The sequence below is a fragment of the Glutamicibacter sp. BW77 genome (assembly GCF_002332285.1).
Lineage (GTDB): Bacteria > Actinomycetota > Actinomycetes > Actinomycetales > Micrococcaceae > Glutamicibacter > Glutamicibacter bergerei.
This window is the reverse complement of record NZ_NRGT01000075.1, coordinates 72077-128210: the sequence shown is the minus strand read 5'-3', so window position 1 is coordinate 128210 and position 56134 is coordinate 72077. Positions and strand designations below refer to the sequence as shown.

At 55.0% G+C, this 56134-nt stretch carries 59 protein-coding genes and 5 tRNA genes; 36 read left to right on the top strand and 28 right to left on the bottom strand.

Annotated features, from left to right (window positions below):
* The first annotated feature begins 8 nt into the window (after positions 1 to 8).
* Positions 9 to 1106, top strand: coding sequence for a polyprenyl synthetase family protein (locus CIK74_RS14825; protein ID WP_096256968.1), 1098 nt, complete (start codon positions 9 to 11; stop codon positions 1104 to 1106).
* A gap of 63 nt (positions 1107 to 1169) precedes the next feature.
* Here CIK74_RS14825 and CIK74_RS14820 read toward each other — a convergent pair whose 3' ends face one another.
* Genes CIK74_RS14820 through CIK74_RS14810 form a run of 3 tightly spaced genes read right to left on the bottom strand, consistent with a single transcriptional unit; the run spans position 1170 to position 3539 of the window.
* Positions 1170 to 1682, bottom strand: a complete 513-nt coding sequence (locus tag CIK74_RS14820) for an HIT family protein (RefSeq protein WP_096256967.1) — start codon at positions 1680 to 1682, stop codon at positions 1170 to 1172.
* The gene (locus tag CIK74_RS14815) at positions 1682 to 2116 is read right to left on the bottom strand and encodes a hypothetical protein (RefSeq protein WP_096256966.1); all 435 of its coding nucleotides are present in this window, start codon (positions 2114 to 2116) and stop codon (positions 1682 to 1684) included. The genes CIK74_RS14820 and CIK74_RS14815 overlap by 1 nt, the downstream gene beginning before the upstream one ends.
* A 19-nt stretch (positions 2117 to 2135) precedes the next feature.
* Positions 2136 to 3539, bottom strand: a complete 1404-nt coding sequence (locus tag CIK74_RS14810; RefSeq protein WP_096256965.1) for a PucR family transcriptional regulator — start codon at positions 3537 to 3539, stop codon at positions 2136 to 2138.
* A gap of 113 nt (positions 3540 to 3652) precedes the next feature.
* Between CIK74_RS14810 and CIK74_RS14805 the strand changes: the two genes are divergently transcribed.
* From CIK74_RS14805 to gabT, 3 genes are all read left to right on the top strand, one after another.
* Positions 3653 to 5251, top strand: coding sequence for a sodium-dependent transporter (locus CIK74_RS14805; RefSeq protein WP_096256964.1), 1599 nt, complete (start codon positions 3653 to 3655; stop codon positions 5249 to 5251).
* 2 nt (positions 5252 to 5253) lie between these two features.
* A complete protein-coding gene (locus tag CIK74_RS14800) occupies positions 5254 to 5394 on the top strand; it encodes a methionine/alanine import family NSS transporter small subunit (protein ID WP_096256963.1) in 141 nt (46 codons plus the stop codon).
* Between the two features lie 193 nt (positions 5395 to 5587).
* Positions 5588 to 6928, top strand: coding sequence for a 4-aminobutyrate--2-oxoglutarate transaminase (gabT, locus tag CIK74_RS14795; protein WP_170947902.1), 1341 nt, complete (start codon positions 5588 to 5590; stop codon positions 6926 to 6928).
* 70 nt (positions 6929 to 6998) lie between these two features.
* On the opposite strand, the gene rarD is transcribed toward gabT, so the two are convergent.
* Entirely contained in the window at positions 6999 to 7937 is a 939-nt protein-coding gene (gene rarD / locus CIK74_RS14790) for an EamA family transporter RarD (protein ID WP_096256961.1), read from the bottom strand.
* 222 nt (positions 7938 to 8159) lie between these two features.
* On the opposite strand from rarD, the gene htpX reads away from it, so the two are divergent.
* Positions 8160 to 9023: a zinc metalloprotease HtpX gene (gene htpX / locus CIK74_RS14785; protein WP_096256960.1), complete on the top strand. Its 864-nt coding sequence runs from the start codon at positions 8160 to 8162 to the stop codon at positions 9021 to 9023.
* Positions 9024 to 9112: 89 nt separating this feature from the next.
* Here the strand turns inward: htpX and CIK74_RS14780 are convergent, their stop codons facing one another.
* Positions 9113 to 9601, bottom strand: a complete 489-nt coding sequence (locus tag CIK74_RS14780; protein WP_096256959.1) for a YajQ family cyclic di-GMP-binding protein — start codon at positions 9599 to 9601, stop codon at positions 9113 to 9115.
* 165 nt (positions 9602 to 9766) lie between these two features.
* On the opposite strand from CIK74_RS14780, the gene CIK74_RS14775 reads away from it, so the two are divergent.
* Positions 9767 to 9848, top strand: a tRNA-Tyr gene (locus CIK74_RS14775).
* Between the two features lie 141 nt (positions 9849 to 9989).
* Complete coding sequence (gene trxA, locus CIK74_RS14770; RefSeq protein ID WP_096257081.1) at positions 9990 to 10361, top strand: thioredoxin; 372 nt, start codon at positions 9990 to 9992, stop codon at positions 10359 to 10361.
* Positions 10362 to 10392: 31 nt separating this feature from the next.
* Here the strand turns inward: trxA and CIK74_RS14765 are convergent, their stop codons facing one another.
* Positions 10393 to 11358 (bottom strand): 3-methyladenine DNA glycosylase, encoded by a 966-nt coding sequence (locus CIK74_RS14765; protein ID WP_096256958.1) that lies wholly within the window; start codon positions 11356 to 11358, stop codon positions 10393 to 10395.
* 111 nt (positions 11359 to 11469) lie between these two features.
* Here CIK74_RS14765 and CIK74_RS14760 point away from each other — a divergent pair, with 111 nt between their 5' ends.
* Together CIK74_RS14760 and CIK74_RS14755 are read left to right on the top strand one after the other, a co-directional pair.
* The gene (locus CIK74_RS14760; RefSeq protein ID WP_096257080.1) at positions 11470 to 12834 is read left to right on the top strand and encodes a pyridoxal-phosphate dependent enzyme; all 1365 of its coding nucleotides are present in this window, start codon (positions 11470 to 11472) and stop codon (positions 12832 to 12834) included.
* Between the two features lie 27 nt (positions 12835 to 12861).
* Complete coding sequence (locus CIK74_RS14755; protein WP_096256957.1) at positions 12862 to 14019, top strand: cystathionine gamma-synthase; 1158 nt, start codon at positions 12862 to 12864, stop codon at positions 14017 to 14019.
* A 66-nt stretch (positions 14020 to 14085) separates the two neighbouring features.
* Here CIK74_RS14755 and CIK74_RS14750 read toward each other — a convergent pair whose 3' ends face one another.
* Positions 14086 to 14496, bottom strand: a complete 411-nt coding sequence (locus CIK74_RS14750) for a hypothetical protein (RefSeq protein ID WP_096256956.1) — start codon at positions 14494 to 14496, stop codon at positions 14086 to 14088.
* A gap of 333 nt (positions 14497 to 14829) precedes the next feature.
* Between CIK74_RS14750 and CIK74_RS14745 the strand changes: the two genes are divergently transcribed.
* Positions 14830 to 16737: a DEAD/DEAH box helicase gene (locus CIK74_RS14745; protein WP_096256955.1), complete on the top strand. Its 1908-nt coding sequence runs from the start codon at positions 14830 to 14832 to the stop codon at positions 16735 to 16737.
* A gap of 320 nt (positions 16738 to 17057) precedes the next feature.
* Here CIK74_RS14745 and CIK74_RS14740 read toward each other — a convergent pair whose 3' ends face one another.
* Together CIK74_RS14740 and CIK74_RS14735 are read right to left on the bottom strand one after the other, a co-directional pair.
* Positions 17058 to 18488, bottom strand: coding sequence for an HNH endonuclease (locus CIK74_RS14740; RefSeq protein WP_096256954.1), 1431 nt, complete (start codon positions 18486 to 18488; stop codon positions 17058 to 17060).
* A gap of 159 nt (positions 18489 to 18647) precedes the next feature.
* Positions 18648 to 18719 (bottom strand) — tRNA-Thr (locus tag CIK74_RS14735).
* A gap of 411 nt (positions 18720 to 19130) precedes the next feature.
* On the opposite strand from CIK74_RS14735, the gene CIK74_RS14730 reads away from it, so the two are divergent.
* The 8 genes from CIK74_RS14730 (at position 19131) to CIK74_RS14695 (ending at position 23264) form a co-directional block, all read left to right on the top strand.
* Positions 19131 to 19202: transfer RNA gene (locus tag CIK74_RS14730), tRNA-Thr, on the top strand.
* A gap of 47 nt (positions 19203 to 19249) precedes the next feature.
* A tRNA-Met gene (locus CIK74_RS14725) sits at positions 19250 to 19326 on the top strand.
* Between the two features lie 427 nt (positions 19327 to 19753).
* Entirely contained in the window at positions 19754 to 20272 is a 519-nt protein-coding gene (locus tag CIK74_RS14720) for an HNH endonuclease signature motif containing protein (protein ID WP_170947901.1), read from the top strand.
* A 71-nt stretch (positions 20273 to 20343) separates the two neighbouring features.
* Entirely contained in the window at positions 20344 to 20763 is a 420-nt protein-coding gene (locus tag CIK74_RS14715) for a hypothetical protein (RefSeq protein ID WP_096256952.1), read from the top strand.
* Positions 20764 to 20777: 14 nt separating this feature from the next.
* Positions 20778 to 21107, top strand: a complete 330-nt coding sequence (locus tag CIK74_RS14710) for a hypothetical protein (RefSeq protein ID WP_096256951.1) — start codon at positions 20778 to 20780, stop codon at positions 21105 to 21107.
* Positions 21108 to 21177: 70 nt separating this feature from the next.
* Positions 21178 to 22521: a peptidoglycan DD-metalloendopeptidase family protein gene (locus CIK74_RS14705; protein ID WP_170947900.1), complete on the top strand. Its 1344-nt coding sequence runs from the start codon at positions 21178 to 21180 to the stop codon at positions 22519 to 22521.
* A gap of 11 nt (positions 22522 to 22532) precedes the next feature.
* Complete coding sequence (locus tag CIK74_RS14700; RefSeq protein WP_096256949.1) at positions 22533 to 22778, top strand: hypothetical protein; 246 nt, start codon at positions 22533 to 22535, stop codon at positions 22776 to 22778.
* Between the two features lie 81 nt (positions 22779 to 22859).
* Entirely contained in the window at positions 22860 to 23264 is a 405-nt protein-coding gene (locus CIK74_RS14695; RefSeq protein WP_096256948.1) for a hypothetical protein, read from the top strand.
* A gap of 631 nt (positions 23265 to 23895) precedes the next feature.
* On the opposite strand, the gene CIK74_RS14685 is transcribed toward CIK74_RS14695, so the two are convergent.
* Together CIK74_RS14685 and CIK74_RS14680 are read right to left on the bottom strand one after the other, a co-directional pair.
* Positions 23896 to 24432 (bottom strand): hypothetical protein, encoded by a 537-nt coding sequence (locus CIK74_RS14685; RefSeq protein WP_096256946.1) that lies wholly within the window; start codon positions 24430 to 24432, stop codon positions 23896 to 23898.
* 53 nt (positions 24433 to 24485) lie between these two features.
* Positions 24486 to 24704, bottom strand: a complete 219-nt coding sequence (locus CIK74_RS14680) for a transcriptional regulator (RefSeq protein ID WP_096256945.1) — start codon at positions 24702 to 24704, stop codon at positions 24486 to 24488.
* Between the two features lie 474 nt (positions 24705 to 25178).
* Here CIK74_RS14680 and CIK74_RS14675 point away from each other — a divergent pair, with 474 nt between their 5' ends.
* Positions 25179 to 25520 carry a hypothetical protein gene (locus tag CIK74_RS14675; protein ID WP_141392971.1) on the top strand — a complete coding sequence of 114 codons (342 nt, stop codon included), beginning with the start codon at positions 25179 to 25181 and terminating at the stop codon, positions 25518 to 25520.
* Positions 25521 to 26473: 953 nt separating this feature from the next.
* On the opposite strand, the gene CIK74_RS14665 is transcribed toward CIK74_RS14675, so the two are convergent.
* Positions 26474 to 27670 carry an IS110-like element ISAar17 family transposase gene (locus CIK74_RS14665; protein WP_013350504.1) on the bottom strand — a complete coding sequence of 399 codons (1197 nt, stop codon included), beginning with the start codon at positions 27668 to 27670 and terminating at the stop codon, positions 26474 to 26476.
* A 413-nt stretch (positions 27671 to 28083) separates the two neighbouring features.
* Here CIK74_RS14665 and CIK74_RS14660 point away from each other — a divergent pair, with 413 nt between their 5' ends.
* Positions 28084 to 28473 carry an HIRAN domain-containing protein gene (locus CIK74_RS14660; protein WP_096256942.1) on the top strand — a complete coding sequence of 130 codons (390 nt, stop codon included), beginning with the start codon at positions 28084 to 28086 and terminating at the stop codon, positions 28471 to 28473.
* A gap of 42 nt (positions 28474 to 28515) precedes the next feature.
* Here CIK74_RS14660 and CIK74_RS14655 read toward each other — a convergent pair whose 3' ends face one another.
* Both CIK74_RS14655 and CIK74_RS14650 read right to left on the bottom strand, forming a co-directional pair.
* Entirely contained in the window at positions 28516 to 29742 is a 1227-nt protein-coding gene (locus tag CIK74_RS14655; RefSeq protein WP_170947898.1) for a site-specific integrase, read from the bottom strand.
* A gap of 239 nt (positions 29743 to 29981) precedes the next feature.
* Complete coding sequence (locus CIK74_RS14650) at positions 29982 to 30704, bottom strand: GTP pyrophosphokinase family protein (protein WP_205738295.1); 723 nt, start codon at positions 30702 to 30704, stop codon at positions 29982 to 29984.
* Between the two features lie 248 nt (positions 30705 to 30952).
* Here CIK74_RS14650 and CIK74_RS14645 point away from each other — a divergent pair, with 248 nt between their 5' ends.
* The 6 genes from CIK74_RS14645 (at position 30953) to CIK74_RS14620 (ending at position 35414) form a co-directional block, all read left to right on the top strand.
* Positions 30953 to 31894 (top strand): DUF2797 domain-containing protein, encoded by a 942-nt coding sequence (locus tag CIK74_RS14645; protein WP_240520556.1) that lies wholly within the window; start codon positions 30953 to 30955, stop codon positions 31892 to 31894.
* 64 nt (positions 31895 to 31958) lie between these two features.
* Entirely contained in the window at positions 31959 to 32219 is a 261-nt protein-coding gene (locus CIK74_RS14640) for a hypothetical protein (protein ID WP_096256940.1), read from the top strand.
* Positions 32220 to 32249: 30 nt separating this feature from the next.
* Complete coding sequence (locus tag CIK74_RS14635; RefSeq protein ID WP_096256939.1) at positions 32250 to 32696, top strand: MaoC family dehydratase N-terminal domain-containing protein; 447 nt, start codon at positions 32250 to 32252, stop codon at positions 32694 to 32696.
* Between the two features lie 3 nt (positions 32697 to 32699).
* The gene (locus CIK74_RS14630) at positions 32700 to 33140 is read left to right on the top strand and encodes a MaoC family dehydratase (RefSeq protein ID WP_096256938.1); all 441 of its coding nucleotides are present in this window, start codon (positions 32700 to 32702) and stop codon (positions 33138 to 33140) included.
* On the top strand, positions 33116 to 34324 hold the full coding sequence (locus CIK74_RS14625; RefSeq protein ID WP_229677067.1) for an MFS transporter: 1209 nt from the start codon (positions 33116 to 33118) through the stop codon (positions 34322 to 34324). The genes CIK74_RS14630 and CIK74_RS14625 overlap by 25 nt, the downstream gene beginning before the upstream one ends.
* A gap of 10 nt (positions 34325 to 34334) precedes the next feature.
* Positions 34335 to 35414 carry a UDP-N-acetylmuramate dehydrogenase gene (locus CIK74_RS14620; RefSeq protein WP_256382734.1) on the top strand — a complete coding sequence of 360 codons (1080 nt, stop codon included), beginning with the start codon at positions 34335 to 34337 and terminating at the stop codon, positions 35412 to 35414.
* 50 nt (positions 35415 to 35464) lie between these two features.
* Here the strand turns inward: CIK74_RS14620 and asd are convergent, their stop codons facing one another.
* From asd to CIK74_RS14575, 9 genes are all read right to left on the bottom strand, one after another.
* Positions 35465 to 36583: an aspartate-semialdehyde dehydrogenase gene (gene asd, locus CIK74_RS14615; RefSeq protein WP_096256936.1), complete on the bottom strand. Its 1119-nt coding sequence runs from the start codon at positions 36581 to 36583 to the stop codon at positions 35465 to 35467.
* Between the two features lie 112 nt (positions 36584 to 36695).
* A complete protein-coding gene (locus CIK74_RS14610; RefSeq protein WP_096256935.1) occupies positions 36696 to 36923 on the bottom strand; it encodes an NF038396 family protein in 228 nt (75 codons plus the stop codon).
* A 5-nt stretch (positions 36924 to 36928) separates the two neighbouring features.
* Positions 36929 to 37477, bottom strand: a complete 549-nt coding sequence (locus CIK74_RS14605) for a dihydrofolate reductase (protein ID WP_096256934.1) — start codon at positions 37475 to 37477, stop codon at positions 36929 to 36931.
* The gene (locus CIK74_RS14600) at positions 37474 to 38289 is read right to left on the bottom strand and encodes a thymidylate synthase (RefSeq protein ID WP_096256933.1); all 816 of its coding nucleotides are present in this window, start codon (positions 38287 to 38289) and stop codon (positions 37474 to 37476) included. Before CIK74_RS14600 ends, CIK74_RS14605 begins: the two co-directional genes overlap by 4 nt.
* Positions 38290 to 38353: 64 nt before the next feature.
* On the bottom strand, positions 38354 to 38683 hold the full coding sequence (locus CIK74_RS14595) for a GNAT family N-acetyltransferase (protein WP_096256932.1): 330 nt from the start codon (positions 38681 to 38683) through the stop codon (positions 38354 to 38356).
* Between the two features lie 81 nt (positions 38684 to 38764).
* Positions 38765 to 39766 carry an NUDIX hydrolase gene (locus tag CIK74_RS14590; protein ID WP_096256931.1) on the bottom strand — a complete coding sequence of 334 codons (1002 nt, stop codon included), beginning with the start codon at positions 39764 to 39766 and terminating at the stop codon, positions 38765 to 38767.
* Complete coding sequence (locus CIK74_RS14585) at positions 39766 to 41982, bottom strand: RNA degradosome polyphosphate kinase (RefSeq protein WP_096256930.1); 2217 nt, start codon at positions 41980 to 41982, stop codon at positions 39766 to 39768. Before CIK74_RS14585 ends, CIK74_RS14590 begins: the two co-directional genes overlap by 1 nt.
* 85 nt (positions 41983 to 42067) lie before the next feature.
* Positions 42068 to 43027, bottom strand: a complete 960-nt coding sequence (gene mshD, locus CIK74_RS14580) for a mycothiol synthase (RefSeq protein WP_096256929.1) — start codon at positions 43025 to 43027, stop codon at positions 42068 to 42070.
* 50 nt (positions 43028 to 43077) lie between these two features.
* Complete coding sequence (locus CIK74_RS14575; RefSeq protein ID WP_096256928.1) at positions 43078 to 43734, bottom strand: response regulator transcription factor; 657 nt, start codon at positions 43732 to 43734, stop codon at positions 43078 to 43080.
* 128 nt (positions 43735 to 43862) lie between these two features.
* Here CIK74_RS14575 and CIK74_RS14570 point away from each other — a divergent pair, with 128 nt between their 5' ends.
* The 3 genes from CIK74_RS14570 (at position 43863) to CIK74_RS14560 (ending at position 46556) form a co-directional block, all read left to right on the top strand.
* Positions 43863 to 44597, top strand: a complete 735-nt coding sequence (locus tag CIK74_RS14570; RefSeq protein WP_096256927.1) for a hypothetical protein — start codon at positions 43863 to 43865, stop codon at positions 44595 to 44597.
* A 256-nt stretch (positions 44598 to 44853) separates the two neighbouring features.
* Positions 44854 to 45468 carry an FABP family protein gene (locus CIK74_RS14565; protein WP_096256926.1) on the top strand — a complete coding sequence of 205 codons (615 nt, stop codon included), beginning with the start codon at positions 44854 to 44856 and terminating at the stop codon, positions 45466 to 45468.
* Between the two features lie 2 nt (positions 45469 to 45470).
* Positions 45471 to 46556: a folate-binding protein YgfZ gene (locus CIK74_RS14560; protein WP_096256925.1), complete on the top strand. Its 1086-nt coding sequence runs from the start codon at positions 45471 to 45473 to the stop codon at positions 46554 to 46556.
* 71 nt (positions 46557 to 46627) lie between these two features.
* On the opposite strand, the gene CIK74_RS14555 is transcribed toward CIK74_RS14560, so the two are convergent.
* The 4 genes from CIK74_RS14555 to CIK74_RS14540 form a co-directional block, all read right to left on the bottom strand.
* Positions 46628 to 47656 carry an ATP-dependent 6-phosphofructokinase gene (locus CIK74_RS14555; protein WP_096256924.1) on the bottom strand — a complete coding sequence of 343 codons (1029 nt, stop codon included), beginning with the start codon at positions 47654 to 47656 and terminating at the stop codon, positions 46628 to 46630.
* Between the two features lie 221 nt (positions 47657 to 47877).
* Positions 47878 to 48120 (bottom strand): PspC domain-containing protein, encoded by a 243-nt coding sequence (locus CIK74_RS14550; protein WP_096256923.1) that lies wholly within the window; start codon positions 48118 to 48120, stop codon positions 47878 to 47880.
* A 14-nt stretch (positions 48121 to 48134) separates the two neighbouring features.
* Positions 48135 to 48377 carry a hypothetical protein gene (locus tag CIK74_RS14545; RefSeq protein WP_096256922.1) on the bottom strand — a complete coding sequence of 81 codons (243 nt, stop codon included), beginning with the start codon at positions 48375 to 48377 and terminating at the stop codon, positions 48135 to 48137.
* 12 nt (positions 48378 to 48389) lie between these two features.
* On the bottom strand, positions 48390 to 49736 hold the full coding sequence (locus CIK74_RS14540) for a PspC domain-containing protein (protein WP_096256921.1): 1347 nt from the start codon (positions 49734 to 49736) through the stop codon (positions 48390 to 48392).
* Between the two features lie 124 nt (positions 49737 to 49860).
* Between CIK74_RS14540 and CIK74_RS14535 the strand changes: the two genes are divergently transcribed.
* Together CIK74_RS14535 and CIK74_RS14530 are read left to right on the top strand one after the other, a co-directional pair.
* Complete coding sequence (locus tag CIK74_RS14535) at positions 49861 to 51132, top strand: ATP-binding protein (protein WP_096256920.1); 1272 nt, start codon at positions 49861 to 49863, stop codon at positions 51130 to 51132.
* Positions 51125 to 51802, top strand: a complete 678-nt coding sequence (locus tag CIK74_RS14530) for a response regulator transcription factor (protein WP_096256919.1) — start codon at positions 51125 to 51127, stop codon at positions 51800 to 51802. The genes CIK74_RS14535 and CIK74_RS14530 overlap by 8 nt, the downstream gene beginning before the upstream one ends.
* A 65-nt stretch (positions 51803 to 51867) precedes the next feature.
* Here the strand turns inward: CIK74_RS14530 and CIK74_RS14525 are convergent, their stop codons facing one another.
* Positions 51868 to 53067, bottom strand: coding sequence for a pyridoxal phosphate-dependent aminotransferase (locus CIK74_RS14525; RefSeq protein ID WP_096256918.1), 1200 nt, complete (start codon positions 53065 to 53067; stop codon positions 51868 to 51870).
* Between the two features lie 261 nt (positions 53068 to 53328).
* Between CIK74_RS14525 and CIK74_RS14520 the strand changes: the two genes are divergently transcribed.
* The 5 genes from CIK74_RS14520 (at position 53329) to rplA (ending at position 56100) form a co-directional block, all read left to right on the top strand.
* Positions 53329 to 53401: transfer RNA gene (locus CIK74_RS14520), tRNA-Trp, on the top strand.
* 116 nt (positions 53402 to 53517) lie between these two features.
* Positions 53518 to 53772: a preprotein translocase subunit SecE gene (gene secE / locus CIK74_RS14515; protein WP_096257076.1), complete on the top strand. Its 255-nt coding sequence runs from the start codon at positions 53518 to 53520 to the stop codon at positions 53770 to 53772.
* A gap of 72 nt (positions 53773 to 53844) precedes the next feature.
* On the top strand, positions 53845 to 54702 hold the full coding sequence (gene nusG, locus CIK74_RS14510) for a transcription termination/antitermination protein NusG (protein WP_096256917.1): 858 nt from the start codon (positions 53845 to 53847) through the stop codon (positions 54700 to 54702).
* A gap of 128 nt (positions 54703 to 54830) precedes the next feature.
* Complete coding sequence (gene rplK, locus CIK74_RS14505; RefSeq protein WP_096256916.1) at positions 54831 to 55262, top strand: 50S ribosomal protein L11; 432 nt, start codon at positions 54831 to 54833, stop codon at positions 55260 to 55262.
* A 136-nt stretch (positions 55263 to 55398) separates the two neighbouring features.
* On the top strand, positions 55399 to 56100 hold the full coding sequence (rplA, locus tag CIK74_RS14500; RefSeq protein WP_096256915.1) for a 50S ribosomal protein L1: 702 nt from the start codon (positions 55399 to 55401) through the stop codon (positions 56098 to 56100).
* Positions 56101 to 56134: the final 34 nt, after the last annotated feature.

Sequence of the window (56134 nt, the reverse complement as noted above, 5' to 3'; positions counted from 1 at the left end):
GTAAAACAGTGACTGATTCCAAGAGCAACTGGACCGCAGCCGGCCACGAGGTGTCCGACTCGATTGAGCTGAATCCTGAAACCGCGGTACTTGCTGCGGCCATAAGTCTTCCGTCGGGCTTCGCGCTGATTGCCGAAGACCCGGAGTTTGGCCCTGCCATCTCCGTGGGTATGGCCAAAGTTGAGAAGCTACTGCGAGACGCGATAGCCAACTCCGACCCGCTAATTGATGCCACCAGCCGCCACCTCGTCGAGGCCGGCGGAAAGCGTGTGCGCCCACTGTTGGTGCTGCTCACAGCACTTTTGGGCGACGGCATCAACGACGACGTGATCAAAGCCGCCGCAGTGGTCGAATTGACCCATCTGGCGACCCTTTACCACGATGACGTGATGGACTCCGCGCCGATGCGTCGCGGGGCACCCACCGCCCACGAGGTGTGGGGCAACTCCGTGGCGATCCTCGCCGGCGACTTGATCTTCGCCCGCGCTTCGGTCTTCGGATCCGAGCTTGGCCCAGAGGCCGTGCGCTGGCAGTCACGAACCTTCGAGCGGTTGTGCCTAGGCCAGCTGCACGAATCGATTGGGCCACGCGAGAACGACGATGCGATCACCCACCATATTCAGGTGATCAGCGATAAGACTGCCTCATTGCTGGCAACCTCCGGAGCCTTCGGCGCCAAGTTTGGTGGCAGCCCACAGTTTGTTGAGGTGCTGCGCGAGTATGGCGAAAAGGTCGGTGTGGCTTTCCAAGTTGCCGATGACGTCATCGATATCGCTTCCGAAGAATCAGATTCGGGCAAAACCCCCGGAACCGATCTTCGTGAAGGCGTCCCGACCCTCCCGATCCTGCTGTTACGTCAGGCAGCCGAGCACGGTGACACCCAGGCGCAAGCCGCGGTGAAGCTGGTCGATGCGGATCTAAGCACCGATGAAGCATTGGCACAGGCGGTCACCGCCGTAGCCGCGCACCCGGCAACTCAGGAAGCCTGGAACGTGGCCCGCCGGTGGGCAGATGATGCAATTCAGATTCTTGCGCCGCTACCCGAAGGAACTATCAAGCAAGCGCTGATTTCCTTCGCTGATGCGGTTGTCACCCGCGAGGCCTAAGTTTTAAACACCAACGCTGCCTGTTCTTCTTCCGAAGAGCAGGCAGCGTTTGTTTAAGTATTTTTAGCGAACCACGTCGGTGTCGGTCAGCCGGTAGGGGTGCTCGGCGGAGAATAAGGCGCTACGAAGCTCCAGAGCCTTGCGTGCGCGGTCTTCAACCGAGACCCGGTGGCGTAGCTGGCGGTACAGCTCATCGTCTGCGTAGCGTGGAAAAACATGCTGGTGATAATGCCAGACATGCTGATTGCCTGCAGGCTCGTTGTGTTGTCTGGTACTGGTGCCCGCGGGATTCCACGCCAACTTCATCGCCAAGGCAACCCGTTTGGTTTCCCACATGATGGCAGAACCCGTTTGCTCATCCAGATCATAGAGCGCCTCCAGATGGGCGGTGGGAATGATCATCACGTGACCGCCATAATTCCCGAAGCCATCACAAGCCATGATGGCGGCAACTAAGGGCGTGCGATAAATCAGGTCGCTTGGCGCGCACAGATTATCTGGGCTAAAAGGCTGGTCGTTGAGCAATTCGCAAAACGGGCACTGATAGTCCGTTGGTTCGTGGGAGCTATGGAGCACTAGTCATCCAGTTCAGCTGCTAGTTCTTCAAAGACCCAGCTGAACATGTCAAAGGTGAATTCGCTGAAGGTGCCTTCTTCGCTGGTCCATGTTCCCTTCGAGTTATTACGGCGGTAAACGATTGGATCTGGCACCGAAAGCTGGGAAGTTTTGAAACCCCACACGTATTTTTCTTCTTCGTCTTCTAGGAAGAGCAGGTATTCCCCGTCAATTTCTAGTTCTTCGGGATCAAAGAAGAAGTGGTAGGCCTCGGTGAAGTCTTCGTTGTTACCTACCGCGAGGTAGAACTCTTCGAGGACAAACGGGATCGAGACGCCGGACTGGGCTAGGCCCTCGGCCAGCTCCTCGGCGTTCAACCCGTCAGCTTCATTCCACTTGTCCTCAAGGTATTTCGGGACGAGGGAACGGAACTTCTCAAGAAACATGTCAGCCATGTCTTTATCCTATCGAGAATTAGCCCAGTTCAAGTGCGCTCAACGCGATCCACAGCTGGACCCGATCACTGGTGATGTTCGGATCGTATCCGGACAGTTCGGCGATTTGTTGCAATCGGTAGCGCACGGTATTGCGGTGCAACCCTAATGATTCAGCGACTGCGCCGACCGAACCATCACGATTTAAGTACTCGCGCAGTGTTTGTTCTAGATCTGAATCGTGAGTTGCATCAAATTTTCTGATGGGGTCTAAGGCCTCTTCGGCGAGGTCTTGGAGTGGCACATCACGTGCGGCAAGCAAGAGCGAGGTCAATGACAACTTATTTGGAACATTAACACGATCACCATGACTCAGTGCTTCCAAGGCCTCAAAGTAGCTCCAGCGGATGCCGGTGGTGTTTGGATAGCGTCCGCCATAACCTACCCGAGCGGTGATCCCGGCGTCGTTTAGATATGTATCCAAGCGAGCCACCGACGCCTGGAGCTGATTGTGCGCCACAATAATCGCTAGGCGATCCTCCACGATCACCGAAACCTGTGAGCTGAGTTCGGCCGGCAGCGGCAAGGCGTGTAATCGTTCTGGTTGAGCGGTGGTCTGGATGAGGATCACCGCATGCTCGCGCTTTGGGTTCAGCCCCAGGGCCCCGACGCGGACCGCCGCGTCCGCTCCGGTGAGGGTGCCCGCGGCGAGATCCGCTAATACCTGCCCATTGGACTGACGTTCAGAGGAAAGTAGCCGGGCGTTATTGGCCACTTCCAAACCAACCAATGACTGCGCGTACTCGATGAGCGGGTCTGCCGCATAGGGCTTGGCGAGGTGCAAGACACATTTATCGCGGATGCCGGTGGCTACCGGCAGACTATTCCAATCGCGCTGTGGATCGAAGTCACCGCTGATGCATTCGCCATATAAGGTCAGTGCGACGTCGGTATTGAGGATTCGCGCTAGTTCGCCAAGCATCGTTTGCAGATCTGAGGAGAGCAGCGCCCGCGTCAGTTTCTGGTGCGAACGTAGGAGGCGTTCGAGGCGTTTGAGGTGGTCGGCATTCAATGCCTCGGCGATCACCCGGGTGATCGCCGCAAAAGGAATTTGGTAGGGGACCTCAAAGACGGGCAACCCAACTTCGTTTGCTGTCTGTAGGATTGTGGCTGGAACATTTTTATGTCCCAGCCCGGTGCCGAATCCCAAAGCCACCACATCGTTCTCGGCAAGGGTTCTCACGAACTCGCGTTGACTTGCAGTAGTTTTTTGCCGGACACCCGTGGTGAGGACAATTTCACGGCCTGTGAGAAAATCCGCTGGGTTGAGAAGTTCGGTAACCGCGCCCCAGGTGATTGCGGTGTTGTTGGCTGTGGAATGATCGTTTAGTGGACGTAAGTCCAGCTCGTCAATAGCCAATAGGGCGCGTAAAGTGATTGCCATAAGGCAATTCTAGAGTGCTCGGTAAAGTTCCCGAAAAACTAACTTGTTCAGATACTGGACATTATTATCAAAAAATTGCCCATGATGTGAACTATTTAGGCTAGTTTAGTGCCATGAGCACTCCATCTTTGAAAAAGGGCGCTCCACTCGCTGAAGGCAAGCGCGAGACGTTCTCGTCGCGCAAGCTTTTTATTCTCTCGGCGATTGGTTCAGCCGTTGGACTGGGAAACATCTGGCGTTTCCCCTATGTCGCCTACGAAAACGGCGGCGGCGCATTCCTTATCCCATACCTTGTCGCAATACTTTGCGCTGGTATCCCACTGCTATTTTTGGACTACGCGATCGGCCACCGCTACCGCGGTTCGGCGCCGCTGGCGTACCGCCGAGCTAACCGCAAAGCAGAAGTGCTTGGTTGGTGGCAGGTACTAATCTGTTTTGTTATCGCGATCTACTACGCGGCCATTATCGCGTGGGCCGCCATGTACTGCTGGTTCTCCATCACGAAGGCTTGGGGCGACGATGCCGCGACCTTCTTCATGGAAGACTTCTTACAGGTTGCCCCGGAGGCCGGTGTCTCCTTGGATATCGTCGGTGGCGTCTTCGGCCCAATGCTCGGCGTCTGGCTCGTGGCGATCATCATCATGGTGGCAGGCGTCAACAAGGGCATCTCGCGTGCCAACGGTATTTTCATGCCGTTGCTGATCGTGATGTTCGTGATCCTCGTAGTTCAGTCGGTCTTCCTGCCTGGCGCAATTGACGGCCTGAACGCATTCTTCACGCCGAACTTCGAAGCGTTGCAGAACCCAGGTGTGTGGGCTGCGGCCTTCGGTCACATCTTCTTCTCGCTGTCCGTAGCCTTCGGCATCATGGTCACTTACTCCTCCTACATGAAGCGCAAGAGTGACCTGACCGGTTCGGGTTACGTTGTAGCTTTCGCTAACTCCAGCTTCGAATTGCTTGCAGGCATTGGTGTCTTCGCAGCTCTTGGCTTCATGGCATACAACGCGAACTCTGCCGTTGGCGACGTAGCCACCAGTGGTATCGGCCTGGCGTTTATCGCCTTCCCGACCATCGTCTCGGCCGCACCATTTGGTTCGGTCATCGGCGTGCTGTTCTTCGGCTCGCTGGTCTTCGCAGGGTTGACCTCGTTGATCTCGATCCTTGAAGTAATCGTTGCCGCGTTCCAGGACAAGTTGGGCTGGAACCGCAAGTCCGCCACTTTGGTGGTTACCGTTCCGGTGGCGTTTATCTCGATGGTTCTCTTCCCGACAACCACGGGCCTCTACCTGCTGGACACCATGGACGCTTTCGTGAACCAGTTCGGCATCCTCGCATGCGCCTTGGTTATCGTGATTGTCTTCGGTGCCGGTCTGGGCATGTTGCCGCGTTTGGCTAAGCACCTGAACCGTCACAGCTCGATCAAGTTGGGTACCGGCTGGATGGTTCTGGTTGGCGGTGTGGGCCCGGCTGCGCTGGGTTACATGTTGATCAATGAAGTCCAGACCAAAATTTCCGAGTCTTACTCGGGCTACCCGGTCTGGTTCAACGGTGTCTTCGGTTGGGGCATGGCTGGTGCGCTGATTGTTGGCGCGGTATTGATGTCCTTGGTCCCATGGAGCAAGAAGTCTAAGCTGAATGATCCAGAATTTGAGGAACACCAGCAAAAAGTTGAGGCAGAAGAGTTGCCAGACCCAGTTGGAAAGGAGTACTAGCCATGAGTGGAATCGCAATTACCTTCATGATCATCTCCATGCTGACCATTTGGGGCGGCTTGGCGCTAAGCCTGTGGAATCTATCCCGCCATCCCGAGAAGCAGGATGACGATATAGAGCTCGCCCCAACGGGTAACGAGTAACCACAAAGTCATCTGGTCTCCACCCCGCGAATTCTAGATTCGTGGGGCGGAGACCTTTCTTGTGCAAGTGCACTATGAAGGTGGTTCATTTTTGTGCCGGTATTGGTAGATCGATACGAATCCCGGCCATAGTGTTCTATCTAGAGTCATACCGGCCGAACTAGAGCCGGATATTTTTTTGAAAGGAATCACGGTGGACGTTACTTACCGCATCGAGCAGAAGCGCCAGATTAATGGCGCCTTCCCAGGTCTAAAGTCCCAGGCACTGGCCGCCCGCCGTGCCAAGGCAGTCGCAGCCGGCGTTGCTTCTAGCCTGCCGGTCTACGCAGCCGATGTAGACGGTGGAATCATCGTTGACGTGGACGGAAATCAGCTCATCGACCTCGGCTCGGGTATCGCGGTCACTACCGTCGGTGCGTCGAACCCAGCGGTAGCCAAGGCAGTTGCCGAGCAGGCAGCTCGATTCACCCACACCTGCTTCATGGTGGCACCGTACGAGAATTACATCGAGTTGGCCGAAAAGCTAGCGACGATCACTCCGGGCCACTTTGAAAAGCGCGCAGTATTCTTCAACTCGGGCGCCGAAGCAGTAGAAAATGCGATCAAGGTTGCTCGCGTAGCCACCGGACGCCAGGCAGTGGTGGCCTTTGACCATGCCTACCACGGCCGTACAAACCTCACCATGGGCTTGACCGCCAAGGCCGCCCCCTACAAGCGTGGCTTCGGCCCGCTGGCTCCTGAGATCTACCGGATGCCAATGAGCTACCCATACCGCGAAGAAAACCCCAACATCTCAGGTAAAGAAGCCGCAGAGCGCGCAATCTTGGCCATGGAGAAGCAGATTGGCGGAGATCAGATCGCCGCGATCATCATCGAACCGATCCAGGGCGAGGGCGGCTTCATCGTTCCCGCCACCGGCTTCCTGCCACGCGTGGCTGAGTGGGCCAAGGAAAACGGCATCGTGTTCATTGCAGATGAAGTCCAGGCAGGCTTCGCCCGCTCGGGCGCATGGTTCGCCTCGGACATCGAAGGTATCGAACCAGATCTGGTGACCGTGGCTAAGGGCATCGCTGGCGGCATGCCGCTGTCGGGCCTGATTGGTCGCGCCGAACTATTGGACTCGGTCCACGGTGGCGGACTGGGCGGCACCTACGGTGGCAACCCTGTGGCCGTGGCTGCAGCGCTAGAGAGCATCAAGTTCATGGAAGAGCAGGATCTGGCCGGGCGAGCCCGCCAGATCGAAGAGCAGTTCTTCACTCGCTTTGGTGTTATCCGAAAGGAAATCTCCGCACTGGGTGACATCCGTGGACGTGGCGCAATGGTCGCCATTGAATTCGTCAAGGCTGGCGGCAAGGAACCAGACGCCGCACTGACGAAGAAGATTGCCGAGGAATGCCTCGCAGAAGGTGTTCTGATCCTCACCTGCGGTACCTACGGCAACGTAGTGCGCCTACTGCCACCATTGGTGATCAGTGACGAGCTGCTCAGCGAAGCATTTGACGTTCTTGAAGCGGCGATTCGCAAGCACGCCTAATTCTTGAGTAAATAATTCGGGGGCTGGTTCTAAACGAACCAGCCCCCGCGTTATTTAATGAATGAATTGATCAGCTGACTTTTTTGGGTTCAGGCCCCGGGCCAACACGTGGGGTACGCACCATGTCCAAAACAATGAGTACTACCGCTACCCAGACCAGCGCGAAGCCAATCCAACGCTCCGCCGGCATTGACTCACCGAATACCAGTAGGCCAAGGATGAACTGCATAATCGGTGCCAAGAACTGCAAGGAACCTAAGGTGCTCAGTGGAAGACGACGGGCCGCTCCGCCAAAGAGCAGTAGCGGTACAGCCGTGATAATGCCACTGATGGCGAGCAAGGCAAAGGTTGGGACATCTACGGAGGTAAACACCGAGGTGCCGTGGAACATCGTCCAGCCCAAGAAAATGAGTGATAGCGGGGTCAGCAGTAGCGTTTCCATGGTGAGCGCACCCAACGCGGTGCCACTTTTGCCGACCTGATTTTTAACCAGTCCATAGAATCCAAAGGAGAAAGCCAAGCCCAAGGAGATCCAGGGGACCCGGCCCAAACCGACCGTCAATACGATCACTGCAAGCGCGGCAACGGCCAAGGAAAGCCACTGCAGGCGACTGAGCTTTTCCTTCAAGACGATCACGCCCAGGACAATCGCGACGATGGGGTTAATGAAGTACCCCAACGAAGCCTCTAAAACGTGGCCGGTGAGTATCGCAAAGGCGTACAGCGTCCAGTTCACCGCAATCAGAACGCTGGCAAGGCCGAGTCTGCCCACCGTTTTGCCGTCTCTGAACATGCTGATGAACAGACGAATCTGTTTGGTGGCTAGCAACAGCAACATACAGAAGATCAGCGAGAAAACGATCCGCACAGCAACAAATTCAAAGGCTGAGATCTGCGGTAAGAACAGGAAGTACAGGGGGAGTAAACCCCAAATGAGGTACGCTGCGGTGCCTTGGATCAGGCCCAAGGAATGTTCGGAGCGAACTGGTTTATTGCTGCCGGAACTCATGAGTTATTCGTGTCTTCTTCCGCCATGTCTTGAAAAGTTCACGCGATCCGCAGACCCGCGCATTATCTGTTGATCGTATGTCCCGCAGCGCCTCACAGTCACACTAGGTGATAGTAGTCACCTTAGGGCCCGCGCAGCGACTCGTCGGGGAACAAACCTTTCGGGCCGGTCGTTCAAATACACTAAAGGTATCGGGATTACGGACACGGGGAGTGGACCTAAGTGCATAAACATAACAATGGTTTTAAGACTGCGCTATTGCTCGGCGGCATGTTTGCCCTGTTGCTTGCGCTCGGCTCGCTCATTTCCGTCGGTAGCGGCAATAGTTCCTTTATCTGGATCTTTGCGCTGGTCGGTCTGGGCACCACTGCCTACGGATACTGGAACAGCGATAAGATCGCGCTGCGCTCTATGCAGGCCTATCCGGTCACCGAGGCGGACCAGCCAGGCATGTACCGCATTGTCCGTGAGCTGTCGATCAATGCGCAACAGCCGATGCCGCGCCTCTACGTCTCGCCAACTACCTCACCTAATGCTTTTGCCACCGGCCGAAACCCGGAAAACGCCGCGGTCTGCTGCACGGAAGGGATCTTGCAACTGCTCGATGAGCGTGAACTGCGCGGAGTACTGGGCCACGAACTAATGCACGTATATAACCGTGACATCCTCACCTCCTCGGTGGCCGCCGCGGTAGCAGGCGTCATCACCTCTGTTGCACAGTTCATGTTGTTCTTCGGTGGACGCGATAACCGCAACGTTAATCCCATCGCGTTGATTGCTATGTCCTTGTTGGCCCCGCTGGCCGCCTCGATGATTCAAATGGCAGTCAGCCGTACCCGCGAGTTCGACGCGGACGAAGATGGTGCCAAACTCACCGGTGATCCACTGGCGCTGGCTAGTGCTCTGCGCCGCTTGGAGTCGGGCATCAGCGCCGCCCCGCTGGCACCCCAGGATCAGAAGCTGGTCAACAGCTCACACCTGATGATTGCTAACCCTTTCGGTTCGCGTCTGAAGCAGATGTTCTCCACACACCCGTCGATGGATGACCGGGTGGCTCGACTTCAAGCGATGGCACGCGGGCAGTAATAGCTTGTGAAACAGCAAAGGGCGTCGTTGCCAAGAGTGGCAACGACGCCCTTTATGCGTGTGGCTTAGAAGCCTTACGCGGTGTGCGTCTAGCGGAAGTTCACAAACTGTAGGTCTGCTTCGTCGAAACCACGAAGCAGCGTCATAGTGGCCTGCAAGTCATCGCGGGACTTCGATGATACGCGCAGCTCATCACCCTGAATGGTGGACTTGACTCCCTTGGGTGCCTCATCACGAATGAGCTTGTTGATCTTCTTGGCAACATCCTGAGCAATACCCTCAACGATGGATGCTTCGATGCGGTATTCCTTGCCCGATGCGTAAGGCTCGCCGGCGTCCAAGGACTTCAGGGAGATGTTGCGCTTGACCAGCTTGGACTGGAAGACATCCAGTACAGCCTTGACGCGCTCTTCAGAGTTCGCCTTCATCAGGATCTTCTCGCCGCTGAAATCAACTTCTGCGCCGATGCCCTTGAAGTCGTATCGCTGGACGATTTCCTTCTGAGCCTGGTTCATTGCGTTGGCGACTTCTTGACTGTCTACCTTGCTGACAACATCAAATGTGGAATCGCTAGCCATGTGATTTCTCCTTGGTGTTCTACGGGTCCAATTCGCTTCATAGCCTACCGGTTTAGCGAGAAGAATTTCGGCTGTGATCAGGCTTACATCAAAAATGCCCCTCTCGATTTCACAAGCTACAAAAACTCCTGTAGAGTTATTTCTCGTTCCGACGTGAACAAACATGGCAGATTACCCGAGTGGCCAAAGGGGGCTGACTGTAAATCAGCTGGCAACGCCTTCACTGGTTCGAATCCAGTATCTGCCACAGATAACTCCCAGATCGAAAGATCTGGGAGTTTTTTGCATCCCGGAGACATTACTTAAAAGTCTTGAATTTTGTGCTTTGCTACTGCGTCCAATCTCTCCAAGCTACGTACTTGCGGATAAATTCAGATACCGTGTAGGCATGGCAACTAAAAATGTGAGCGAAGCAGAATTCGCCCAGCTGATTGCAGACAATGACATTGTGCTCGTTGATTTCTGGGCAGCGTGGTGCGGTCCTTGCCGTCAGTTCGCCCCGGTTTATGAACAGACTTCGGAAAAATTCCAGGATGTCGTGTTCGCCAAGGTTGATACCGAAGCGGAGCAGGGTTTGGCACGAGCAGCTAACGTGACCTCGATTCCTACCGTGATGGCGTTCCGTGAAAAGGTCCTCGTCTTTTCGCAGCCTGGTGTTTTGAACCAGGCTCAACTTGAAGATCTAGTCACCGCGGTGAAGGGCATTGACATGTCTGAGGTACACGCGCAAATCGCCGAGGAAGCTGCACAGGCGGAGTAATACACAAAGCACAATTAATAGCTTCGGGCTGCTAACGACCTCGGTGATCTAACGGGGCGTAGCGTGGCCCGAAGCTTTGTTTTTTCTGTCCCGAAAGCTGCAACAGCCGGATCACCCGTTGCCGATGATCCGAAAAAGGCTGAAGAAGCTCAAGCATCTTCAGATCATCAACCCGACGCCCAATAAGTACTTGGCCGACAAAACCAGCCAGATGGTAATCGCCAACGGAAATATGGTCGGGTGAACCATGCGAACGTTGCAAGGTTTCTGCCACAGTCCACGGTCCGACGCCCGGCAAAGATAACAGTGCTGACTCAATCGTTCCTGCGCCTGAAGTATGGGGCTTTTCTGCTCTCAGATCTCTGGCAGCCCACCATTCTAGACGGCTCGCCGCCACCGCAAGCCTGCCTAGGGCTTGTGCGCGTTGTTGTTCTACTCGGGCGGCCTGCCAGTCCCACCTTTTGAGCCTTGCAAGTTCTTCGGGGCGAGGAAAAAGCGCTAGTCCCTGCGGTGCCGGCCCCGGAGCAGGACGTCCATGGTGCCGGATCAGCCAACGCCAGGCATAGTTCGCTTCGATGCCGGTGACTCGTTGTTCGAGGATAGCCCCGGCGGCGTGGTCAAAAATTCTATTGGTTCGCGGCAGCACCAAGTCGCGGTGTAGTACACGTTGATGCTGGACCAACTCGGGCAAAGAAGAAAAAAATTCCGGCTCATCAAAGCCAGACCAATCATCGGAGGCACCCAGGAGATCCGGTGCGTGCTTGATGGCCCAGGGTGCCCCAGCACCCCACGCTTCACAGTGTGCGGCAGAGTTCAGCGAGTGTTTAGTGATGCGCAACGTGGCATCGCCGAACGGGCTGGCGAACGCCAGCCAGGCCTCGGCTTCGGTTAGCCGGATCGTTGGGTCGCCCAGACCACGACGCAAAATCCCTAACGACTTCTGCAGACTTACCGGACGCTGCGGGTCGTAAGAGCCGGTCATGGCATCAAAGTGCATACTGTCAAAACCCTTCCGCTCACTAACATTTCCCATACTTTCACGCTATTGCATGACGCAAAGCTACGTACCGCCACGACATGTGTGACAAGCGCCGGTAAAGTTCTTGACATGAAGTATGCGTCTACAGTTCTAGATCTGATTGGCAACACGCCACTCGTCAAACTCAATCGGGTGACCGACGGTATCAAAGCCACCGTGTTGGTCAAGCTGGAATACCTGAACCCGGGCGGATCTATCAAGGATCGCATTTCCTTGAAGATGGTTGAGCGTGCCGAACAAAGTGGCGAATTGAAGCCTGGCGGAACTATCGTCGAACCAACCAGTGGCAACACCGGTGTGGGGCTGGCGATGGTGGGTCAGCTCAAGGGATACAAAACAATTTTTGTCACTCCCGACAAGGTGGGCGAAGAAAAACGCGATGTTTTGCGAGCCTACGGCGCCGAGGTGGTGGTGACGCCGACAGCGGTCGCCCCAGAATCTGAAGAATCCTATTACGGCGTCTCGGACCGGCTGGTCCGCGAGATCGACGGCGCATACAAGCCAGACCAATTTTCTAACCCAGCAGCTCCCGATAGCCACTTCGAATCAACCGGCCCAGAAATCTGGAACGACACCGACGGCTTGCTCACCCACGTAGTAATTGGTGCCGGCACCGGGGGAACGATCACCGGCACCGGACGTTACCTGAAGCAAATATCTGCTGACCGAGCCAGCGGCCCGGTCAAGGTGATTGCCGCAGACCCAGACGGTTCGGTGTACTCCGGCGGTACCGGACGGCCATACTTTGTCGAAGGTGTCGGCGAGGACATGTGGCCAGGCAACTATGATCCGGCCGTACCCGATGTGGTGGAGCCGGTCAACGACGCAGAGTCCTTCGCGATGACGCGCCGTCTGGCCAAGGAAGAAGGGCTGCTACTCGGCGGTTCTTCGGGTATGGCGATTGTCGCCGCGCTACGTGTGGCTCAAAACTTGAGTGAAGACGACGTCGTGGTGGTCATTGCTCCCGACGGTGGACGGGGCTACCTGGCAAAGATTTTTAATGACTCGTGGATGCTGACTCAAGGCTTCACCGGAGAAGAAAACACGCAGCTGGCGCAGATTGCTCGCGCATTGGCCACTCAGCCTCAGCCAACTGTGAGCGCAGAAACTACCCTGGCCGAAGCCGCAAAGAAGCTGCGCGAGTCCGGAGCCGAAGCACTGGTGGTTGGCACCGCGCAGTTACCTGCACGTATCGGAGAGATCCGTGCGGTGATTGGTGCAGCCACGCTCACCGACGCCCTTTTGGCCGGCGCCGAAGCTACCAGCACATTAGCTGAGCTCGAACAGCTTCCCATCCCACTGCTGGGCGTCGGCGAAAGCCTAGACCGTGCCCAGGAACTACTTGCCACGCACCCGGCGGTCTTGTTGACCGACGGTGGCGAAATTCAGGCCGCGCTGACCGCGTCGGACCTGCTGGCCTACGTAACCCGCTAAACATTGACTCAACAGGACAGGAACGTCATGACCGAAAACATTCAGGGATCAAACACTCGTTTCGTACACGCCGGACAGGAATTTGAACCGCACACCGGCGCCGTCGTCCCACCGGTACATTTCTCCACCACTTATGCGCAGGAAGCCATCGGCAAGCTGCGCAACGGCTACGAATACGGCCGCGGAACCAACCCGACCCGTGACTCGCTGCAGGCACAGCTAGCCGGTGCAGAACTGGGCAAGCACGCTTTTTCCTTTAGCTCCGGTCTGGCCGCCGAAGATTCACTGATCCGTGCAATCCTGCGCCCCGGCGATCACATTGTCTTGGGCAATGACGCATACGGTGGATCCTTCCGCCTCATTGACCGCGTCCTTGGTGCGTGGGGCATTGGCAACACTCCGGTGGACATGTCAAATGAGCAGGCATTAACCGCTGCAATTGAAAAGAACAAGGCCAAGCTGGTTTGGGTTGAGACTCCTTCAAACCCAATGATGACCATCACCGACATTGCGAAGGTCGCACAAATCGCGCACGCCGCAGGCGCACTGCTGGTCGTTGACAACACCTTCGCCAGCCCATTCTTGCAGCAGCCGTTGACCCTGGGCGCAGATATCGTGGTGCACTCCACGACCAAGTACATCGGTGGGCACTCCGATGTTGTTGGCGGAGCGGTCATCGTGAAGGATGATGAGCTGGCCGAGAAGATCGGATTCATCCAGTTTGCCGTAGGTGCCGTCTCGGGCCCCATGGATGCCTTCTTGACCACTCGTGGTCTGAAGACTCTGGGTGTGCGCATGCGCGCACACAACGAAAACGCTGAAAAGGTGGCCCACTGGCTACGTGAACGCAAGGAAGTTGAGCGCGTGCTCTACCCAGGCTTCGAAGATCACCCAGGTCACGACATTGCCAAGAAGCAGATGAGTGGTTTTGGTGGCATGGTTTCCGTGCAGTTCTCCGGTGGTGAGGCTGCCGCGCGTAAGATCGCCGAAAGCACCAAGCTGTTCACGCTGGCAGAGTCCCTCGGCGGAATTGAATCGCTGATGAACTACCCATCGGAGATGACCCACGCGTCGGTCAAGGGCACCGAGCTGGCAGTTCCGGTAAACCTGCTTCGTCTGTCGGTAGGAATCGAAGATGTTGCAGATCTGATCGATGACTTGGATCGTGCTTTCGGCGCGTTGTAAGACATAAAAGACTGTGGGGCTCGTGAACCAATTGGTTCACGAGCCCCGCAGTTTTTAACGCCGGAATTATTTTTGTCTGGTTTTCGGTGAGGTGAGTTTGAAGTATTTGATACTTGCCGGGGTCCACATCAGCAGCACAGCGAGAAGCACCACCGCGGCGAGGATCGAATACCGTCCCATGCGCAGCAAAGTGGGTAGAGCCGCGATTAAGCCAATCCAAGTCAGTTGGGCGCGTGCGGAGCGTTCGCCCTTCCACAGTCGTACGGCTAAGAAACAGATAGTTATTCCGGCCACGGCCAAGAGCACTACTAGTGCCAGCGGGCCAAGATCTAAGGGCCGAACATCGAAGACATCGAAGGCCAGATTCGCGGCGAAGCCTAAAAAGAGCACCCCGGCCAAGATCCAAACGAACCGCGAAATGCGCAAGGCACCGGGTGTTGGCAGCGTATTTGGCGGGGGAGTTACGGGCTTTTTCACGTCTCCCAGCCTAGCGTCAAGACCTAGTGTTACGGCCCACTTTGCAAGCGGTGCCCGAACTCACACGGCTCCCACGCTGACAAATGAGCCTACTTGTCGATAGTATTAGGTGTTCGCGAACATCAGGGTTTCCTTGCATCTAGCCCAATTTTTGAGGCAAGAGCCTTCTCGTGTTGTATTTCTTCCGCCAAGTGTGTGCGCGGTTTTTATGTCATAGGGGAGCGCTTGATGAGCGTGAGTAGTTTTCTTACTGTGTAGCCTATGCGTCGTTCTTAAATTGGGGACGGGTAGGCCCTCCCCAAACGAATGAGGTAATTCTTCGTGTCATCAGACATGCCCGTAAACACCAATGACGAAAAGACCACCGAAGAGCCGACCGTGCTTTTCAGCGAACTTGGTCTTGACGCCCGAGTGCTTGCAGCACTAGCCGACCTAGGCTACGAGAAGCCATCGCCAATCCAGGCAGCCACCATCCCACTGCTTCTTGAAGGCCGTGACGTAGTTGGTCTGGCACAGACCGGTACCGGTAAGACCGCAGCCTTCGCGCTGCCGGCACTGTCCCGCATGGCTGAGCTTGCAGACCTTAACGGTCCAGCTCGCACCCCACAGATCCTGGTTCTAGCTCCAACCCGCGAGCTGGCTCTTCAGGTTGCTGAGGCTTTCACTTCTTACGCCAAGTACCTGAGCGACTTCACCGTCCTTCCGGTATACGGTGGCTCGCCATACGGCCCACAGCTTAACGGACTGCGCCGCGGCGCACAGGTTGTTGTCGGTACCCCAGGCCGCGTCATCGACCACATCAACAAGGGTTCGTTGGACCTGTCCAACCTTCAGTACGTAGTACTGGATGAGGCCGACGAAATGCTTCGCATGGGCTTCGCCGAAGAGGTCGACAAGATCTTGGAGTCGACTCCAAAGGACAAGCAGGTTGCACTGTTCTCCGCAACCATGCCACGCACCATTCGCCGCATTGCTGCCGAATACCTGCGTAACCCACAGGAAGTTTCGGTCAAGTCGAACACCTCGACCGGCACCAACATCACCCAGCGTTACCTGCAGGTTATGGGAGCTCACAAGCTCGACGCCATGACTCGTATCCTGGAATCCGAACCATTTGAAGGCGTTATCGCCTTCGTTCGCACCAAGATGGCTACCGAAGATCTTGCCGACAAGCTGAAGGCTCGGGGCTTCACCGCCGCAGCTATCAACGGTGACATCCCACAGCAGCAGCGTGAGCGCACCGTCGAGAACCTGCGTTCGGGCAAGATCGACATCTTGGTCGCAACCGACGTGGCTGCCCGTGGCCTTGACGTGGAACGCATCTCCCACGTCATCAACTACGACATCCCACACGACACCGAGTCCTACGTGCACCGCATTGGCCGTACCGGCCGTGCAGGCCGTACCGGCGACGCGATCCTCTTCATGACCCCACGCGAGAAGTACCTACTGCGTGCCATCGAAAAGGCTACCCGCCAGCCAGTGACTCAGATGCAGCTTCCTTCCCTGGACACGGTCAATGACCGTCGTATCCAGCGTTTCACCGATCGCATCGATCAGACCATCAGTGGTCAGGATCTGAGCACCTTCCGTGAAATCGTGGAGCGTTTTGCTGCAGAGCACGAAGACCTAGACCAGCTTGAAATCGCTGCTGCACTGGCACTGATGGCTCAGGGTGGTCGCCCACTGCTGATGACCGAGCCAGTGATCCCACCTTCGAAGAAGGCTCGCATGGACCGCGAAGGCGGACGTGGCGAGCGTGAAGGCGGACGCGGCGAGCGTGCCCCACGTGGTCGTAAGACTGCAGCGGAAGGCAACGCAATGTACCGTTTGGCCGTGGGTCGTCAGAACCGCGTTCAGCCGGGCTCCATCGTTGGCGCACTTGCCAACGAAGGCGGCTTCAACTCCTCCGAAATCGGTGGCATTGATATCCGTTCGGATCACACCTTGGTCGAGTTGCCAGCAGAGCTGACCAAAGACCAGTGGCGTGCACTGTCTAACACCCGCATTGGTGGCGAAGCCATCAACCTGGAGCTAGACAACGGTCGCAGCCCAGCTGAAGATTCGGACCGCGGTGGCTACGGCGACCGTAAGCGTTCCGGTGGCTTCGGTGGCGGACGCGGCGGCGGACGTGGCGGCTTCGGCGGCGGCGGTGGACGCGGTGGCTTCGGTGGCGGACGCGGCGGTGGCGAAAAGCGCTTCGGTGGCGGAAGCCGTAGCGGTGGACGTCGCGACTACTAAGTCTTAAAACCTAAGAGCACTCCCTTGAATCGTGAAAACGGCTCGCGGGAGTGCTTTTTTGTGCCTAAAACGCGACATAGACAATGCCAGGAAAGTTCGCGCTGAGAGTCCCAATAAGGCCTGGACGAACTCTGGGCCTAGCCTCCTCGCTCTAACGCGTGCAGAGGCCACACACAGCGCCTCACAACGTTTGGGCAGGGGGATACCCTGACCATTAGTTTGATCAGTGTTGTCGTCGCAAGTCTGATTCAGGGTAGGCACGGTGATGAAACAGTGGGAGATGTCCCCTGGGCAGGTAGAGAATCTAGGTTCTCCGAGAACTATTCACGTTGCCACCGATATCCATACGGAAGAATCGGAGGGATCACGTCTCGTACTACTCCCGTTGCTGGTGGTGCCAAAGACTGATAAATAGCGCCATCTCCGGGATTGATTCGCATCGAGTGCGGTTGTTCGTGCACCACAATCTCAAACCATCCCGGTTGTTCCTTGGCAAGATTGCACCATTGACACCGACCGTCAGCATTTTTTACATTTGTCGGACCACCAAGATAATGCTGCATCACGTGGTCAACGTTTTCTATGATTCCATCGCAATATGGTGTCCGACAATGAACATCTCGGATCTTGATGAATTCCTTCATTGCGTCCGGGAACTCGCGTGCTTTGGAATCCATGGCAATTAGATCTTGATTTCCAGGGGCTGTATACAACCGCTGGATTTCAGGGAAGGTGAAGATTCGTAACGCTAGGTCGTCGTGTTCCGGATACTCATGGAAGTAATCGTTGACCCGTATCTGCGCCCCCGCCACTAGTTCGCGCGCATATTGGGAAGGAATGATCCCGTACCCGGGTAGATTTGCCGGTTCGCGATCGCCCATGAGCAAACTCTTATCCGTCATGATCAGTTTAATATCAACGAACAAGGGGAGCTTGGGAGGGAAACCCTCAATCTGACTGCAAATCAACATGTCAGCCATCAGCTGATCTTTTGTTCGTGGGTCTCCGCTACGACGCAGTTCGTTGACCCGCTGCTTGATTGACTTACATAAGGCGGTGCCTTCTGCGAGCGGGAGTTTAGCGCTGAGCATGACACAATTTCCGCTCTTGCGAAATCGTGAGTATCGCTTCTTGGCTTCATCTTCAGCCTGGAACGCCTTCGTGGTGCTTTCAAAACGTTCGGTGAACTTGCGAACTGTGTCGCCGATTGCCTTGACGCCGAGCCCTTCAAACATTTCCGGATGGGTGCGAAACAGCTGGTCGAACTCCCTGCGATGTTCAGCATTAACTTCTTGCAAAGGGGACGTAGCGGCGAATATCTGTCGCTCCGAGAGATCACCTAGATCAAGAGCTAGTAAAAGATTCGGCATATCTTCTACCAGTATCCGACAAGATTTCATGTAGCTTCGGGCACCTGTCGGTGGCTGACGACGGCTCATTGCCACCGCAGAAGCGGCACCACGTTCGCTTTCATCTATGAAGACGCCGCGTTCCTCATGGTCGCGAACGACTTCTTTTTCGAAAAGGTAAGCCATCTTTATCTGAGCTGCGCAGAAACTAGCTTTGGTGCGTTCCAACTCATTCAGTGCTGCTGAGTATGCGGACCTGCCGCCATGAGCGATGAGCTGGCCCAGATTGTCGTTAACTTTCCCCACCAAGGCTTCACAGCCTTCGTGAAGTCCATTGTCTGGCGGCCACTTAGGAGCCTCGTTTTCGAAGTTATCGCGATCGTCGCATCCGTCTTCGTACATAACTCCATTTTATAGTGCGCTACAGACGTTTTAGAGGTAAATTTTCGACCTGTGGATTACGGAACTTCGAAAGTTTCGCCGGTTCTGGGTCTGGTCGAAAGGGATGTTAAATAAAGCAAGAGGGAGAGAATCTATCAAAGATTCTCTCCCTCTTATCTGAGCCCCCTGCCGGAATCGATCCGGCGACCTCGTTCTTACCAAGAACGCGCTCTACCACTGAGCTAAGGGGGCAACAGATAAATACTTTACACACATTCAAAGGGTTTTCAAAATCGCCCTAGGGTGAGTGCCAGAAGTCACAAAATCGGATCTCATTAGGCGTTCTGCGCCTCGAGCTCGGTGTCGCGGATTCATGGATTCTCGCGAAGTAGAGGAAAGTATTTGTAGCAAAGTTCGACTTTCAATCCATTGACGTTTGCATTTGAATCAATGGCCATCACGTTCCTAAACAAGTAGTGAAGTGTTGACTGACTTCGTGAGTAGCGTCACTGGCCAAGTTTTCTTTGAAGTTCAGAAACGAAGCACCAGTTCGAAATTCGTATCCGCTTCTGACTTGGCTATAGAGGTGATTTGATGGATTTTGATTCGACGTGGACTGCGATTTTTCTTTGCTGAGAAATCCGTGTAGAGTATTTACTCGTTGCCCCCTTAGCTCAGTGGTAGAGCGCGTTCTTGGTAAGAACGAGGTCGCCGGATCGATTCCGGCAGGGGGCTCTGAGTGGGAAGTCATCTTGGCTTCTACAGGATGGTTTCCCACTTGTGGCGGCGTAGCTCAGCTGGTTAGAGCGCACGACTCATAATCGTGAGGTCCCGGGATCGAGTCCCGGCGCCGCTACCAAGATTAGCCCCGGTTATCCGGGGTTTTTCTCGTTAAGTCGGAATGGATAACTACCTCAAGTGTAGCCTTTGGTGTAGCCGATGGCCTAGCGTGTACCTCGTGTAGCCACAGGTTGCCACGGTGTGCCAAACAGTAAATTTAGACCTCCTCGTAATCGGGGAGGTCTTTTTGTGTTTAAGTGGCAAATTGTCGGTGTGCGGCGATGAGTGAATCTGGCTATTAATTAGCGACCATTCTTGGTAAAATTGAGGATATAGAAACGGCTCTGGCCAGTGCGGAAACACTGATCAGAGCCTGACCCCAAATCTAGTACTAGTAGAAAGGGGCTAGCTACATGCTACCCAATTCAAGCAACCCTTCCAAAACTTGCTCATTCGACGGGTGCGCGAAGAAGGTGAAAACTCGTGGCCTATGCCAAGGCCACTACATGCAGAAGTGGAAAGGAAAGCCACTCACGCCGCTTGTTGGGCAGGCTCTCACGAACGGAATGACAAACCTTGAGCGCCTGATGTTTCGCGTCAAAAAGACCAAATCATGTTGGAACTACACTGGCTCATTGGTTGATGGTTACGGAAGTTTCCACTACAAAAATCGTACATACCTAGCTCATCGGGCATCATACGAAATGCAAGTCGGAACAATACCCGAAGGGAAGTTCCTTGACCATAAGTGCCACAACCGGGCTTGCGTGAATCCAGCGCATCTCCGCGTTGTTACGAATAAGCAGAACATCGAAAACATCACAGGGCCACACCGTGACAGCATGTCAGGAATTCTCGGCGTCGGATGGGATGCAATTAGGGATAGGTGGGTTGCTAGGGTCACGCATCATGGCATCACCTACGATCTGGGAACGTTCCGCGACCCCTACGAAGCTGGCGAGGTTGCCCGTTTGAAGCGTTTGGAATTGTTTACCCATAACGATATCGACCGTCGAGCGTCGTAGTTAATAATCCAGCAAAGGCCCTCCAAAGCGAGGGCCTTTGCTGTTTCATTCTCAATCATTTAGGAGTACTCATGCCCAAGCGCATCGTACTGAAAATTTGGAAGAGTTTGCAGGAGCCGAAAGTGATCACGCTCCTGCAAACAGTCCTTTACGCATTGATCGCGTTGGCTGGGGTAGGCATTATTGCTTGGCCACCATCAAGCCTCGAAAACGTCACAGGCAGCGTGCTCTCCGTCGTGTGGGGATCATTCGCCCTGCTTTGTGGGCTACTTGGAATGTTTGCCACACCAACCGGCAAATGGTTCCTAGAGCGGCCCGGCATCTACTTATGTGGCACAGCAGTGGTGTTCTACCTTGGCACGCTTAGCTATCTTCAAGCCGTGTCCAGTGGAAACCGACTCGTGCAAATGTCATTCGTGGCCATAGCCGGTATAGCCCTCGCGATCCGGTTTGAACGTATCCGAGCTTTCGATTATGAGCCCGGCAAATAGAGAGGCCCCTAGGCATGGATTGGCCTCAATACATTCTTGCCCTGATCGCCTCACTCGGCGGTGGCCTGACAGTCCGTGAGATTGTCGGCGCGGTCAAACGCTCGAAGTCTGGCGACATGAAATCTGAACGCGTCGAATCAAAATCGCTGGTCGCCCGGACACGCTACGCGGAAAACATTGCGGAGTACGAACGCAATTACCGTGTAGCAATTCAAGACCACGCCGCGAACTGCCGGAAGGTGGCTATCGAGAAGGGGGCTCACTTAGCGGAGCTTGGGCCTTGGCCTTTGCCTCCCGAGCCTCCTCGCCGGCCAGTGGAAGATCACGACACAAGCACTATCTGACCGCAGTATTTCCCCGCAGCTCTGACCTTTTGGTTGGGGCTATTTTTTATGCCCTTTGAGAGGCGGCCCCGTGAAAGAGCAACTGGTCAAGAGTACGGACAGGACTTACGACGGCATCAGCAAGTGCACATCAATCACCGTGCACGAAACAGCGAATGAGAAGATCCGCGCCAATGCCCAGGCACACGCAAATTTGCAGAGTTCCGGGGGAGCACGTCAAGCATCTTGGCATATCCAAGTCGATGACGTTCAAGCGATCCGCTCTTACCCGGACACTGCGAAGTGCTGGCATGCCGGCCCCTCGGCAGCGGATTCGATCGCTGTAGAGATTTGCGTGAACGCTGACGGCGACTACAACGCGGCTTTCAAGCGTGCTGCCGAAGTGGTGGCCGAGCTACGCGCCGAACACGGCCTAACCCGCACAGAAGTAAAGCAGCACTTCGACTGGACTCGCAAAAATTGCCCAGCCGGAATGCGCCTTGCTGATCGGTGGCAAGAATTCCTTTCACTCACAGATGGAGAAGTAAATATGAGCACGATGGTAAGCCCGTTCGATGGGCGACTTACTCAGAATCATGGTGACAGTGGTGGCTACCGTGGGCACAAGGGCATGGACATTGCTCCACCTAAGCCCGGCCAGACCGGCAGGCCGGTATACGCCGCGTTTGCTGGCACCGTGCGCAAGACTCACCGCACCGCTGGTAACGGCAACCGCAACAGCACGTGGGCTCCGGGGCGTACCGGCAACGGATCGCTGATCAGCAACCCGGACGGCGAGGGCAATGGATACAACCATATGAAGCCGGTTGCTGGGCTCAGTGTTGGCGACAAGGTACAGGCCGGGGATCTACTCGGCTATAACGACCGCTCAGGCAATCAGACCGCACCGCACTTGCACCTAGAGTTTTGGGCTGACTGGCGTAATCCGAACTCCGACTATGACCCGCAGCTGGCATTCAAAAAGTTCGGCATCAAGCCCGGTTCTGCGCCGGCTAAGACTGGCAACGTCACCCCTGTGCAGTCCAAGCCGAAGCCGAAGCCTAAGCCGAGTGCCCCGAAGCCATCGGGGTCTAAGCCTACCGATTACGCGAACCTCGTAGCTGATGGTGATTTCGGCAAGGTGTCCGTGCGCGCCTTGCAGATCCTCATGACTGTTATCGGCAAATACTCGCGTGCCATTGACGGTCAGGCTGGCAAACACACGTGGATTGCTGTGCAGGAATGGCTCAAGGATTTGGGCTATTACAAGGGTGTTGCCGATGGCGTTTTCGGCAGCATGTCGATTCGCGCCCTACAGAATTTCTTGCAGGACAAGGGCCATTACCCAGCTTCCAAGTTCTTGGTCGATGGGAAGTTCGGCAAGGAGACCAAGCGTGCTTGGCAGAAATATTTGAACACTCAAAACGGAAAGTAGAGGTTACCAAAATGGCAACTCGTTCTATCGGAAAAGTTACTACCGCGTCGGCTACAGGCGCGGGTGTGGGCGCTGCAATCGCTGCAATCATCGTGTGGGCGCTGAATCTTGCTGGCGTGGATGCGCAGGCTATCGAGGCAGCAATCAGCGTAGTTCTCACTGCTGGCATCGCGCTACTCGGTGGCTATCTCGTGCCAGCGCAGGAAGTAGTAGCGCCCGAACCTGACGATTTCGATTCCGTGGTCAAGGGCAACTAACAGCCCCTAATAAACCAGCCCCGCACCAAACGGTGACGGGGTTTTTCTACGCCCAAAAACGGGCAGAAAAGAGCAACAATCATGGCAAGAACAGTTGTTTGGACGTACGACGGCGTTATCCTCCGCATCGATGCAGAATTTGGCACCGAGACGAAGAAGCAGTTTCAGCGGTATTTGAAGCTTGCTGGCACCTATAAGGGAATTGTGGACGGTGGCTGGGGCGAGATGTCTCAGAAAGCAATGCAACAGTGGCTACGCAACTGCGGTTACTACCCTGCGTCTAAGTTCAAGATCGACGGCGCAGCAGGCACGTCTACTTGGAATGAATTCTCCAAGGCCGCTGCTGTTTGGGGATTCGGTAGCTCGGCCACCATTCCAGCAAGCCGTCGCCGCTATGAACAGCTACAGAAGATGCTCAACAAGCGACGCATTGGCAAGCGTTACTCTGACGGTCGCTACTCTGTTAGCAACGGCGTTTTCATCTAGCATCTAAAGAAAATTCCGGCATTCACAATAGTGAGTGCCGGAATTTTCGCATTTAACAAACGTCTGTTTTTTTCATTTCAGCTCTGCCCCAATGAGCCCTAGCATCACCGGAAACCGTGAGTACGCGAACATTCTCTACAGTCGAATCTTTGGATACCTTGCACATGACATCCTGAGCGATACTTACCCATTCGGTAGATTCTGTATCTTCGGCATAGATTGTGAGCTCCCCGGTTTTGGAGCTACCCCAGGACTCTACGTAGTAGCTCGGCCAGGTGATAGCGTCGGGGCATCCGGCGTTGTTGTGCGCGGCGAGCCAAGCAGTGCCAAGCTTGTTTGCCCAAGCTTGGTTCTCTCCGTTATTGGACGGCAATTCCCAAGCGGCACAGTTTTTATCCCATGCTGATTCTGGCCGCCCAGCTTTGATAGCCTCGCTTTTGAGCGCGGCAAGATCAGCGCTGGCAGTCTCCTTTACGGGCTTCACAGTTGGCGCTGGCGTGCTCTCTGCGGACGGCTCAGTAGAAACGCACCCAGTGAGCGCGAGTGCGGCAATAAGAGCGAGCGGGGCAAGACGTTTCACGGGTAATCTCCTAAGTTATTCGGGTGCCTCGCTTTACGCGTTTAAGTTAGGCTATGCGCAGCTATCAGGGATAGCGGACTTTCGATTCTTATTTTCCTCATTCGTGAGGCTTTCCCTAACGAGACTTCCGCTCTCACTGGAAACTACAACTTGAACCAGACCAGGGTTATCCCAACCAGCAGTATCCAAAACGTTCATTCCGAGAGAATCAAGGTCACACTTAGACCAGTTCTTATCTTTGACTGTAATTGCGAGCACGCCCGGTTTCGGCTGGCTCCAAGATTCAATATAGTGGTGCGCAATTTCTGGGTTGAAATCGTCAAACGATGATTTTGAATTGCCGTTCAAAAGAGAAATCATTTGGTCATCAGCCCATGCTTGAGCTGGGTCTACGGCCTTAGTGGGCGTAGGCTTCGGCGTGCTCATCGCTTGAACGATGGGTGTCCCGGCGTTTGCTTCGGCGGTTAGTTTCGCGTCGTTCTTCAAAAACGTTGGACTCATCGCAGAGAATACGAGCACAGCGACCAACGCGACGAGCACGGTCAGAACTGAGACGTTGCCAATGACGCGTTTGGTTGCACGAGACAAAGTTTCCTCCAAGAAGTGTTTATAAAAGTGTAGCGGGGCAATCAGACAGTTTGCTAGGCGGTCGCTTTCGGAGGCCGTCCACCATGGCCAGGGCGGGCGGCGTTCCAAGCTTCGATAGTCTCAGGGAGCCAGCCTCGCACACTCTTTGGCCCATCTCCGGTCACCGCGTCCGGGTCCGGCAACCTCCCCTCGTCTGCATACTTCTTGGCCGTCGTAGGAGAGATGCCGATCCGGCCCGCGATGCCCGCAATTGTTAGGTAGCGGATGGTCATTTCTTTGTCTTCACCGCCCGAATGATCATTGAAACGCCAATGAGAAGCGCGCCAACTCCCAGTAGAAGCTTCACTAGGGCGGCTACTGGCAGGAAGAAAACGATTATTGCTATCGCAACGAGTGCGATTCCTGTTTTGTTCATAATGTGTCAAAGTGGATTGGAGGGTGACCCCCGGCTAATTCGCCTAGCCGGGGTTCACCTTTACTTTTTCTTCTTCTTAGACTTGGTGGCTGTTATCAGTCTTGCAAGTCCTCCGAGGAAGATTCCTAGTCCTGCTAGGAGTGCTCCAATTTGATCCACTCTGTCCCTCCTTTCTGATATTAATTCTACACGCTAAGATTCCATTCTGCAAGCTTTGCACCCATATTTTTGATTGGATTGAACCGCAAAAATAATCGCCTATCCTCAAGCAAGAATGGGGGGTTCTTTCACTTTCAGCACAGGCCGTAATGGTGTCATTGGAAACATGTATATGGAAAAGTCAGCATTTTATGCAAACATAGAGCGTATGGAAGCAGACCCGAATCAGTATCAGCTCAGTATAGAGTGGGAAGATAATCCATATGAGCAGCCTTTTCTCGTTAATCAGATGATGATCACTTCTGGTCCGGACACGCAGTTTGGTTCAGACGACCTGTTCTACCTCCGATTAGGGCACGTAATGCCACCCATGGGGCCGCCAAATGGCGAAGCTCTTAGGGTGAATGCTGGTGGATCATTTTCATTCAGTGTTGAACGGCTGAGGGAAATGCAGCAGATGTTGAATGCTGTAATTTCTCGATACGACGATAATAAGCAGACTAATAGAACGTAAGGCGGGTGAAGCGAAGTGGAGGTTCTATCCACTAGCGGAAAGGTCGCTGTGGCATCTTTCGTCATCTCGTCTTCTATTTACTTTCCGGCGACTCAATTGGTGGCCCCAACGCAGGTTAGCTTGTCTTCTGCTCGTGCAGGGAATCAAACTAGCATGAACGGCCTAGACGTTGAGCGTTTTATAATTGCGTCTCCTGGCCAGGCCTATTATTGGACTGATAAGTGGCAAGCAGGTGAGCGTGCAGCGTCCGAGGATATAAAACATGGGCGTACGCATGAGTTCTCTTCAGCTGAAGATGCAATAGCTTGGTTGTTCGACGATTGAGCATGAGTTACCTATTTAAGATCCCGGACAGCTTTAAGAAGACTGCGAAAAAAAAGCCTAAACAAATGCAGGAGCGTATCGCGGAATGCATAACGCTTCTCGTTGAGAATCCTCGGAATCCTCGACTTAATTCTCATAAGATGAAGGGCACTTCCGGAATATGGGAGTGCTATGTCGATCGGGATGGAAACCGGGTAACATTCGAATACTCGGCAGATAGAAAGACGATAATTCTGCGTAACAACTGTAACCACGACATGTTGTACCGAAACCCGTAGAATTTCGCCCCATCCTCATTGCGAGAGTGGGGCGGTTTTCTGCGTTAAATAGGCAACCCGCCAGCACTTGGGGTTACTGACGGGTTCCACTAGTATGAATCAACTCTTGGGGAAATAGATTTATCGCCTGACTAGAGGTTGTAAAGCGCGGCTTATCGCCACTCTTGACTCTAGTTACTCAGGGAACTCCAATACAACCCATTTCGGGGATTACTTCAGTTTGCGTATATATGATTCATATTCATAAATTCCCGGAAAAAACTATTTACACCAATAGGTTTCGCCCAATATCATGAGCATAGGTTTTACGCGGAACAATCGTTTTCTTGGGGGGTGCCCCTATGTTCTGTGTCAAGCTATTTTCAGCTCCGGAACATCATAAAGTGAGCCATCCCGGATCATCGCAAACAGGACCGTCAGTCGACGGTGCGCCAACGCGATGAGTGCTTGGTTATGGCGTTTACCTTGAGCTCGTTTCCGGTCGTAATATTCGCGGCTGGCTGGATCGAAACGGATGGACGCGAACGCCGAAAGGAAGAGCGCACGTTTCAATCGTTTATTGCCTGAATGGCTGACTCGCTCGGACTTGATCGAAGTCCCTGACTGGCGCGTGGTCGGTGCCAAACCAGCGTAGGAAGACAACGCTGCGGCGCTGGTGAAGGTCTTGCCGGAGATCTCGGCGATGATGATCGCGGCGGTCCTGACAGCGACCCCTGGCATGGATGTCAGGACCGGGTAAAGAGGGTGGGCCTCCACCATGGTTTCAAGATGTGCAGCAACATCAGCTCGCTGTGCGTGCAAGGAAATCATTTGTCGTGCTAGGTGAGGGATGACCAAGCCTGCGGCGTCGGTGCCGACCACGATGACGCTCTGTTCATCCAAGGCGTCGATGACGGTTGAAGCCCACGCGGTGTGCCGGCGAGCTCCGTATTTCTTCAGCTTCGCATCGATCCGGGCTTTGCCGGCATGCCTCAGCGCGGCTGGGGTGGGCCAGGCTGCGAGGACTTCAAGTACCGCGTCGTGTTCCAGCCATGGGCCGAGGATTCGTTCTAGTGGTGGGTGGATTTGGGTGAACAGTCCGCGGATCCTGTTGCTGGTTTGGGTGATCTGCCTGGCTAGATCCAGATCAAATCCGGTGAGCATGCCCAAGGTGGCTTCATCCTCATCAGAGACCTGGATGCTGCGCAGCGTGTGCGGCATGGTGCGGGCCGCGTCCGCGATGATGAACGCGTCTTTTTCGTCGGTTTTCGCCGTGCCGGGATACATATCTGCGATCCGCCGCATCGAAAGTCCGGGCAGGTAGGCCACCGGAATACCGAGGTTCTGGGCGACCGCAACAGCGAGGGCTCCGATGGTGGCTGGCTGGTCCACGACGACCAGGACGGTGCCTTTGGCACTGAGATTCTGGTAGACCGAGACGAGTTTGGCTTCGTCGTTAGGCAGGGTCTTGTTCCATATTTTGGTGCCGTCCTTAGTGACGGCGCAGGCCCAGTGGTCGGTTTTCCCTACGTCGAGTCCGAGGAAAATATCGATGTCCGTGGTGATCATGGCTAGTGCTCCTTTGAACTAGTTTCTGTTCAAGGTCGACCAACCGTCGGTAGCGAAGTCTTACATCCACGTTATGACAGGCGTCCATTTTCTGGCGCCGCGCCCCTAATCAGCAATCACCACGCTGCCATCCCAATCTCGGTGGCAACACCCCCCGGATCATTGGTTAGACAGGGGCAAGACACCATGCCGAGATTGGTCGGCCGACAGTCCCTATGATCCTCTTTTTAGGGACTATCAAAAAGATAACGGGACGAAAGTTCATAGGGTGACGGATGGGGGTCCGATGCCCGGCGGTAAACTCGCAGTCAGCCTTCGTCAAAGATCAATTTGGCGGGGGCTGTCAAACTTAAATCACGCCTCGGAACTCATGGAGAGTTTCCGGGGCATTATTTTTTTCCTAGAATCAGGTCATGTCATTCTTCAAAACACTCGCAGACGCAATCGCCAAAGACGTAGCAAAGAACAAGCCATCCGAACTGCCAATACCGGAGAGCGACACAATGAGTTCCGCCGTGGTCGGCGAAGAGTACTATCTGACCGACCGGCAGATACGAAACCTCAAGCCTGGATACCTAGTAGCCTCTCCTGAGCCAAAGAATAAGCACGACCGCAACGCCGTAGTCCTGCATGACACCACTGGTCGAAAAATCGGCTACATGTACGCGTCACTAGCAAAGAAATATCAGCCACTGCTCAAAAAGACCGGCCCAATCAAAGTGCCCATGACAAAAAACGGGAACGTCATCAAATACCAAATCGCCACGGTTGCTGCGCTAAAAAAATACGTAGCGAAGTTGTAGGCGTAAGGCTGGCTTGGAGCGTGAGATCTATGCGCATTCAATCTATGCGGCAGGAGGCTCGATAGAACGCGGATCTGTGCCGGAAGCTATCATGGCGCTCATTCGCTCCATAGCATCCTTCAAAATCTCACGGTTACCACGCGAGCGATAACCTCGCGTAACCATGCGCGTTGAGTGCCCAACAATCTCCATAATGATCGCTTCGGGGACACCAGCCGCAAAAAGCAGATCCACTACAGTGTGGCGCGTTCCATGCAAATCAATCTCAGGATTCAGTTTTGCCGCGGCTAATTCCTTCTTCCAGTTCTTTGTCACGCGGTCAGGGTCCCATGGCACACCCTTATTGGTGAACACTAGCCCTTCCTTGCGATCGCCAATCTCAAGCCTGATAATCGATCTCAACGGTTCCACGAGCGGGATGATACGCCATCCAGCACTATTCTTTGGACGCGTCAGATACAAGGTGCTATGCAGATGGCGATATTCAAAGTCCGTTGGAGCGGAATCAATATTCTGGATTCGCTGCAACTGCCAAGACAAGTCGAGCACATCTGTAACTCGGTCAATTTCCAAGCCAATAATCTCACCGCGGCGCGCACCAGTGAGCAGGTATGTTGACCACAGGTTCCCCTCGGTGGCAATGACGCAGTGGCGAAGCATCCGAATAGCTTCATCCGTCGTGAGTGCCAGTTCGTTAGTGACTCGCTTCTTAGGCTTGTCCACCTTCTCGCAAGGGTTAGACGTTATGCGCCCCTCACGGTAGGCGGCTTTGAGTGCCGCCGAAAGAGTGTTGTGCGCCAGTAGAACGTAGGTGCTCGAAAGCATTACCGTGTTCGCCGGCCACTCCGTTTTCTTCACGGTGCGCAGTTCGGCATCCTTTGGTGTTCCCTCCATCTTTTTATGAAGCTCGCGCACATGCGCAGGAGTCAACTTGTCTAGCGGCTTCTTGCCAAGAATAGGGATGACATACCCATCTACTACGGACCTGTAACCTGCCAGGGTCTTAGGCCTAACCTTGCGTGGCGCTATGTTGTCCATCCAGCAGGTCATCCAATCGGAGAGCGTCATACTCTTAGTGATTAGATCGCCGTTTTCTTCTAATGTCTTCTGCTCTTTTCGGAGCTTCTGCAAAACCTTGGCTTTTGATTTGCTCGAAACGACCTTGCGCCTCCGCTTACCGTCAATGCTTGGCGGGAGTTCGATGGCTGCGCGCCAGATCTCTTTGGTTTTGTCCTTGTATATAGAGCTTTCGCCCTTACCTCTTGCCATGTCGGTTCGGTTTCCCCTTTGGTGTAGCCGGTAGGTGTAGCCATTCCTTGGCTTACCTAGGCTATCCATGCCTACCGACACTATGGAAAAACCCCGGAATCATGCGGAAGCTCTAAGCTTGGTAGTGACTTTCGCACGACTCATAATCGTGAGGTCCCGGGATCGAGTCCCGGCGCCGCTACCGACAAAAGCCTCGAAAACTCCTAGAGTTTTCGAGGCTTTCTTCGTTTAAATATTTCTTACTCTTCTTTGGATGATGACTTCATCGCCAGAGCTCTGACCTGTTCCATCAAGGTCTCGTCGAACGGTTCCCCCACCGTGGGAGACTCTGCATTAACATCGTGGCCATGAACCGCGGTATGGAGCCGTTGCATTTGCAAGTCCAACTTTTCCGCGGCGTTTGCCGCATCGGTGAGCTCTTCGACCAGATGTTCAGGAACATCACCCTCGTACTTGTAAAAAATCTTATGTTCAAGACTTGCCCAAAAATCCTGGGCGATGGTGCGTATTTGGACTTCAACGATGACCGGGACTGGACCTTCGGATAGGAAGACCGGGATCTCCAGAATTAGATGCAAGCTCTTATACCCATTGGGTTTTGGATGCTTGATGTAGTCCTTGATCTGCAACACTTTCAGATCATTTTGTGCGGTGAGCGTGTGCAGTACCTTGTAAGTGTCTTTGATGAAACTGCAAGTGATACGGATACCTGCAATATCGGTGATGTTGGCTCGAATGGATGCCAGATCCGGATTGATGCCACGTTTGACGACTTTGCGCAGAATACTCTCCGGAGATTTCACGCGTGACGAAACATGTTCGATGGGGTTGTACTTGTGCAGGTACAAAAACTCCTCGCGCAGAATCGAAACCTTAGTCAGCACTTCGTCAGCGGCGAAACGGTACTCCATCATGAACTTCGGAAGCGACTGCCGTAGCGAATGAGCGAAATCGTAGACCATGGCGCCGTTGGAATTTGAAAACTCCGTGGCAGGCATTGGAATCACCGCGTGGGGTTCATCTGAATTGGAAGAAATCTCGACCACCTCTAGCTCAGTTAGCAGACTCGAAACACACTATTTGTTCGTCTTTTCTTTCAACCCTAATCCTGTCGACTAAGAATTGCGCATGAATCCGATGCACATTGCGCGTGCAGATCCGAGATGTTCAATGCTCTAACGTTGAATGCAGAACTTGTTGAAAGGCGCAGATGATTCTCGAACGTGAAAACCGGCAGCTTTGCCATGGCATTAGCTTCTCGCCGCATGAGCCAGTCCCAGTGCTCAGACTGCGTCGCGGTGAAGAATGGGTTAACGAACCACTGAGTGAAAACCGCTCAATCAGGTTGCGCGTTGGGCAGACTAAATTTTGTTTAGGTTATGTCACCATGCGTGATGATGGCTCACGAACATTGCATAGCTGCCCCAAGCTCAAAGGACTAAATACCGGAACTCAATGCGACGGGTGTCGGCGCTTGGACCAGAGCAAATTCATGCACCAGTTTCACAAGACCGGTGAAGCACCACAGGGCCTGCGCAAATATTTAGAGCAACCACATTTCCTCTATGTCGCAAGTTTTGCCCATGGAGCCACCAAGGTTGGTACGACCTCCACACAGAGTAAATGGACCCGTCTGGCACAGCAAGGAGCGGTGAGCGCCCGATATGTGGCGCGTGCCAGTGACGGTGGTGCGATTCGAGTGTTGGAAGATCTAGTGACTGAGCACGTGGGTCTTAAACAACAAGTCCGGCAGAAATCCAAGGTCAAGGGGCTGACCTCCTGGGAGCTAGACGAAGTAAGTTTGGACGCAGCCAATGCGTTAGAGGCGACACGTGCCAAGAAATTCTTGGAGTCCCAAGGTGAACTAGCCGCCTACGGAGTGGAACTGCTAGACCAAAAGTGGGTGCAGCCTGCCTACGCTCTGGAAGTGGTGCGAGCCTGGGATTCAAAAACAGTACATCCGTGGACGGAGCCCATTGCCGGCCATGAAATGAATCTGCGCGTGCGCGGAGTACTAGGGCAGAGCATCCTGGTCGACAGCGGGGAAAACACTACTTTGCGCTTGCTAGACGCGGCGGAGTTGAAAACCCGTGAAGTGAATGTCGAAGCGCAACGCGGTGAGTTCTTCGAAGAACAATCACCACTGTTCTGAGTTTCACCCGTGTTATCGCTTCATCTGGGCTTTGTACCGCGCACTCTGAACTAAACTGGATGCCATGACCAACACTCCATGGGAAGCGGCCTCACCGCGCTACAAAAAGTTTGTGTTCACTGCCATGGGGGTCATGGGCTTTGGCATCATATTGGCAATTATTGGCTCGAACATCCCCTCGCTGTCGCTGGTATACACGGCCATAGGCATCATGATCGTTGGCATGCTGTGCCACATCATCGGCTTGGTTATCCGTGCCAGGGACACCCGCAAGTGGCGTATCGCCAATGGGCTTGCCGTTCCGCGCGCCAAGAAGCAAAAGTAACCGAGTAACTCGCAACGTTCAGGAGAACTAATGGGTATCAACCCTGACCTCGTGGGGCATATTTACCCCGCTGGCGCGTCCTACCAGGTAGGTCGCGAAAAAATTCGTGAATTCGCCACGGCCACAAAAGCTAGCTCCCCGGCGCACTTTGACGTGCAGGCCGCCCAAGCATTGGGTTACGCAGATTTGGTGGCCCCACCAACTTTTGTCATCATTATCGCGCAGCGAGCAGATGCTCAGCTGATCGCAGATCCTGCCTCCGGAATTGACTTCTCACGTGTGGTGCACGCAGATCAGCGTTTCACCCACCACCGCCCTATCGTGGCCGGAGACGAACTGCTGGCAGAACTCTATGTGGACCAGATCCGCGAAATGGGTGCCGGTGCAATGATCACCACGCGCGCCGAAATCACCACGGTGTCCGGCGAGAAGGTCGCCACCACCACATCATCGCTACTGGTACGGGCAGGGGACTAAACCATGATCAAATTCTCTAGTCTAGAAAAAGGTCAAGTAATCGGTTCAAAGACCGTCACGGTGAACCGTGGTGACCTGGTGCGGTACGCAGGTGCCTCGGGAGACTTCAACCCGATCCACTACAGCGAACGCTTTGCAACCGAAGTTGAGCTACCCTCGGTAATCGCCCACGGCATGTTTACCATGGGTGCTGTTGTTGATCTTGTCGGCGCGTGGGTAGGAAACCCGGGCGCCATTGTGGATTACCAGACCCGCTTCACCAAGCCGGTAGTGGTGGAAGATCCCGCAGGGAGCAACCCGAGCGATGCCGAAGGTACCGCCATTGAGGTTGAGGGTAAGATCGGTGCACTGGACGATGAAGCACAAACGGCACGCGTGGACCTGACGGTCACCGCTAACGGCACGAAGGTACTGATGAAGTGCCAGGCGGTAGTCCAGCTCTGAACAAGCAACTAGGCGGCGAGGGCACGGTATTCGCCTGGCGCAACGGGCTACTTGCCGCCTACCTGGCCAGCGGCCTCTTGATCTCTGCCCTGGTCTCCAGGCTCCCGGCATTGCGCGATGCCTTGCAACTAGACCACGCAAATGTGGGCTTACTACTGTTGTGTCTGAGCGCCGGTTCGTTTTTGTCCGTGGCGTTGTCCGGACAGGCAGTGCTGCGGCTAGGAGCCACCAGCGTCATGCGCATCGCTTCGACCCTGGCAGGTTGTTCGTTGCTGCTGATCGGTATCAGCGCCTCGGTGTTTGAATCCACCTTGCTGACCGGGATTTTCCTGTTCACTCAAGGATTGGGTACCGCTTCGTGGAATGTGGCCTCGAATGTTCAGGGCGCAGCCATGGAACGGGCGCTGGGCCGAAGCATTATGCCGGCGCTTCATGGATTTTTCTCCATTGGCACCGTGCTGGGGGCCGGCGTTGGCGCGCTGGCAGCGGCGGCTAATCTGCCGCTCTATGTGCACTATGCGGTGATGGGCGTGATTATCGTGGTGACGGTGCTGGTCAGTGCCCGGAGCTTCGGTGAAGATTTCAGCCGTACCCCACGCAACCATTCGGGCCCGTCTCTGGCCCAAGCGTGGAAAGAACCACAAACCATCTTGCTTGGCGTGCTGGTCCTAGGCATGGCATTGGCCGAGGGAGCAGCAGGGGATTGGGTAGCCTTGGCATTGGCCGACGGTTACCAAACGAGCGAGGCCACCGGCGCGATTGGGTATGGCGTATTTGTCAGCACCATGACTCTCACGAGGCTACTATCCGGTGATCTGATCTTGCGTCTGGGACGCGTGATCATGATTCGATCCAGTGCCATTGCAGCCCTGATAGGTGTCTTGCTTTTTGCCTTTGCTGGAAACCTGCCCTTAGCATTTATTGGCTTAGCCATTTGGGGAATGGGAGTTGCCCTGACTTTCCCACTGGCCATGAGCGCCGCCTCACAGGACCCACTGCGGGCAGCGACCCGCGTCTCGGTGGTCTCCACCATTGGTTATGGCGCGTTCTTAGGCGGACCGCCGCTGCTGGGCCTTTTAGCTGGGGCAATTGGCCTGTTGCCGGCCTTAGGTTCCATCTCGATTCTGGTGGTCCTGGCCTTCTTCCTTTCTTCGAATGTAGCCGATCACCGAAGCGAAAAATAGCACCGCGAAAATATGCGAAAGTAGGAGCATGCTGAAGAATTTGACGACCTCACAGGTCGGCGGGCCCGCCGACCAGTTGGTGGTGGCAGGTACCGAAGAAGAGCTGGTCTCTGCGCTGGCTACAGCCGACGCTGCCGGGACACCGGTACTGCTCATCGGTGGAGGTTCAAACCTGGTGATCAACGATCGTGGCTTCCGGGGAACCGCCATTCAGATCGCCACCCGAGGGTTGCAGCTTGAAACTTTGGACACCAATACGGTGTTGTTGCGCGTCGCTGCCGGTGAGAATTGGGACGCTTGCGTGGAGTACAGCCTCGTAGAGGGACTGAGCGGCTTGGAGGCGCTGTCCGGCATCCCCGGTTGTGCCGGGGCCACCCCGGTGCAGAACGTGGGTGCCTACGGAGCTGACGTGTCCCAGCACCTGGCGTGGGCGCGGGTTTATGACCGCCACCTAGGTACCGGGCTGACGCTGCATCGTGAAGAGCTCGAATTTTCTTACCGGGATTCGCTGATTAAGCGCACCAGCGTTGCCGGTTCACCACGCTTTGTGGTGCTCGAAGTTGCCTTTGAGCATACTCGTACGGATGATTCGGCGCCGATACGTTATGCGGAACTAGCTCGCCGTTTGGGCGTTGCCCCCGGTGAATCGGCCCCGGCACAGCTGGTGCGCCAGCAGGTGCTTGAACTACGCCGCTCCAAAGGCATGGTTTACGAACCGAAGGACGTGGATTCGCACTCCACCGGGTCCTTCTTCACCAACCCAATTGTTGACGTATCGGTGCTTGAACGATTGCCAGAAGGTGCCCCAAATTATCCGGTGGACACTGACGGCCTGGTGAAGCTTTCCGCAGCTTGGCTGATCGATCAGGCGGGATTCTCCAAGGGCTTCGGGCTCGAAGGCACCGAGGGGTTCAGTTTGGCTCATGGCCGCGCTAGCTTGTCGACCAAGCACACCCTGGCGGTCACCAACCGGGGAAGTGCTACCGCTGAAGACCTACTGACTGTCGCCCGCGCCGTGCGTGCCGGGGTACAACAACGCTTTGGCATTGAACTGGTCAACGAACCGTTGCTCATTGATTTAACGCTTTAGCGCACAAAAAGCCCCTTCGAATCGAATTCGAAGGGGCTAAATGTTTGTCTTTACAGGCGACCCTGAGCGATGGCCAGCATGCGGCGCAACGGCTCTGCGGCGCCCCAGAGCAGCTGGTCACCGACGGTGAACGCGGAGATGTACTTAGGTCCCATTTCCAGCTTGCGAATACGGCCCACCGGGATATCCAAGGTGCCCGAGGCAGCGACCGGGGTCAGCCTATCCATGGTGGCTTCCTTTTCATTTGGCACCACCTTGGCCCACTCATTGTCCTCGTCGAGCAGCGATTCGATCTCCGAGACCGTGAGGTCATCCTTCAGCTTGATGGTCAACGCTTGCGAGTGTGAACGCATCGCGCCGATACGCACGCACAGGCCATCAACAATGATGTGATGATCCTCGGAGGTCTGCAAGATTTTGTTCGTCTCGGCTCCGGCCTTCCACTCTTCGCGGGACTGGCCGTTGCCTAGGTCCGCATCGATCCATGGGATCAGCGAGCCACCTAGCGGTACCCCAAACTGGCTGGCGTCCAGTCCACCGCGCTGAGCTTCGAGCACCTTGCGGTCAATGTCCAAGATGGCGGAGGCTGGATCAGCTAGTTCGGCGGAGACCGCCGAATTGATGTCCCCAAACTGGGTCAGCAGCTCGCGCATATGGCGTGCGCCGCCACCGGAAGCTGCCTGGTAGGTCATGGAAGTGCTCCACTCAACCAGGTTGTTCTTGAACAGCCCACCCAAACCCATAAGCATGCATGAGACGGTGCAGTTGCCGCCGACAAAGTCTTTAACGCCTGCGACCAACGACTGGTCGATGACATTTCGGTTCACCGGATCCAATACGATGACCGAGTCTTCGTTCATACGCAAGGTTGAGGCTGCATCGATCCACAGGCCATCCCAACCGGACTTACGCAGCTCGCTGTGCACCTTAGAGGTGTAATCTCCGCCCTGTGCGGTGACGATAATCGGCAGCTTGGCCAAAGTCTTAATATCGTAGGCGTCCTGCAACGGCTCGGCACCCTGCGCAAAGCTAGGGGCTGCGCCGCCGGCATTCGACGTCGAGAAAAAGACCGGGTTCAGTTGCGCAAAATCGCCCTCGTCGAGCATGCGCTGCATCAGCACGGAACCAACCATGCCACGGTAACCAACAAATCCAACAGATGAAGTCATATCTCCATGTTAGGACGCTTCACGGCAACCGGCTCGGTTCGTTACAGCAGTTAAAGCAGAATCACACCCGAGCCCCAGCAGGGTTCGAGTGTGATTTGAGTAAGCAGAAGCTTTACTTCTCCTCTAGCAACAGTTTGCGATTTTTGATCGCCCACATTGCGGCAAAGATAAATAGTTGGGTGGGAACCAACAACAAGATGAGGCCGAAGATCTTAGCGCCGTCGAGCACCATGAAGAATCCCAGCACCGCTACCACAAGGGCGAGCAACGGGAACAGCATGTATCCGAGGATAAACAGGGCGTCAGAGTGTTGTTTGAGCTCGCTCAAGTATTTTTTCACGTAGGTTAGTCCTTTTCACGGATCCAGGATTCGAAGCGGTATTCGGTTCCGCTTTTTGAACTGTGCCATTGCTCAGCCGGGTCGGCTGAGGACAGGACAAAGTCTTTAGTCAATGTGGGGGCTTTGGTATCCCCGGTGGGATTGAGGTTCAGCCGTGTAATCACGGCGATGTCCAACAAATCCAGGGTGGCGGCGTAGAGCTTGCCTCCGCCGATAATCCAAATTTCTTCGCTGCCTTCGCTTTGTTTAGCAAGAGCTAAGGCTTCGTCTACCGAGCCGACAGGAAGTGCGCCGGCGGTGCGTAGCTGCTCGTGGTCACCGGAGGTCACCACGATATTACTTCGGTTCGGTAGCGGCCGATATTTCTCCGGGAAAGAGTTCCAGGTATTGCGACCCATCACCACCGGATGACCGGCTGTGACTCGTTTAAAATGCGCGAGATCTTCTGGCACATGCCAGGGCATCGTGCCGTCAGCACCAATAATGCCGTTGGCGCCCTGCGCCCAAATGGCACCTATGAGGCTCTGAGATTCTTTGGCGTGGCGTGAACTCATACCGCAACGCTCCCCTTGATCGTTGGGTGATGCTGGTAATCCTTGAGCACAAAGTCTTCGAGCGTGTAGTCAAAAAGCGACTGTGGTTTGGACGCGAATTCCAGCGTTGGGTACGGATACGGATCGCGGCTGAGCTGTTCACGAACCTGGTCCAAATGGTTGGTGTAGATGTGTGTGTCTCCACCGGTCCAGATGAATTCGCCCGGTTCCAAATCAAGCTGTGCGGCGACCATCTTGGTCAGCAGCGCGTAGGAGGCAATATTAAAGGGGACTCCGAGGAACATGTCAGCGCTACGCTGATAAAGCTGGCAGGAGAGTTTTCCATCGGCGACATAAAATTGGAAGAACACGTGGCACGGAGGCAGCGCCATGTGCTTAATTTCCGAGACATTCCATGCCGAAACGATATGACGACGAGATTCCGGATTGCTGCGCAGGGATTCCATGACCTCGGAAATCTGGTCAATGTGCGAACCGTCCGGGGTGGGCCAGCTACGCCATTGCACACCATAAACCGGACCGAGCTCGCCGTCTGTATCGGCCCACTCGTTCCAAATGCGCACGCCTTGATCCTGCAACCACTTCACATTCGATTCGCCACGCAAAAACCACAGCAGTTCCGCGGCGACAGATTTGAAATGCACCCGCTTAGTGGTGATCAGGGGGAAAGATTCGCTCAGATCAAAGCGGAGCTGACGACCAAACACCGAAAGTGTGCCGGTGCCGGTGCGGTCCTCTTTTGCGGTGCCGTTTTCCAGCACGTCACGCAACAGATCTTCGTATGGGGTCTCGATGTTCTGGGAAGTCACCATTACATCGTAGCTGTAGCGCGGAAGCTCGCGCGAGAGCTACAGGCGAAATGTGAGACTTCGCTAGCTATTGTATGGCAACCATGTCGTGGTATTCCGGGTAGCGGTTCAAATAGTCCTGCACGTAGCTGCACTCCGGAACGATTTTTGCTCCCTCGGCACGTAACTTATCTAGCACCATGGTCACCAGCGCACGAGCGTAACCACGCTTGCCGAATTCCTCATTCACGATCGTGTGTTGCAAGGTCACCAGCTGATCTTCGCGCTGATAACCAATAAAACCGATGAAGGTCGAACCATGCCAAAGGCTGTAGCGCTGGCGACTCTCGTCATGATCCAGGCGCAACCCTTGATGCACAATCTTCTGAACCGGCTGCTCTGGCTGATGAGCGGACATGGCATTAGCCTCCTTGGACGTGACTTCTCTCACCTCTAGTCATAGTCGCTTTTAAGGGTAGATGCAACGCGTGTCCAGCGGTTAGTCGTGATAAGGCGCGTGGATCTCCACCGAAACGAACTTATGTTTGGATCCGGGCACCTGATGGGCGACAATAACTCCGCCCGGTTCTAAGAATGGATCACTGCTCGGCAGCACCGCGGCGGCCTTCGCCGGAAGCTTAGAACGCAATACTGCAATGACTAACGGAAGCACCGGGCGATGCATGCACACCACCTGAGAGCGTGTCTTGGCAACGAGCTTCTCAAGGGCGCGGGTGGCCTTCTCTGGTTTTCGATTGGCCGCGTGCTCGGTGATCGCGTTGATGGTCTTCAATTTGATCTCGTGCAGGGACACGTAGGGGGTCACCGTTTGGACACAACGAATCCAGGGGGAAGAAGCGACATGTGATGGACGCCAAGCTTCGAGCATCCGGGCCACCGCGAGCGCCTGCCGTCTGCCGGTAGCAGCTAACGGACGTTCCCCCTCAGCACGAGTCCATTTGCCGCGCGGCTTCGCTTTGGCATGACGCACGATGATCAGAGGCATGCTTTCTAAACGCTGATGGGCATGTGCCTTGATCAGGTCATCGAGCGGAGCGATATCCGAGGGGTTAGTTAACTGCTCCCGAGCCTGTTCTGCCTGGACCCAGAGCGACTGATCACATTCGCTCCCGTCGGGTTGCTCAATGATTCCAGCACCAACCTGTGCCGCCCAATAGTAGACAACCTTCGTTTTGTTTTTGACCGTGTATGCGGTGGCCGCTAGCGGCAGTCCCAGGGTGATGTTCAGCCCGACTTCCTCGCGGACCTCCCGAATCGCGCATTCGGGGATTGATTCTCCGGCGTCAAGCTTGCCCTTGGGCCAAGACCAATCGTCATAGCGCGGACGGTGGATGAGCAACACCTGCAATTGTCCATGTTCAATTCGCCAAGGGATCGCCCCGGCCGCAATTACCTCAAATTCGCCGAGTCGGATCTCTTCGGCATCGCTGGAACGTTGCAGTGAACAAAGCACCAAGCGGGAGTCTGGAGTACTGGTCACTAGTTGTGCAGCCCGCTCATTCGACGTCGGGCATGTTCTTCCATGAGCCAAAATTGGATATCCGTCAGCGGGTTTCCATCGGCATCACGATGATGTCGGGTCCAGGCCCCGTCGGGTCCCAAATGCCAGCTCATGGTGGAGTCATCCATATAACGCTTCATTAGTCCCGTCATGGTATCGATGTCTTCCTGATCGCGGAGTGAAACCAATGCTTCCACTCGACGATCCAGGTTTCGATGCATCATGTCGGCGCTGCCGATATAGACCAAGGGGTCTCCGGAATTAGCAAAGACGAATACTCGGCTGTGTTCCAAGAATCTGCCGAGGATCGAACGAACCTCGATGTTCTCGCTCAAGCCTGGAAGACCTGGGCGCAACGCACAAATACCGCGCACGATCACATTGACTTTAACCCCGGCCTGGCTGGCTCGGTACAGCGCGTCAATAATGGCTTCATCAACCATCGAGTTGACCTTGATGTAGACCGAGGCATCTTTCCCCTCGGCGGCACTGCTGATTTCTTTTTCAATCAATTCAAGTAGCCCGGTACGTACGGTGCGTGGGGCCACCAGCAACCGGTGATAGGTGGAGCGCGGGGCGTAACCCGAGAGCTGATTGAAGAGTCTTGAAACGTCTTCGCCTACGGCTTCATCACAGGTCAGTAAGCCGAAGTCCTCGTAATAGCGGGCCGTGCGTGGGTGGTAGTTACCGGTGCCGATATGGCAGTAGCGACGTAGCTTGTCGCCTTCCTTACGAACCACCAAGGAAAGCTTGGAATGAGTTTTTAGGCCCACAATCCCGTAGACCACGTGCACGCCGGCTTGCTCCAGTTTGCGGGCCCAACTGATATTTGCCTGCTCATCAAAGCGGGCCTTAATTTCCACCAGGGCCAGGACCTGTTTGCCAGCCTCCGCAGCGTCAATCAATGCGTCAACAATGGGGGAGTCTCCACTGGTGCGGTACAGGGTCTGCTTGATCGCCATGACCTTAGGATCAGCGGCTGCTTGCTCCAAGAAGGCCTGCACCGAGGTGGAGAAGGAATCGTAGGGGTGGTGCAACAGAATGTCGCGCCGGCGGACCGCACCAAAAACGTTGGCGGCCTTCGCGGTTTCCGATTCGTTGAGGAATCGGGAGGTATGGCCAACATGCTTGGTGTAGTGCAGTTCGGTCCGGTCCAAGGATGCGATAACACCGAGCCCACGTAAGTCCAGTGGAGCGGGAAGTCTGAAGACCTCGTCGTCTTCGATATTTAGTTCGCGCACCAACAGTTCGAGGATCTGCGGATTAACATCATCGACGACTTCCAAACGAACCGGTGGGCCAAAGCGGCGGCGCAACAGTTCCTTCTCCAAAGCCTGGAGAAGATTTTCTGCATCGTCTTCTTCAACCTCTAGGTCCTCGTTACGGGTCACCCGGAAGAAATGATGCTCCACGATTTCCATACCTGGGAACAACAGATCCAAGTGCACCGCGATGAGTGCTTCAAGCGGGATGAAGCGTGCGGTGCGTTGGGAGGAGTGAGCGGCTTTGACACCATCGATGCCTACTAGCCTGGCAATGGTGTCCGGCACCTTCAGACGGGCAAACAGTTCCTTGCCGGTCAGTGGATTGCGCACTACCACTGCAAGGTTCAGCGATAGCCCCGAGATGTACGGGAACGGGTGGGCAGGATCCACGGCGAGCGGGGTGAGTACCGGGAACACCTGGGAGACGAACCATGCGGAGAGTGTTTCGCGTTCGGTATCGCCTAGCTCGTCCCAACGAGTAATGCGAATGCCTTCTTCGGCTAATGCCGGACGTACCTGGTCGGCAAAAACCATCGCATGTCGGGTCTGCAGTTCATGAGCTGAATTGAGCAGCAGTTCAAGCTGGTCTACCGGGTTCATGCTGTTGGCTGCGGGAACTGCCATGCCTGTGGCAATACGGCGTTTGAGCCCGGCCACACGCACCATGAAAAATTCGTCCAGATTTGAACCGAAGATTGAGAGAAAATTGACTCGTTCAAGCAGCGGCAGGCTGGCGTCTTCGGCGAGTTCTAGGACTCGCGCGTTGAAGTGCAACCAAGATAGTTCGCGGTCCAAGAAGCGTTCATTGTTAAAATCACCCTCGGGGTGCCGCACGGGCGATTTTATCGCCGGCTCAATGCGGTCCTCATTCATCTTGGATGCTGGCACATCACGAAGTTGTGATGCCGGCTGTTTCGGGGTGGTAGTCATCTACTTAACTCGCTTCTTTCTGCAAGTGGAAACCTCATTGCACCTCAACGCACCGTTCAAAAACTGGTTTATCGCTGGGGCACTATTATTCTATCGGCTGTGGGCCGTACATGATGTCGGTGTCCCAAAGTGTGAAGCCCAATGACCGGTACAGGTTTACCGCAGGCTCATTATCTGCGTCTACGTACAGCAGTACCGAGCCAACGCCGAGCTCCAGCAGGTAGTTCACACCCATAGCCGTCAAGATTCGGCCCAGACCCAAGCCTTGTGCCTCGGGAATCACACCGACGACATATACCTCGCCCATCGGGCGAACCTCGTCGGCTGTTGCTGGATGGATCTTGGTCCAGTGGTAGGCGACCAACTGTTCTTCTGCATCAAAAGCCAAGAAGAAGCCCGTAGGGTCAAACCAGTCCTCGGCCATGCGTGAATCTAGATCCGTCAAGGTCAGCGAGCCCTGTTCCGGGTGATGCGCGAAGGAGGCGCTATTTGCTGCCAACCAGGCAGGCTCGTCCTCGCCCACGCGGAAGGTACGCACCGTGCTGCGTTGTTTGAGTTCGGGAACTTCTAAAGCTTCGGAATCATCACGACGTAACTTGTAAAGCTCGCGCACGGTGGCAAGGCCGATGCCGGCTGCTAACTTTTTAGCTGCTGGATGTCCACCATGAGCCCAAGCCTGAATGCTGCTCAATTCAAGGTCTTCGCCTAGGTGTTCAAGCAACGCTGAACCAATTCCTTGCTCGCGGTGTTCTGGATGCACCACAAGTTCTACCACCCAGCTATTTGACGTGGTGTCACGTACCGCGACAAGCACGCCGACCAAGGCAGTTTCCCCTGGTTCTAGCTGGAGTTCTGCGCGCAGGCTGAGTACCGATTCGGCGGAATCTTCCGTGGCTAGAGCCACCAGAGTCTGGTCGCTGAGCGGGGGATTCCCATCGGATTCTTGCGCCCTGGTGGCAAGTTTGCGAACGTCGGAAAGGTCGCGTTCTTCCAGTTCACCTTGCGTTTTTTGGATGGACAAAGTTGTCTGTGGCAGTTCGCTCATACCTTCACCTTAGCCCGATGATCCGCGCGTGGACTAGTAGCGGAACAAACTTAAACTTCGCTGTGGAAGCGGTAGCCGACATTTCGCACGGTGCCAATCAATTGTTCGTGATCGGTACCAAGCTTTGCGCGTAAACGACGCACGTGAACGTCCACGGTTCGAGTGCCTCCGTAGTAGTCGTAGCCCCACACCTCGTGTAGTAGCTGTTCACGGGTGAATACTCGGCCAGGAAATTGCCAGAGATATTTGAGCAGCTCAAATTCTTTGTACGTCAGATCCAGCATGCGGCGATCGATTCGAGCGGTGTAACTAAGCTCATCGATGGTTAATCCGGAAGTGTTCTTCGGAGCAACGGTTTCGGGCTGCGCCGAAAGGATCAGTCTGATACGTGTTTCGAGTTCTCCGGGTGCCGCGGTGGGCATGATGAAATCCGAAACGTTCCATCCTGCGTTCAACACTCCAAGGCCACCCTCGCCAATGACCAAAAGCAGTGGCAGGTTGGCTGTAGAGTGTATGGTTTGCGCCAAGGTTCGGGCCGCGACTAGGTCGGTGCGAGCATCAAGAATGACCGCTTCGCTCTCACCTAGTTGACTTAGAGCCTCGGAGTTTGCAGGCAGGCAACGAACTTCGTGAAGCAGTAGTTCTAACGCCGGAAGTACCTGAGCGCCGGTGTCTGCATTATTGCTCAGGAGCAGTAGGTGCGCCATGACGGACTTCCTCCTGCCAAATAGTTACAAAAATTTAGTTTTTACGTGTCACAGTATAAGGAAAGAACCATTCAAAGCGTGCATCTGGACATGCAAGTGCCCCGACTATTACCGATGGGAAATTTGGTTTGCGAATCAAGGTACTGATCAGTGGGCTGCTGGCGGCCGCCCTATTGCTTGGAGCTGCCGCTTGGAGTTCGGTGAACTTTGCAATGGCAGTTGTCGCCGTAGTGGTGCAACTAATTTTTGCCTACGCTTGGCCTCGTATGACACGTTCGGAGACTCCGTGGACCCTGAGCGTGATCCTCTCGATCTGTGCGTTAGCGTCCACCGCGGCAACCCTTTTTATGCCCGGAGCCACGCAAACTTCACATAGCGTGGAGGTCATTGCCGCCGGCGTGCTATTAATTTTCATTACGCAAGTATTGCGTGGTGCTTCCTCCGAGGGACGACTAGCCGGTGTGGTCTCTGGAGTGACCGGTTTGGCCATTGTGACCCAGGGTGCCGGGTGGGCTGCGATTGGGCTTACCGACGGGGCACTTGGGACCACCCTGACCACGTTGTTGGCGCTGCTCGGTGCCGGAGCTATCGCGATTACCCGCTGGCCTGACCGCATCACCTTTATCCTTGCACCGCTTATTGGTGGCGCCCTTGGTGCGCTAGCTAGCGCGTTGACCTTTGGCCCGGACTGGGCTCCGGCGCTTTGCATCGGAATTCTTTCAGGACTGCTGGTCGGTAGCTTGCGCGCGTTGGCTTTGTCCTCGCGCAGTGTGCGCACTATCTCAGGAGTACTCGCGCTAGCCTGTGGAATCTTGCTGCTGGCCGGGGCACTGAGCTGGTATGCGATGGCCTTGTTGAACTAATTGAAGAAATGTGATGCCTGCTTCGTCACGAGTGTCGGAAATGGCAAGGCGCTCGGGCTAAGATGTAGGCATGAATGAAAATTACCTTGCACTCGAAATTTTCTTCCTCGCCTTGCTGACCGTTGCAGGTCTGGGCATGGCCGGATTCGCTGGACTTGTTGTAAAGCGTCTTTTCAAGGGGCAGAAGTAAAAATAGCGCACACAAAAATGTGTGCGCTATTTTCATTTAACGAGGCTTTAAGGAGCAGCTAGTTTAATGGCTTTTGATATTCCCACGGATCTCACGCCGGAACTCGTCCCCTTTGCTTGGCTTATTGGTAGCTGGGAAGGGACCGGGCGCCTCGGTGAAGGGGAAGAGTCGGATCCGCACTTCTGGCAACATGTCACCTTCCGCGACGTTGGCGCACCATATCTGGAATACCGTAGCGAGGCGTGGCTGACCGATGCCGATGGCACCAAGCTACGCATCCTGTCCGTGGAAAACGGTTTTTGGGCGTTAGAACGCCAACAGCAAGATGCCGACGCCGGTCCAGGAATGACGCCCGGAGATATCTTCCCGGCACTACGTTCGGCAGATGATGTGCAGAAATTGCACACCAAAGAGGGATTTAAGATCCAAGCTCATATTGTGCAGCCTGGCGGAATCTCCGAACTTTATTACGGGCTCATTGATGGCCCGCGTATCCAGCTGGCCACCGAAGCGCTACTGCGTAGCAAAAATGCTAAACAGTATGCCTCGTCCACCCGAATGTATGGACTCGTTAACGGAAACCTGTTCTGGCGGTGGGATGTTTCCTTAGGCAACAACGACCTCAAGGCACATGCCTCGGCCGCCCTCAAGCGCGTCACTGCAGAAGCGATGGAATCCTAAAGATGAGCGAAAATTCGTACCGATCGGTACTCCTAGACCGACAGTCAGCGATTGCAGGTACCGGTGCAGACGCCGGTGTGGCATCCCACTACGGTGCACCCACCCGCGAAGCCCGTGACCTCTTTGCGGGCAAGGCCATTGCTGATCTAAGCCACCTGGATGTGTTGGAGCTACGCGGTGAGGATCGCCAAAGCTGGTTGAACACGCTCAGCAGCCAATCGATCACCAACCTGAAGCCCGGAGAATCTAGCCAGGCGCTGCTGCTCTCGGTGCAGGGACGTATTGAGCATGAGATGAAGGTGCTCATTGACACCGATCGGGTACTGCTCATTACCGAGCTTGGCCGTGCCGAGCCACTGCGTGAATTCCTTAATTCAATGCGATTCATGTTGCGTGTAGAGATTACGAATCTCTCCGAAACCCACGGTGTACTCGGTGCAGTGCGCGAGATTCCCACCTGTAATGACCTGGTGTGGCGTAACCCTTGGCCACAGGTCAACGCTGGTGGCTGGGCCTACTCACGCGAGGACCACCCCGGTCTGGAGCGCCCTTGGTTCTTGCGTATTGTTGAACTTGATCGACTGGCTCAGGCCGTTGGCGAGGAACAGCTTGCCGGAACAATGGCTGTGGAGTCTCTTCGCATCGCGGCGTGGGAACCACGCTTTGGCTTTGAAAATGATGACAAAACCATTCCGCACGAGCTGGATTGGTTGCGTACCGCGGTACACCTAGACAAGGGTTGTTACAAGGGCCAAGAGACCGTTGCCCGGGTGCACAATATTGGACACCCGCCACGTCGTCTGGTCTTTTTGCACCTAGACGGTTCGATGCATACTCTTCCAGCCGAGGGCTCGGAGATTAAGCTTGGCGAACGCACCGTTGGAAAGTTGACCTCGACGAGCCTGCACTTCGAAGCGGGTCCGATTGCCTTAGGTGTCATCAAGCGCAATGTTGATCCCGAAGCGGTGTTGACCGTGGTGGATGGCGAAAGTAATTATCCGGCCTCACAAGAAGTTATTGTGGCCCCGGACGCCGGACAAACCGCTGGCCGGTTCACCGGGTTCTTGCGTACCCCACCGAGCAAGTAACACTCCACGCATCAAAAATGGTCGTGTCCTTCCGGATTCCGGAAGCACACGACCATTTCTTTTAACGTGTTTTAGCCGAAGAGCACACGCGCCTCTTCATAACGATCGGTAGGTACACGTTTGAGGTTATTCAACGCCGCTCGCAGTGGCACCCGGTTTACCTTGGTGCCATGAATAGCCACCATGGTGCCCCATGCCGAGTCCGCCACCGAATCTACAGCTGCCATACCTAGACGCGTGGCTAACACCCGGTCGAAGGCGGTGGGGACGCCACCGCGCTGGATATGTCCCAGTACCGTGGCGCGAGTTTCTAATCCCGTCTGTTCTTCGATAAGTGGGGCGAGCATTTCACCGATGCCGCCCAGCCGTGCCCGGCCGAAACTATCCACCCCGCGCACGGAAAACGCTTCATCAAGACCTTCGGGAACAAAGCCCTCGGAGACAACAACGAGCGGGGCGCGTCCACGCTCGTGTGCTTCGCGGACCCACTGGTAGATTTCCTCCATGGTCGTGGAAACCTCGGGGATCAGGATTGCGTGAGCGCCGGAGGCCATGCCAGCGTGCAGGGCAATCCAGCCCACGTGCCGTCCCATCACTTCGGCGATCATGCACCGGTGATGTGAATCGCCGGTGGTGCGCAACCTGTCGATTGCTTCAACGGCAATCTGGTTGGCGGTATCAAAACCGAAAGTGTAGTCGGTGGCATCAAGATCATTGTCGATAGTTTTGGGCACACCCACCACCGGCAAACCGGCCTCGCATAGGCGCTGTGCGCCGGCCAGAGTTCCTTCGCCACCGATGGCAATCAGTGCATCGATTTGGTGCTCTTTGAGCATTGCCGCGATATTTTCCGCCCCGCCATTTTCACCTTCAAAAGCGTTGGTGCGTGAGGTTCCCAGAATGGTTCCGCCTTGTTTGGCGATACCGCGTACTGCGGTGCGTGGCAGCTCGAAGTAGTCTGCGTCTTTGACCCCGCGCCAGCCATCGCGGAAGCCAACAAATTCATAGTCGTAACTTTTGATGCCGTTGAGCACGGCTCCACGAATCACTGCGTTGAGACCCGGGCAGTCGCCACCCGAGGTCATGATTCCAATGCGCATTAACCCTCACTTAGTAAGCAGGGAAGACCTCGAATATTCGGTGAACCTAAGAAATATTATGTGCATTAGGCGCCGGATATCCGAGGAAAACCCTTCGGACGTCTTTCGATTCCGCGCGCCATTGAGCATCGAGTTGTGTTCGATTCTACGTGTTTAAAACCACAAGAGCGAGTTGCCTCCACTACTAATGGAAAGCAACCCGCTCTATGGGGAAGAGATGATTAAAACTTGCGGAGCATCTTCTGCAACACAATGCTGTCGTCCTGCGCCGGGATGAGCAGCCACGCCACGATGTAGGCGCCAATACCAATGACCGGTAGGAGGAAGGAAAGCAGCATGCCAATGCGTACCAAGGTGACATCCCAACCGAATTTTTCGGAAATGCCGCCGGCGATCCCGGCGACCATGCGGGCTGGACCGCGGCGTAGTGGCATTGAACGGATCTGGTTAAAGAAGGTATCCATGATTTCTCCTGAAGTTATTTGTTGTTGCTAGAAAAGTTGTCGTTGTTCTTGAGTTTAGCTTTGCGTGCCGACGCAATACCCGAAAAAATCATGGCTACACCGGCCAATGCTACGAGGCTGATGAAGAATAAGGGAGTGTCGAACTGCCAGTTAAAGACGGTCTGGCTGAGCGAGGCAAGCGCAATGACGATCAGGATCAGACCGAAAACCAGCGTGCCGGCAGGGAACTTTGATTCGCTCTGTGGTGAGGTGTTCATGGTGTCTGCTCCTTAGAAATCTGTCTTGGTTTCGGTGAGGCCCGGTGTTGAAATGCTGGTGTCAAAACTGGAAAAGACACCATCAATCTTGACCGTGAGCACCGGAGCGTCTGCTGGAAAATTCATGTTGTCCTGGGGCAACTGCGCACCATCATTGGAAAGAAAAAGCCCGTTAGTTTCGATTTGGACCGGCACGTTCGCCGGTAAGGCAATATCAAGCTTCGAAAAAACTGAATCAATTTCAACGGTTTTTGGGGCGGTGATGTTGTTCAGGCCCCGTAAATCCACGGTTGAACTGCTGAAGACCGCGCTGTACTCACTGTCCTTATCAGCTGACTGATAAATTCCGTTATTTCCCGGGCGGAAGTCTGAACCGGAAAAGACGACCGTTAGGACGAGCAGGGGGATTGCTAGTCCTAAAAGCCCGCCACTGGTGCGATTTGAAAGTGCGGCAAAGACCATGGACAGGCCCACAAGGAACAAACCGGATGCTAAAGCTACGGACCAACCGTTTCCTGGCAGATCCACCATCTTGAGGTAGTCGAGGCTGAGAATCAGTGCGACGGCTAGAACAGTCACACCGAGGATTACCGTTGAGACCCATCCGGGGATCGGAGGAGCGTTGCGTAACTTCTTTGCCGGCTTACCGAAGGGTGGATCCTCATGTGGCGGCGTGTGGCGTGGCTCTTGGCCGGCGCCGTAAGTATCGGGTTCCACTGGCTTCTCCTCAAACTTCGGTTGCTGCTGACGTGTGGTGGCGAAGGAAGTGGTCGCCGAATCTGCGGCAGTCGGCATGGTCGCGCTGACGCTAAAAGATGACTCACCGGGATCTCGCCACGGAACTTCGATGACCGACCCAGTGCGCGGATGGGGCACCGACGTGGTGTCCGTCGCTGGAGTTTTTGTTTTGTGATCCTCCGAATGTGGAGCTTTAGACCCGGCGAACTTACTGTTTCTGCGGCTAAAGATCACAAATGCGATACCGGCAATCACCAAGACCGGCCAGAGCACTGGTGCCACGGTACTCAGAAGCCACGGGGCAACGAAGATGCCAACACCTAGAAAAATGGAAGCACCGGTTAATGCAGCGGCCCATTCTTTGTTGACAATAGCTTGTTCCAAATGGATTTTTCCGCTGGTATCAGCCAGTAAGGCCCAAGCAATCGCGTAAATAATGAGCCCGAAGCCAGCCAACAAACTCAGTGCAACAAAAACGCCACGCACCAACACGACATCAACGTTGAGTCGAGTGGCGATACCGGCCGCGACACCGCCGAGCCACTGCGAGTCTTGGCGATTAATGCCTGCGCCGCGCAGTCGCTCAAAGATATTGCTGGGTGAAGGGTGTTCGTTGTTCATGCTTCAATCCTCTCGCGTGAAGCGTGTTGACGCTATGAGGGGCTACCCTGATTCTTCCCCTAGTGGACCCCCACTTCTGCTCCAAGCCCAGTTTTATTCTGAGGATCATGCTTGACTTGTCACTATGGAAAGTTCTGAGCAGCGCACTTCGATTGTTCGCAGCGATTCGGGGCTCATCGCGGGGGTATGCGGCGGGTTAGCGGCGCACCTTGGATTCCCGGTGAGCTATGTTCGTTTCGGATTTGTCGCACTGACCGCGTTAGGCGGGGTAGGAGTGCTGCTCTATGCCTGGTTGTGGGTTTTTACCCCTAGTGCCGAAGAATCCAAAGCAGACCAACTGCGTTCGTGGGGGACAAGCAGGCGAACGCTCGCCGAAGAAATGGGTCGTGTTCAGCAAGGGATCCCAAGCCCTAAGGAAATGACAGCGAAGCTCGCCTCCTGGCGGGAGACGCTCATGGGTACCGGCTTATTGCTTATTGCGGTGTTGGCCTTAGCGCAATGGCTGGGACTGAACATCCGCTGGGACCTGATCTGGCCGGCCATGGGCATTGTGGCTGGTGTGCTTTTGGCTTGGCTGCAGATTGATGGGCAGCGTTTATCTGGGGATAGCAAGTCCAGGGCAATGGTGCTCGGACGGTTGATCCTGGGGCTGATTCTTGCCATCGGTGGGTTACTGGCTATTTTGAGCGGTACCGTGAGCACCTCGGATCTAATCGGTGGTATGTGGGCGGCGTTAGCAATTATTGCCGGCGCGGTGGTGGTGTTGCTGCCGTGGGGTGCCCGCTTGTGGCGTGATTACCTCGCCGAGAGAAGTTCTCGCCAAGCCGCCGCACAGCGTGCTGACTTTGCCGCGCACCTACATGATTCGGTCTTGCAAACACTGGCTGTGATCCAAAAACGTAGTGATGATCCGGCGGCCGTGCGTACCTTAGCCAGGGTGCAAGAACGTGAACTGCGAGCATGGCTTTATGAGACCGAAGACCTCGATGAAGAAGACGTTGTCGTGGAGTTGCAGTCCGAAGCAGATAATATCGAAAAACTGATGTTACGTGATGTTGATGTGATTGCAGTGGGTCATGCCAAAGGATTCGACGGACAACAGGCTCTAGTCGCAGCAAGCCGCGAGGCAATGATGAACGCGGCGAAACATGCCGAAGGAAAGATTTCCGTATATCTAGAGTGCAGCAAGGAACTGGTAGAAATATTTATCAGGGACCGAGGCAGTGGCTTTGATGTCGAAGCCATTGAAGAGGATCGGCATGGGGTGCGCGAATCGATTATTGGACGTATGGAGCGTGCCGGGGGCAAAGCCGTAATCCGCAGTAGTGAAACCGGCACCGAAGTGGCCTTGAGCATGCCGCGAAGCAGCGAGCAGGAAGAACAAAACAATGAGTAGCGAACTGAGCAATGAGCAGAACATTCGTGTTGTCCTAGTTGATGACCACGGAATTTTCCGCTCCGGCCTACGTGCGGATCTCAGCGAAGATCTAGTGATCGTTGGCGAGGCAGGCAGCGTCGAGAGCGCCATCGAGGTCATCGAGCGAGAGCGCCCCAACGTGGTGCTGCTCGACGTGCATTTACCTGGTGGGCGTGGTGGCGGAGGTGCAGAAGTACTTGCCGGCTGCGCGCATCTTTTGGGCAACACTAAGTTTTTGGCGCTCAGCGTTTCAGACTCCGCACAGGACGTCGTCACCGTAATTCGTGCCGGAGCGCGCGGATATGTCACCAAGAGCATTTCCGGGACAGAGATCTCTGACGCGGTCCGGCGGGTGGCCGGTGGGGATGCGGTCTTCTCGCCACGGCTAGCAGGGTTTGTGCTGGACGCCTTTGGAAGTTCCAGTGTGGCCGAGGTGACGGGCATCGATGAAGAGCTTGATCTGCTTTCGGACCGTGAACTGCAAGTGATGCGTCTGATTGCGCGCGGGTACAGCTATAAGGAAGTAGCCAAAGAACTATTCATCTCAGTGAAAACTGTTGAATCGCATGTATCTAATGTCTTGCGCAAACTACAGCTTTCAAATCGCCATGAGCTCACCCGTTGGGCAGTAGACCGAAAAATCCTCTAAGAAACCGGTAAAACACGTATGGCTCGATCCTCAAGGATCGAGCCATACGCGTTTTGCTTGAAGATTTATTCGGTGTCGCCTAGCAATTTAGCCATGCGTGAGATACCCTCGGCGAGGTCTGCATCGCCTAGCGCGTAGGACATGCGAATGTATCCCGACGGGCCAAAGGCTTCACCAGGAACGACTGCTACTTCAGCCTGCTCAAGAATGAACGCGGCTAGCTCGGCGCTCGTGTTGTTCACAACTCCGCGGATCTTGCGACCTAAGAGGCCACGCACGTCCGAGTAGGCGTAAAAAGCACCATCGGGCATTGGGCAGTGCAGCCCCTCGATAGAGTTCAACCCCTGGACAATAGCCAGACGGCGACGGTTGAAAGCCATCTTCATTTCTTCAACCGCATCCAGTGGACCGGCAACGGCGGCCAAAGCTGCCCGTTGGGATACGTTGGCCACGTTTGAAGTCGCATGGGACTGCAGGTTAGTGGCGGCCTTGATGACATCTAGTGGCCCGGCCATCCAGCCCACGCGCCAACCGGTCATGGCGTAGGTTTTGGCGACACCGTTGAGGATGACCACACGATCCTCGAGCTCAGGGACCAGCGTGGCGATCGAGTTGAAGGTAACATCCCCATAGGTGAGGTGTTCATAGATTTCATCGGTGACTACCCATAGACCCTTGGATGCAGCCCAGCGACCAATTTCGGTGATTTGCTCCGCGGTGTACACGGCGCCGGTCGGGTTAGACGGTGACACAAACAGAAGGATCTTTGTTCGTTCGGTGAGCACCGACTCTAGTTGTTCAATGGTGACCTTGTAGCCTTGCTCGGGTCCGGCAAAGATTGATACTGGCACACCACCGGCGAGCTGGACGGACTCCGGGTAGGTTGTCCAGTACGGTGCGGGGATGATGACTTCATCGCCTGGATCAAGCAGGGCTGCAAAGGTGTTGTAAACCGCTTGCTTGCCACCGTTGGTCACCAGTACCTGAGATCCGCTGAGCTCGTACCCGGAATGGCGCAAGGTCTTCTCGGCGATTGCTTCGCGAAGCTCCGGCAGACCTGCTGCGGGGGAGTACCGGTGATTCTTTGGATCCTTGGCTGCCTCGACTGCTGCCTGGACTATGTAGTCCGGGGTTGGGAAGTCCGGCTCGCCGGCGCCGAATCCAATCACTGGACGGCCGGCGGCTTTGAGTGCTTTCGCCTTGGCATCTACTGCGAGGGTGGCGGACTCGGAGATGGCGCCGATGCGGCGAGAAATTCTAGACATAGAAAGTGCATCCTGACGGTACGTGAGCTGCTGTTACCTGCAATCCTAGTAGCCTGCAATTAGCTATGCTCGGCGAAGTCGGTAAATGACACGAACAGTTTATGATCAGTGGCGCGGAATGCGGTGTGCGACACACAGCGGGCAGTCAGTTCGACATTTGCTATTTCGTTGCGTAAAGTTATTTCTCGTTGCTCAGACATCGACAACGACATGGTCAAACACCTATCGGCTAAGATGTGAGTAGTAAGAGCGGTAGCTCAAAGGGTAGTGGCGCAATTGGTAGCGCAGCGGTCTCCAAAACCGCAGGTTGCAGGTTCGAGTCCTGTCTGCCCTGCGCAGTTGCGATAATAATCGCACAGCGAATCTCAAATCACGGTGTGTTGTGGTCGGTCCGGCTGCGACGCACCGTGATTGTTTCAACTGGCCAAAAAATTTGAAACGAGGATCAAGTTGAGCGAATCAGCTGCCGTTAATCCCGGAAACGGTGACAAGGCAAAGAAGGGCTTCTTCGGACGCATCTTCCTTTTCCTGCGCCAGGTAATCGCGGAACTAAAAAAAGTCGTGACCCCAACGCGGAGCGAGCTGATCAATTACACGCTCGTCGTAATCGGTTTTGTTTGCATCGTCATGTTGATCGTTACGGTGCTTGACCTCATTTTGGGCCAAGGCTCGATCCTCCTGTTCACTAATCAGCCAGAACAGTAAATTATTTGCCACGGCGGTATAATCGCCGGCAGGTAGTTAGATGTCATTCAGTCAAAGAAAGCAGGAGCTGCAGTGTCCGACAAGGAACTCGAACCGCAGATTAATGACGAGGTCGAAAACGAGTTCGTTGAAACTGAAAGCGAGCAGGTAGAAACCTCCGCTGACGTTGCGACAGACGAGACCGAAGCTCCAGCCGTTGTTGCTGAAGAAGAAGTTCAGACCGAAGTTGTTGAAGCTGAAACTGAAGAAGCTGTCACTGAGTCTGCAGAAGACGAAGTAGAAGCCGATGAAGAAGAAGCGGATTCTGAAGAAGACGTAGTCGCAAAGCTCAAGGAAGAATTCCGTTCGAAGCTGCGCCGTCAGCCAGGTGACTGGTTCGTTATTCACACCTACGCAGGTTACGAAAACCGCGTCAAGCTGAACCTTGAGACTCGTATTCAGACCCAGGACATGGATGATTTCATCTATGAAATCCAGGTTCCGATGGAAGAAGTCGTTGAGGTCAAGAACACTCAGCGCAAAATCGTTCGTCGTGTACGTATCCCGGGCTACGTCCTGGTTCGTATGGAACTGACCGACGCTTCGTGGGGTGTAGTTCGACACACTCCAGGCGTCACCGGCTTCGTAGGAAACGCTCACGATCCGAACCCTTTGAACCTTGACGAAGTGTTCTCCATGCTGGAGCACACCGTGGTTGATCCGATCGAACAACCATCGGCTTCCAAGCCAGGCCGTTCGCCAATCACCGAAGTCACCGTCGATTTTGAGGTCGGAGAAGCGGTTACCGTCAACGACGGTCCATTCGAGACCATGCCGGCGACGATTTCCGAAATCAAGCTGGAATCTGCTCAGCTGGTTGTCCTCGTTTCGATCTTCGAACGCGAGACCCCAGTGACCTTGAACTTCAATCAGGTCACCAAGATCCAGTAGTATTAAGTCTTCGTGCCCCATTCCGTTTGCTTTACGGGGTGAGGGCGCGTTCGGCTGTCGCGCCACGACAGCCACAACCCGTAACACGCTCCTGTGTTATGGGAACTGCAAGAGCATAAGGACCCGACATGGCCCCAAAGAAAAAGGTCACTGGACTCATCAAGCTGCAGATCAATGCAGGTGCCGCTAACCCGGCTCCGCCAATTGGTCCTGCACTTGGCCAGCACGGTGTCAACATCATGGAATTCTGCAAGGCTTACAACGCAGCGACTGAGTCGCAGCGCGGTAACGTTGTACCAGTTGAAATCACCGTGTACGAAGACCGTTCATTCACCTTCATCACCAAGACTCCTCCAGCTGCAGAGCTGATCAAGAAGGCTGCTGGCGTTGCTAAGGGTTCAGCTACCCCGCACACCGACAAGGTTGCAAAGCTGACCCAGGCACAGGTTGAAGAGATCGCCAACACCAAGATGGCTGACCTCAACGCTAACGACTTGGCTGCCGCCTCGTTGATCATCGCCGGTACCGCCCGTTCCATGGGCATCACCGTCGAAGGCTAATTTTTAGCTTTTCGTAGTTCACCTCGGTGACTACACCAAAGAATTTATTATCAAGGCGAGCAGGGAACCCCCAGCTTGCCCGTGGCAGGACCGGGCGCGGTCCATATGACCACGACTGCATAAGGAGATAACGCAGATGGCAAAGCGCAGCAAAGCATACGTAGCCGCCGCGGCTAAGATCGTGGCTGACAAGTTCTACGAGCCAACCGAGGCAATTGCCTTGGCCAAAGACATCGCAGGCGAAAAGACCAACTCGACCGTTGAGGTTGCTTTCCGCTTGAGTGTTGACCCACGCAAGGCAGACCAGATGGTTCGCGGTACCGTGAACCTTCCACACGGCACCGGTAAGACCGCCCGCGTGGTTGTCTTCGCCAACGGTGACAAGGCAGAAGCAGCCCGCGCAGCCGGCGCTGACTTCGTAGGCTCGGACGACCTGATCGAAAAGATCCAGGGCGGCTGGACCGACTTCGACTCGGCCGTAGCAACCCCAGACCTCATGGGTAAGGTTGGCCGCTTGGGTAAGATCTTGGGTCCTCGTAACCTGATGCCAAACCCTAAGACCGGCACCGTGACCATGGATGTGGCCAAGGCTGTTACCGACATCAAGGGTGGCAAGATCGACTTCCGCGTCGACAAGCACGCCAACCTTCACTTCATCATCGGCAAGGCTTCCTTCGAAGCCAAGCAGCTGAACGAGAACTACGCAGCAGCACTGGAAGAAGTACTTCGTTTGAAGCCTTCTTCTTCCAAGGGCCGCTACATCTCGAAGGCGACCATCTCGACTACCTTCGGTCCAGGCATCCCTGTTGACTCGAACGTAACTCGCGTCGAGGCCTAAGCCTTACGAGTACTAAAACCGCGGGGTAGATCAG

Bases quoted from the DNA above. Each gene is read 5' to 3' on its own strand.
- CIK74_RS14555 (WP_096256924.1), bottom strand. From the start codon at position 47,656: ATGCGCATTGGAATCATGACCTCGGGTGGCGACTGCCCGGGTCTCAAC.
- CIK74_RS14800 (WP_096256963.1), top strand. From the start codon at position 5,254: ATGAGTGGAATCGCAATTACCTTCATGATCATCTCCATGCTGACCATT.
- CIK74_RS14695 (WP_096256948.1), top strand. From the start codon at position 22,860: ATGGCAAGAACAGTTGTTTGGACGTACGACGGCGTTATCCTCCGCATC.
- CIK74_RS14715 (WP_096256952.1), top strand. From the start codon at position 20,344: ATGCCCAAGCGCATCGTACTGAAAATTTGGAAGAGTTTGCAGGAGCCG.
- CIK74_RS14605 (WP_096256934.1), bottom strand. From the start codon at position 37,477: ATGAGTTCACGCCACGCCAAAGAATCTCAGAGCCTCATAGGTGCCATT.
- CIK74_RS14655 (WP_170947898.1), bottom strand. From the start codon at position 29,742: ATGGCAAGAGGTAAGGGCGAAAGCTCTATATACAAGGACAAAACCAAA.
- CIK74_RS14645 (WP_240520556.1), top strand. From the start codon at position 30,953: ATGATTCTCGAACGTGAAAACCGGCAGCTTTGCCATGGCATTAGCTTC.
- CIK74_RS14560 (WP_096256925.1), top strand. From the start codon at position 45,471: ATGAGCGAAAATTCGTACCGATCGGTACTCCTAGACCGACAGTCAGCG.
- CIK74_RS14810 (WP_096256965.1), bottom strand. From the start codon at position 3,539: ATGGCAATCACTTTACGCGCCCTATTGGCTATTGACGAGCTGGACTTA.
- CIK74_RS14525 (WP_096256918.1), bottom strand. From the start codon at position 53,067: ATGTCTAGAATTTCTCGCCGCATCGGCGCCATCTCCGAGTCCGCCACC.
- CIK74_RS14780 (WP_096256959.1), bottom strand. From the start codon at position 9,601: ATGGCTAGCGATTCCACATTTGATGTTGTCAGCAAGGTAGACAGTCAA.
- CIK74_RS14650 (WP_205738295.1), bottom strand. From the start codon at position 30,704: ATGGTCTACGATTTCGCTCATTCGCTACGGCAGTCGCTTCCGAAGTTC.
- CIK74_RS14630 (WP_096256938.1), top strand. From the start codon at position 32,700: ATGATCAAATTCTCTAGTCTAGAAAAAGGTCAAGTAATCGGTTCAAAG.
- CIK74_RS14760 (WP_096257080.1), top strand. From the start codon at position 11,470: ATGAAGTATGCGTCTACAGTTCTAGATCTGATTGGCAACACGCCACTC.
- CIK74_RS14550 (WP_096256923.1), bottom strand. From the start codon at position 48,120: ATGGATACCTTCTTTAACCAGATCCGTTCAATGCCACTACGCCGCGGT.
- CIK74_RS14740 (WP_096256954.1), bottom strand. From the start codon at position 18,488: ATGTACGAAGACGGATGCGACGATCGCGATAACTTCGAAAACGAGGCT.
- rarD (WP_096256961.1), bottom strand. From the start codon at position 7,937: ATGAGTTCCGGCAGCAATAAACCAGTTCGCTCCGAACATTCCTTGGGC.
- rplK (WP_096256916.1), top strand. From the start codon at position 54,831: ATGGCCCCAAAGAAAAAGGTCACTGGACTCATCAAGCTGCAGATCAAT.
- trxA (WP_096257081.1), top strand. From the start codon at position 9,990: ATGGCAACTAAAAATGTGAGCGAAGCAGAATTCGCCCAGCTGATTGCA.
- CIK74_RS14815 (WP_096256966.1), bottom strand. From the start codon at position 2,116: ATGGCTGACATGTTTCTTGAGAAGTTCCGTTCCCTCGTCCCGAAATAC.
- CIK74_RS14675 (WP_141392971.1), top strand. From the start codon at position 25,179: ATGGAAAAGTCAGCATTTTATGCAAACATAGAGCGTATGGAAGCAGAC.
- CIK74_RS14600 (WP_096256933.1), bottom strand. From the start codon at position 38,289: ATGGTGACTTCCCAGAACATCGAGACCCCATACGAAGATCTGTTGCGT.
- CIK74_RS14540 (WP_096256921.1), bottom strand. From the start codon at position 49,736: ATGAACAACGAACACCCTTCACCCAGCAATATCTTTGAGCGACTGCGC.
- CIK74_RS14765 (WP_096256958.1), bottom strand. From the start codon at position 11,358: ATGCACTTTGATGCCATGACCGGCTCTTACGACCCGCAGCGTCCGGTA.
- CIK74_RS14575 (WP_096256928.1), bottom strand. From the start codon at position 43,734: ATGGCGCACCTACTGCTCCTGAGCAATAATGCAGACACCGGCGCTCAG.
- CIK74_RS14595 (WP_096256932.1), bottom strand. From the start codon at position 38,683: ATGTCCGCTCATCAGCCAGAGCAGCCGGTTCAGAAGATTGTGCATCAA.
- CIK74_RS14755 (WP_096256957.1), top strand. From the start codon at position 12,862: ATGACCGAAAACATTCAGGGATCAAACACTCGTTTCGTACACGCCGGA.
- CIK74_RS14565 (WP_096256926.1), top strand. From the start codon at position 44,854: ATGGCTTTTGATATTCCCACGGATCTCACGCCGGAACTCGTCCCCTTT.
- CIK74_RS14585 (WP_096256930.1), bottom strand. From the start codon at position 41,982: ATGACTACCACCCCGAAACAGCCGGCATCACAACTTCGTGATGTGCCA.
- CIK74_RS14710 (WP_096256951.1), top strand. From the start codon at position 20,778: ATGGATTGGCCTCAATACATTCTTGCCCTGATCGCCTCACTCGGCGGT.
- CIK74_RS14745 (WP_096256955.1), top strand. From the start codon at position 14,830: ATGCCCGTAAACACCAATGACGAAAAGACCACCGAAGAGCCGACCGTG.
- CIK74_RS14535 (WP_096256920.1), top strand. From the start codon at position 49,861: ATGGAAAGTTCTGAGCAGCGCACTTCGATTGTTCGCAGCGATTCGGGG.
- CIK74_RS14680 (WP_096256945.1), bottom strand. From the start codon at position 24,704: ATGACCATCCGCTACCTAACAATTGCGGGCATCGCGGGCCGGATCGGC.
- CIK74_RS14660 (WP_096256942.1), top strand. From the start codon at position 28,084: ATGTCATTCTTCAAAACACTCGCAGACGCAATCGCCAAAGACGTAGCA.
- CIK74_RS14805 (WP_096256964.1), top strand. From the start codon at position 3,653: ATGAGCACTCCATCTTTGAAAAAGGGCGCTCCACTCGCTGAAGGCAAG.
- CIK74_RS14700 (WP_096256949.1), top strand. From the start codon at position 22,533: ATGGCAACTCGTTCTATCGGAAAAGTTACTACCGCGTCGGCTACAGGC.
- mshD (WP_096256929.1), bottom strand. From the start codon at position 43,027: ATGAGCGAACTGCCACAGACAACTTTGTCCATCCAAAAAACGCAAGGT.
- CIK74_RS14635 (WP_096256939.1), top strand. From the start codon at position 32,250: ATGGGTATCAACCCTGACCTCGTGGGGCATATTTACCCCGCTGGCGCG.
- CIK74_RS14545 (WP_096256922.1), bottom strand. From the start codon at position 48,377: ATGAACACCTCACCACAGAGCGAATCAAAGTTCCCTGCCGGCACGCTG.
- CIK74_RS14720 (WP_170947901.1), top strand. From the start codon at position 19,754: ATGCAGAAGTGGAAAGGAAAGCCACTCACGCCGCTTGTTGGGCAGGCT.
- CIK74_RS14665 (WP_013350504.1), bottom strand. From the start codon at position 27,670: ATGATCACCACGGACATCGATATTTTCCTCGGACTCGACGTAGGGAAA.
- asd (WP_096256936.1), bottom strand. From the start codon at position 36,583: ATGACTTCATCTGTTGGATTTGTTGGTTACCGTGGCATGGTTGGTTCC.
- CIK74_RS14640 (WP_096256940.1), top strand. From the start codon at position 31,959: ATGACCAACACTCCATGGGAAGCGGCCTCACCGCGCTACAAAAAGTTT.
- CIK74_RS14530 (WP_096256919.1), top strand. From the start codon at position 51,125: ATGAGTAGCGAACTGAGCAATGAGCAGAACATTCGTGTTGTCCTAGTT.
- rplA (WP_096256915.1), top strand. From the start codon at position 55,399: ATGGCAAAGCGCAGCAAAGCATACGTAGCCGCCGCGGCTAAGATCGTG.